This is a genomic window from Rhizobium sp. R711, assembly GCF_002211365.1.
In the GTDB taxonomy this organism is placed as follows: Bacteria; Pseudomonadota; Alphaproteobacteria; order Rhizobiales; family Rhizobiaceae; genus Rhizobium.
Genome location: NZ_LOKZ01000002.1, coordinates 57,070 through 113,506, shown reverse-complemented (window position 1 = coordinate 113,506; position 56,437 = coordinate 57,070). Strand labels below are relative to the sequence as shown.

55 protein-coding genes (2 of these 55 running past the window's edge) are annotated in these 56,437 nt (G+C 58.8%); 26 read left to right on the top strand and 29 right to left on the bottom strand.

The window, feature by feature from the left end:
* The 3 genes in view from bioD to ATY80_RS06155 are tightly spaced (each overlapping or abutting the next) and all read left to right on the top strand, a layout consistent with a single transcriptional unit that may run on beyond the window.
* Positions 1–414, top strand: partial view of a dethiobiotin synthase gene (gene bioD / locus ATY80_RS06165; protein WP_088691595.1) — the 3' portion only. It extends 225 nt beyond the left edge of the window; the window shows 414 of its 639 coding nt (coding positions 226–639); its start codon lies beyond the left edge, outside the window; it ends in the stop codon at positions 412–414.
* Complete coding sequence (locus ATY80_RS06160) at positions 411–1,679, top strand: adenosylmethionine--8-amino-7-oxononanoate transaminase (RefSeq protein ID WP_088691594.1); 1,269 nt, start codon at positions 411–413, stop codon at positions 1,677–1,679. Before bioD ends, ATY80_RS06160 begins: the two co-directional genes overlap by 4 nt.
* Positions 1,676–2,665 (top strand): beta-ketoacyl-ACP synthase III, encoded by a 990-nt coding sequence (locus ATY80_RS06155; RefSeq protein ID WP_088691593.1) that lies wholly within the window; start codon positions 1,676–1,678, stop codon positions 2,663–2,665. Before ATY80_RS06160 ends, ATY80_RS06155 begins: the two co-directional genes overlap by 4 nt.
* Before the next feature lie 36 nt (positions 2,666–2,701).
* Here ATY80_RS06155 and ATY80_RS06150 read toward each other — a convergent pair whose 3' ends face one another.
* A complete protein-coding gene (locus tag ATY80_RS06150; RefSeq protein WP_088691702.1) occupies positions 2,702–3,133 on the bottom strand; it encodes an Lrp/AsnC family transcriptional regulator in 432 nt (143 codons plus the stop codon).
* 129 nt (positions 3,134–3,262) lie between these two features.
* Here ATY80_RS06150 and ATY80_RS06145 point away from each other — a divergent pair, with 129 nt between their 5' ends.
* Positions 3,263–4,366, top strand: coding sequence for a saccharopine dehydrogenase family protein (locus ATY80_RS06145; RefSeq protein ID WP_088691592.1), 1,104 nt, complete (start codon positions 3,263–3,265; stop codon positions 4,364–4,366).
* A 261-nt stretch (positions 4,367–4,627) separates the two neighbouring features.
* Here ATY80_RS06145 and ATY80_RS06140 read toward each other — a convergent pair whose 3' ends face one another.
* Complete coding sequence (locus tag ATY80_RS06140; protein WP_088691591.1) at positions 4,628–5,149, bottom strand: prepilin peptidase; 522 nt, start codon at positions 5,147–5,149, stop codon at positions 4,628–4,630.
* A gap of 245 nt (positions 5,150–5,394) precedes the next feature.
* Here ATY80_RS06140 and ATY80_RS06135 point away from each other — a divergent pair, with 245 nt between their 5' ends.
* The 14 genes from ATY80_RS06135 (at position 5,395) to ATY80_RS06070 (ending at position 18,316) form a co-directional block, all read left to right on the top strand.
* A complete protein-coding gene (locus ATY80_RS06135) occupies positions 5,395–5,616 on the top strand; it encodes a hypothetical protein (protein WP_088691590.1) in 222 nt (73 codons plus the stop codon).
* Between the two features lie 96 nt (positions 5,617–5,712).
* Entirely contained in the window at positions 5,713–6,630 is a 918-nt protein-coding gene (cpaB, locus tag ATY80_RS06130) for a Flp pilus assembly protein CpaB (RefSeq protein ID WP_088691589.1), read from the top strand.
* 50 nt (positions 6,631–6,680) lie between these two features.
* Complete coding sequence (locus ATY80_RS06125) at positions 6,681–8,171, top strand: type II and III secretion system protein family protein (RefSeq protein ID WP_088691701.1); 1,491 nt, start codon at positions 6,681–6,683, stop codon at positions 8,169–8,171.
* Positions 8,155–8,445 (top strand): hypothetical protein, encoded by a 291-nt coding sequence (locus tag ATY80_RS06120; protein ID WP_088691588.1) that lies wholly within the window; start codon positions 8,155–8,157, stop codon positions 8,443–8,445. Before ATY80_RS06125 ends, ATY80_RS06120 begins: the two co-directional genes overlap by 17 nt.
* A 93-nt stretch (positions 8,446–8,538) precedes the next feature.
* On the top strand, positions 8,539–10,143 hold the full coding sequence (locus ATY80_RS06115; RefSeq protein WP_088691587.1) for a pilus assembly protein TadG-related protein: 1,605 nt from the start codon (positions 8,539–8,541) through the stop codon (positions 10,141–10,143).
* Positions 10,140–10,619, top strand: coding sequence for a TadE/TadG family type IV pilus assembly protein (locus tag ATY80_RS06110; RefSeq protein ID WP_088691586.1), 480 nt, complete (start codon positions 10,140–10,142; stop codon positions 10,617–10,619). Before ATY80_RS06115 ends, ATY80_RS06110 begins: the two co-directional genes overlap by 4 nt.
* Entirely contained in the window at positions 10,613–11,233 is a 621-nt protein-coding gene (locus tag ATY80_RS06105; protein ID WP_088691585.1) for a TadE/TadG family type IV pilus assembly protein, read from the top strand. Before ATY80_RS06110 ends, ATY80_RS06105 begins: the two co-directional genes overlap by 7 nt.
* Before the next feature lie 27 nt (positions 11,234–11,260).
* A complete protein-coding gene (locus tag ATY80_RS06100) occupies positions 11,261–12,403 on the top strand; it encodes a response regulator/pilus assembly protein (RefSeq protein ID WP_088691584.1) in 1,143 nt (380 codons plus the stop codon).
* Positions 12,400–12,972, top strand: a complete 573-nt coding sequence (locus ATY80_RS06095; protein ID WP_088691583.1) for a L,D-transpeptidase — start codon at positions 12,400–12,402, stop codon at positions 12,970–12,972. The genes ATY80_RS06100 and ATY80_RS06095 overlap by 4 nt, the downstream gene beginning before the upstream one ends.
* A gap of 17 nt (positions 12,973–12,989) precedes the next feature.
* Positions 12,990–14,441, top strand: coding sequence for a CpaF family protein (locus ATY80_RS06090; RefSeq protein WP_088691582.1), 1,452 nt, complete (start codon positions 12,990–12,992; stop codon positions 14,439–14,441).
* Entirely contained in the window at positions 14,438–15,391 is a 954-nt protein-coding gene (locus ATY80_RS06085) for a type II secretion system F family protein (protein ID WP_088691581.1), read from the top strand. The genes ATY80_RS06090 and ATY80_RS06085 overlap by 4 nt, the downstream gene beginning before the upstream one ends.
* 7 nt (positions 15,392–15,398) lie before the next feature.
* On the top strand, positions 15,399–16,346 hold the full coding sequence (locus ATY80_RS06080; protein ID WP_088691580.1) for a type II secretion system F family protein: 948 nt from the start codon (positions 15,399–15,401) through the stop codon (positions 16,344–16,346).
* A gap of 16 nt (positions 16,347–16,362) precedes the next feature.
* Positions 16,363–17,667, top strand: coding sequence for an AAA family ATPase (locus tag ATY80_RS06075; protein WP_088691579.1), 1,305 nt, complete (start codon positions 16,363–16,365; stop codon positions 17,665–17,667).
* Positions 17,668–17,749: 82 nt separating this feature from the next.
* Entirely contained in the window at positions 17,750–18,316 is a 567-nt protein-coding gene (locus tag ATY80_RS06070; RefSeq protein WP_088691578.1) for a hypothetical protein, read from the top strand.
* A gap of 126 nt (positions 18,317–18,442) precedes the next feature.
* Here ATY80_RS06070 and ATY80_RS06065 read toward each other — a convergent pair whose 3' ends face one another.
* On the bottom strand, positions 18,443–18,967 hold the full coding sequence (locus tag ATY80_RS06065; protein WP_088691577.1) for a tetratricopeptide repeat protein: 525 nt from the start codon (positions 18,965–18,967) through the stop codon (positions 18,443–18,445).
* A 287-nt stretch (positions 18,968–19,254) separates the two neighbouring features.
* On the opposite strand from ATY80_RS06065, the gene ATY80_RS06060 reads away from it, so the two are divergent.
* Positions 19,255–19,770: a hypothetical protein gene (locus tag ATY80_RS06060; protein ID WP_088691576.1), complete on the top strand. Its 516-nt coding sequence runs from the start codon at positions 19,255–19,257 to the stop codon at positions 19,768–19,770.
* 215 nt (positions 19,771–19,985) lie between these two features.
* On the opposite strand, the gene ATY80_RS06055 is transcribed toward ATY80_RS06060, so the two are convergent.
* Genes ATY80_RS06055 through ATY80_RS06045 form a run of 3 tightly spaced genes read right to left on the bottom strand, consistent with a single transcriptional unit; the run spans position 19,986 to position 24,213 of the window.
* Positions 19,986–21,218 (bottom strand): pyridoxal phosphate-dependent aminotransferase, encoded by a 1,233-nt coding sequence (locus ATY80_RS06055; RefSeq protein WP_088691575.1) that lies wholly within the window; start codon positions 21,216–21,218, stop codon positions 19,986–19,988.
* Between the two features lie 8 nt (positions 21,219–21,226).
* Positions 21,227–22,759 (bottom strand): aldehyde dehydrogenase family protein, encoded by a 1,533-nt coding sequence (locus ATY80_RS06050; protein WP_088691700.1) that lies wholly within the window; start codon positions 22,757–22,759, stop codon positions 21,227–21,229.
* Between the two features lie 53 nt (positions 22,760–22,812).
* Complete coding sequence (locus ATY80_RS06045; protein WP_088691574.1) at positions 22,813–24,213, bottom strand: VOC family protein; 1,401 nt, start codon at positions 24,211–24,213, stop codon at positions 22,813–22,815.
* Positions 24,214–24,321: 108 nt separating this feature from the next.
* On the opposite strand from ATY80_RS06045, the gene ATY80_RS06040 reads away from it, so the two are divergent.
* Positions 24,322–25,236 carry a LysR family transcriptional regulator gene (locus ATY80_RS06040; RefSeq protein ID WP_088691573.1) on the top strand — a complete coding sequence of 305 codons (915 nt, stop codon included), beginning with the start codon at positions 24,322–24,324 and terminating at the stop codon, positions 25,234–25,236.
* The gene (gene recX, locus ATY80_RS06035; RefSeq protein WP_088691572.1) at positions 25,233–25,787 is read left to right on the top strand and encodes a recombination regulator RecX; all 555 of its coding nucleotides are present in this window, start codon (positions 25,233–25,235) and stop codon (positions 25,785–25,787) included. The genes ATY80_RS06040 and recX overlap by 4 nt, the downstream gene beginning before the upstream one ends.
* Before the next feature lie 605 nt (positions 25,788–26,392).
* On the opposite strand, the gene ATY80_RS06025 is transcribed toward recX, so the two are convergent.
* From ATY80_RS06025 to ATY80_RS06000, 6 genes are all read right to left on the bottom strand, one after another.
* A complete protein-coding gene (locus ATY80_RS06025; RefSeq protein ID WP_088691571.1) occupies positions 26,393–26,860 on the bottom strand; it encodes an Rrf2 family transcriptional regulator in 468 nt (155 codons plus the stop codon).
* A gap of 101 nt (positions 26,861–26,961) precedes the next feature.
* Positions 26,962–28,173 carry an NO-inducible flavohemoprotein gene (hmpA, locus tag ATY80_RS06020; RefSeq protein ID WP_088691699.1) on the bottom strand — a complete coding sequence of 404 codons (1,212 nt, stop codon included), beginning with the start codon at positions 28,171–28,173 and terminating at the stop codon, positions 26,962–26,964.
* A 317-nt stretch (positions 28,174–28,490) separates the two neighbouring features.
* Positions 28,491–29,780: a plasmid replication protein RepC gene (gene repC / locus ATY80_RS06015; RefSeq protein ID WP_088691570.1), complete on the bottom strand. Its 1,290-nt coding sequence runs from the start codon at positions 29,778–29,780 to the stop codon at positions 28,491–28,493.
* A gap of 151 nt (positions 29,781–29,931) precedes the next feature.
* Entirely contained in the window at positions 29,932–30,930 is a 999-nt protein-coding gene (repB, locus tag ATY80_RS06010; protein WP_088691569.1) for a plasmid partitioning protein RepB, read from the bottom strand.
* Complete coding sequence (gene repA, locus ATY80_RS06005; RefSeq protein ID WP_088691568.1) at positions 30,927–32,105, bottom strand: plasmid partitioning protein RepA; 1,179 nt, start codon at positions 32,103–32,105, stop codon at positions 30,927–30,929. The genes repB and repA overlap by 4 nt, the downstream gene beginning before the upstream one ends.
* 320 nt (positions 32,106–32,425) lie before the next feature.
* On the bottom strand, positions 32,426–33,163 hold the full coding sequence (locus ATY80_RS06000) for a hypothetical protein (RefSeq protein WP_088691567.1): 738 nt from the start codon (positions 33,161–33,163) through the stop codon (positions 32,426–32,428).
* Between the two features lie 333 nt (positions 33,164–33,496).
* Here ATY80_RS06000 and ATY80_RS05995 point away from each other — a divergent pair, with 333 nt between their 5' ends.
* Both ATY80_RS05995 and ATY80_RS05990 read left to right on the top strand, forming a co-directional pair.
* Positions 33,497–34,897, top strand: a complete 1,401-nt coding sequence (locus tag ATY80_RS05995; RefSeq protein ID WP_088691566.1) for a sensor histidine kinase — start codon at positions 33,497–33,499, stop codon at positions 34,895–34,897.
* Complete coding sequence (locus ATY80_RS05990; protein ID WP_088691565.1) at positions 34,894–35,547, top strand: response regulator transcription factor; 654 nt, start codon at positions 34,894–34,896, stop codon at positions 35,545–35,547. Before ATY80_RS05995 ends, ATY80_RS05990 begins: the two co-directional genes overlap by 4 nt.
* Here ATY80_RS05990 and ATY80_RS28855 read toward each other — a convergent pair.
* The 5 genes from ATY80_RS28855 to ATY80_RS05960 all read right to left on the bottom strand — a co-directional run bounded on the left by ATY80_RS28855 (position 35,541) and on the right by ATY80_RS05960 (position 40,514).
* A complete protein-coding gene (locus ATY80_RS28855; protein ID WP_189637093.1) occupies positions 35,541–36,026 on the bottom strand; it encodes a hypothetical protein in 486 nt (161 codons plus the stop codon). The genes ATY80_RS05990 and ATY80_RS28855 overlap by 7 nt on opposite strands.
* Positions 36,027–36,321: 295 nt before the next feature.
* Positions 36,322–36,789, bottom strand: a complete 468-nt coding sequence (locus tag ATY80_RS05980) for an Lrp/AsnC family transcriptional regulator (RefSeq protein ID WP_088691564.1) — start codon at positions 36,787–36,789, stop codon at positions 36,322–36,324.
* A 687-nt stretch (positions 36,790–37,476) separates the two neighbouring features.
* Positions 37,477–37,833, bottom strand: a complete 357-nt coding sequence (locus tag ATY80_RS05970; RefSeq protein ID WP_088691562.1) for a DUF779 domain-containing protein — start codon at positions 37,831–37,833, stop codon at positions 37,477–37,479.
* A 67-nt stretch (positions 37,834–37,900) separates the two neighbouring features.
* Entirely contained in the window at positions 37,901–39,409 is a 1,509-nt protein-coding gene (gene adh / locus ATY80_RS05965; protein ID WP_088691561.1) for an aldehyde dehydrogenase, read from the bottom strand.
* Positions 39,410–39,554: 145 nt separating this feature from the next.
* Positions 39,555–40,514 (bottom strand): helix-turn-helix domain-containing protein, encoded by a 960-nt coding sequence (locus ATY80_RS05960; RefSeq protein ID WP_088691560.1) that lies wholly within the window; start codon positions 40,512–40,514, stop codon positions 39,555–39,557.
* A 281-nt stretch (positions 40,515–40,795) separates the two neighbouring features.
* Between ATY80_RS05960 and ATY80_RS05955 the strand changes: the two genes are divergently transcribed.
* The gene (locus ATY80_RS05955) at positions 40,796–41,869 is read left to right on the top strand and encodes a winged helix-turn-helix transcriptional regulator (protein WP_088691559.1); all 1,074 of its coding nucleotides are present in this window, start codon (positions 40,796–40,798) and stop codon (positions 41,867–41,869) included.
* A 22-nt stretch (positions 41,870–41,891) separates the two neighbouring features.
* Here the strand turns inward: ATY80_RS05955 and ATY80_RS05950 are convergent, their stop codons facing one another.
* From ATY80_RS05950 to ATY80_RS05930, 5 genes are all read right to left on the bottom strand, one after another.
* A complete protein-coding gene (locus ATY80_RS05950; RefSeq protein ID WP_088691558.1) occupies positions 41,892–43,121 on the bottom strand; it encodes an ROK family transcriptional regulator in 1,230 nt (409 codons plus the stop codon).
* Positions 43,122–43,219: 98 nt separating this feature from the next.
* Positions 43,220–46,243, bottom strand: coding sequence for a glycoside hydrolase family 38 C-terminal domain-containing protein (locus ATY80_RS05945; RefSeq protein WP_088691557.1), 3,024 nt, complete (start codon positions 46,241–46,243; stop codon positions 43,220–43,222).
* A gap of 27 nt (positions 46,244–46,270) precedes the next feature.
* Positions 46,271–47,113: a carbohydrate ABC transporter permease gene (locus ATY80_RS05940; RefSeq protein ID WP_088691556.1), complete on the bottom strand. Its 843-nt coding sequence runs from the start codon at positions 47,111–47,113 to the stop codon at positions 46,271–46,273.
* Positions 47,110–48,042 (bottom strand): sugar ABC transporter permease, encoded by a 933-nt coding sequence (locus ATY80_RS05935; RefSeq protein ID WP_189637092.1) that lies wholly within the window; start codon positions 48,040–48,042, stop codon positions 47,110–47,112. The genes ATY80_RS05940 and ATY80_RS05935 overlap by 4 nt, the downstream gene beginning before the upstream one ends.
* Before the next feature lie 78 nt (positions 48,043–48,120).
* A complete protein-coding gene (locus ATY80_RS05930; RefSeq protein WP_088691697.1) occupies positions 48,121–49,380 on the bottom strand; it encodes an extracellular solute-binding protein in 1,260 nt (419 codons plus the stop codon).
* Positions 49,381–49,762: 382 nt separating this feature from the next.
* Here ATY80_RS05930 and ATY80_RS05925 point away from each other — a divergent pair, with 382 nt between their 5' ends.
* Positions 49,763–50,200 (top strand): GNAT family N-acetyltransferase, encoded by a 438-nt coding sequence (locus tag ATY80_RS05925; RefSeq protein ID WP_245306773.1) that lies wholly within the window; start codon positions 49,763–49,765, stop codon positions 50,198–50,200.
* Positions 50,201–50,245: 45 nt separating this feature from the next.
* Here ATY80_RS05925 and ATY80_RS05920 read toward each other — a convergent pair whose 3' ends face one another.
* From ATY80_RS05920 to ATY80_RS05895, 6 genes are all read right to left on the bottom strand, one after another.
* The gene (locus ATY80_RS05920; RefSeq protein ID WP_088691554.1) at positions 50,246–50,497 is read right to left on the bottom strand and encodes a hypothetical protein; all 252 of its coding nucleotides are present in this window, start codon (positions 50,495–50,497) and stop codon (positions 50,246–50,248) included.
* Positions 50,498–50,604: 107 nt separating this feature from the next.
* Entirely contained in the window at positions 50,605–51,303 is a 699-nt protein-coding gene (locus ATY80_RS05915; protein ID WP_088691553.1) for a TfuA-like protein, read from the bottom strand.
* Positions 51,300–52,451, bottom strand: coding sequence for a YcaO-like family protein (locus tag ATY80_RS05910; protein WP_088691696.1), 1,152 nt, complete (start codon positions 52,449–52,451; stop codon positions 51,300–51,302). Before ATY80_RS05910 ends, ATY80_RS05915 begins: the two co-directional genes overlap by 4 nt.
* A 25-nt stretch (positions 52,452–52,476) precedes the next feature.
* Positions 52,477–52,704: a hypothetical protein gene (locus ATY80_RS05905; RefSeq protein WP_088691552.1), complete on the bottom strand. Its 228-nt coding sequence runs from the start codon at positions 52,702–52,704 to the stop codon at positions 52,477–52,479.
* Between the two features lie 20 nt (positions 52,705–52,724).
* A complete protein-coding gene (locus ATY80_RS05900) occupies positions 52,725–54,542 on the bottom strand; it encodes a peptide antibiotic resistance protein (RefSeq protein ID WP_088691551.1) in 1,818 nt (605 codons plus the stop codon).
* 3 nt (positions 54,543–54,545) lie between these two features.
* On the bottom strand, positions 54,546–54,989 hold the full coding sequence (locus ATY80_RS05895) for a helix-turn-helix transcriptional regulator (RefSeq protein ID WP_088691550.1): 444 nt from the start codon (positions 54,987–54,989) through the stop codon (positions 54,546–54,548).
* A 481-nt stretch (positions 54,990–55,470) separates the two neighbouring features.
* Between ATY80_RS05895 and ATY80_RS05890 the strand changes: the two genes are divergently transcribed.
* Positions 55,471–55,668 (top strand): hypothetical protein, encoded by a 198-nt coding sequence (locus ATY80_RS05890; protein WP_088691549.1) that lies wholly within the window; start codon positions 55,471–55,473, stop codon positions 55,666–55,668.
* A gap of 38 nt (positions 55,669–55,706) precedes the next feature.
* Here the strand turns inward: ATY80_RS05890 and ATY80_RS05885 are convergent, their stop codons facing one another.
* On the bottom strand, positions 55,707–56,437 hold the 3' portion of the coding sequence (locus ATY80_RS05885; protein WP_088691695.1) for a DUF4239 domain-containing protein. It continues 31 nt past the right edge of the window; 731 of the gene's 762 nt are visible here — the last part of the coding sequence; its start codon lies beyond the right edge, outside the window; it ends in the stop codon at positions 55,707–55,709.

The following is a 56,437-nucleotide window of genomic DNA, read 5'->3' as shown; positions in this document are numbered from 1 at the left end:
GCAGCACTCGACAATGTGAAGATAGCTCCAGACGCACTGGCGCTGCCGGCGCCGCCGGGATCGCTTGTCATCGAGGGCGCCGGCGGAGTGCTGGTTCCCCTGACATCCGAGGTCCTTTTTGCCGACGTTTTCGCCCGCTGGCAGGTGCCGGTCATCCTGTGTGCCAGAACCACGCTCGGCACCATCAATCATACGCTGATGTCGGTGGAAGCACTGCAGCGACGTTCGGTCCCAATCTTCGGCATTGCCTTTGTCGGTGAAGAGAATCCCGAAACGCAGAAGATCATCGTCCAGCTGAGCGGAACGCGCTCGTTGGGGCGCCTGGAGCCGACCGTCCCACTCGACCACGAAACACTGATGGCGGCCTTTCATCGCGGCTTCGACGTTGCGATATTTCGGAGTGACCGGTCATGACGCTCTCGCCGGTATGGCATCCATTTACGCAGCATGCCCTTGAGCCGGCGATGAAGAAGGTCGTGGCCACCGAAGGCGCCCATCTCATCGACGAAGACGGCAACCGCGTTCTCGATGCGATCTCCTCATGGTGGGTGGTCACCCACGGCCATCGGCATCCGGTGATCATGGAAGCTATCCGTAGGGCAACAGAGTGCTACGACCAAATCATCTTTGCCGAGTACACTCACGCGCCGGCCGAAGATCTTGCCCGTGGGTTAATCGCTGTAAGCCCGGCTGGGCTTGAACACGTCTTTTATTCGGACAGTGGCTCGACGGCCGTCGAAGTCGCACTGAAAATGGCGCTCGGTTTCTTCCACAACAGGGGGCGACAGCGCGACCGGGTCGTCGTCATGGAGCATGGTTACCATGGCGATACGATCGGCACCATGTCGGTCGGCGAAAGGGGCATCTTCAACGCCGCCTACGAACCCTTGCTGTTTGGCGTCGACCGGATTGCCTTTCCAGAGCCCGGCAGAGCGCAGAACACGCTTGATGCATTCGAGCTTGCCTGCCGCTCTGGCCGCGTTGCGGCACTGTTGATCGAGCCGCTGGTGCTTGGCGCCGGGGGCATGAAGATGTTCGAGCCCTCGCTGCTTGGCGAACTTGGCAAGATCGCACGCTCCCACGACGTGCTGCTCATCGCCGATGAGGTGATGACCGGCTGGGGCAGGACGGGGACCATGTTTGCATGCGAACAGGCGGGCATTTGCCCGGACATCCTGTGCACGTCGAAGGGGTTGACGGGCGGCGCTTTGCCGCTTGCCGCAACACTTTGCACAAGCGAGATTTTTGATGCGCATCTTTCGACCGACCGCCGGAAGACCTTCTTCCACTCGAGTTCCTATACCGCCAACCCGATCGCCTGCGCGGCTGCCGTTGCGAACCTGACGATCTGGTCACAGGAGCCGGTTCAAGCACGCATCGATCTCCTCGTTACCCTGCAAGCGAAAGGCCTCGCTCGCTTTGCCGAAGATCGGCGTTTCAGGTATGTGCGCCAGTCGGGAACCATTGCCGCACTGGATCTGGCTGTTGGCTCAGACGGATACTTAGCCGACATAGGACCACGGTTGCGCGCCTTCTTCCGCGAGCGTCAGCTTCTTGTTCGCCCGCTTGGAAATGTCATCTATCTGATGCCGCCCTATTGCGTATCGGAAGCCGAGATCGACCGCCTGTATGATGCGATCGATGAAGCGGCAAGCATCCTGATCGGAACTCGAGCATGACGAACGTTTGTTCCGCGCGCATGGCTGGCTTCGGGCACAGTGTGCCTGGCCGTTGCGTCGAAAACCCCGAAATTGAACAATCGCTCGGGCTGGAAGCTGGCTGGATCGAACGTCGCACGGGCATTCGCACGCGCTTCTGGGCCGAAGAGGGCGATACCCTGAGCGGACTTGCCGCAGAAGCAGGATCCATGGCGCTCGACAATGCCAGGATCAGCCGTTCTGAGATCGGCTTGACGCTACTGGCAACCTCCACACCGGATCACCTGCTGCCGCCAACTGCGCCGCTTGTCGCTCACAAGCTCGGACTTGAACACTCCGGCGCGATCGATCTTGCCGGTGCCTGTTCCGGCTTTCTCTACGCACTGACGCTCGCAGACGCCTTCGTGCGTGCACAGGGCAGGGCGGTTCTTATCATCGCCGCCAATATCCTCAGTCGGCGCATCAATCCCGCAGAACGCGCCAGTTGCGTGCTGTTTGCCGATGCGGCGGGCGCAGTCGTGCTCTCCCCCTCAATCGATCCGGCCACCGGCGTCCTCGGCACCGACCTGTGTTCCGAAGGCAGCGGCTATGACCTGATCTCGATTGCCGCTGGCGGCAGCAACAAGCCTTTCACGCCGGAGCGCGCAGCCTGCGAGTATCTGATGACCATGCGGGACGGACGCGAGGTGTTTTCGCGGGCGGTCGAGATGATGAGCGCCGCCTCTGAAAGGGCGCTCGACAGGGCGGCTGTTCGGGGCCCGGCAATTACGAGGTTCGTGCCGCACCAGGCCAATGTGCGGATTTTCCAGGCGGTCGCAACCAACCTTGGCATCGAAGCCGAACGGACCGTCTGCTCGCTTGACCGATATGGGAACTCTTCGGCCGCAACGATCCCGCTCTCCTTGTCGCTGGACGCTGCTGAACGACCTCTTCGGGAAGGTGAAACCCTGCTTCTTTCTGCGGCTGGTGCCGGACTTACCGGCGCAGCGGTCGTCTATCGTGCCTAGATTTTCCGCAAAGACGGCGCGACGGAGTTAAAGACCCTAGCGGTTGATGCGCGTCGACAGGATGATCGACGACAGCGTCTTTTCCACGCCATCGATATCGCCGATCTTGTCGATGACCATGTCGAGCTCGCTGATCGATGCCGCCGCAACGATTGCGATCATGTCAAAGCTGCCGCTCACCGAATGAACGGAGCGGACATGAGCGATCGACTGCAGCTCCTGGGTGACGCGCCCGAGCGCCTTTGCCGCAAGGGTGATAAGCACGTGCGCCTTTATCTGGCCACTCTCGAAGTCGTCCGACAAGCGCACGCCATAGCCCGCGATCACGCCATCCCGTTCCAGGCGCTCGATTTTCGCCTGCACCGTGGTGCGCGACAAGCCAAGCCTGCGCGCCAGCATCGCAGTTGGCATTCGGGCGTTCTCGCTGAGAATCGACAGAAGTTGCCGATCCTTGTCATTCATCGTCATATTGAACATCCACGACGGCGATGTGCCAAAAATATCTAGTCGATCTTATCATTCTTGCGCTGTGAATCAACCGAACCGACGGGAATAAAGAAGACATACAGATGTCTCGATCCAACAGAGGGAACGTATATGAAAAACATTGTTGTCATCGGCGCCGGCAAGATCGGCTCGACGATTGCCCGTCTTCTCATCCATTCCGGCGACTATCACGTGACGCTGGCCGACCGCAGCAAACAGCAGCTGGATCACATGGAGGCGAATTCCGCCCTCAGCCTTGCGGAAGTCGACATTGCCGACCATGCCTGCCTGGTCAAACTTCTCTCCGGCAAGTTTGCTGTCCTCAGTGCCGCCCCGTTCCATTTGACGATCGCGATCGCCGAGGCTGCGGCCGAGGCCGGTGTCCACTACCTCGACCTGACCGAAGACGTCGAATCCACCCGCCGGGTCAAGGCGATCGCCGCCAGCGCATCAACCGCCTTCATCCCCCAGTGTGGCCTGGCTCCGGGCTTCATCTCGATTGTCGCAAACGATCTCGCCAGCCGCTTCGACACGCTCGATAGCGTGCGCATGCGTGTTGGTGCCCTGCCACAGTATCCCTCGAACGCCTTGAACTACAATCTGACCTGGAGCACCGACGGCGTTATCAACGAATACATCGAACCCTGCGAGGCTATTGTCGACGGGCAGTTGATCGAAGTTCCGGCTCTGGAAGAGAGGGAGGAATTTTCCCTTGATGGTGTAACCTACGAGGCCTTCAACACATCCGGTGGTCTTGGAACCCTTTGCGAAACCTTGAAGGGCAGGGTGCGGACCTTGAACTACCGCACGATCCGCTATCCCGGCCACGCGGCCATCATGAAAGCACTGCTCAGCGATCTCGGCCTGCGCCACCGCCGCGAAGTGCTCAAGGATATTCTGGAGCACGCACTCCCCTCGACAATGCAGGACGTCGTGATCGTCTTTGTGACGGTTTCCGGCTGGAAGAATGGTCGACTGGTGCAGGAGACCTACGCCAACAAGGTTTACAGTGGCGTGGTTGCAGGCCGCATGATGAGCGCCATCCAGATCACCACCGCATCAAGCATCTGCGCCGTGCTTGACATGCTGGCCAAGGAAGAGCTGCCGACGAAGGGTTTCGTACGACAGGAAGACATTGGTCTCGACGCCTTTCTGGACAGTCGCTTCGGCCACTACTACGCGCAGAAGGCTTACGGCGAAAAGATCGCCGGCTAATCTCGACTGGACTTGCCAATGGAAACGCCCGGGCGGTTGACCCGGGCGTTTTTTTGAGCGGCGCTGTCTTCCCTCGAAGCTTGATCGCAGCCAGATCGAAACTCCGACCCACGTCCGGTCAAGTCTTCGGCAAAGCCGCCATAACCAGATTAAGGGCATGCATTCAAGAAGCATCAAAGGCTGCCTTTTGCGATGTCTGGTCGGCTTGGTCTCCCAGGGAAACATCTGCCGGTGCCGGAACGCCCTGCACGTGAGGACGCGTCAGCTCCTACTGACCGGCAAGGCGAGAGCCAGCAGTGCGGCAAAAACCATGACGACGCCATAGGGCACCTTACGGCTAGCCCGGATTTCTTCGATGCGCATGAAGAAGGCGAGATGCGCAAGAGGTAGTGGTACCGGCAGTCGCAAGAGCAGCAGCGCCGCGACACCGAGCACGAACAGGAAGATCGCAAACGGCAGCATGCCGTGCCAACCGACGAAAAGACCGATCGGCAGGAAGAGCTTGGCGTCGCCAGCACCAAAAAGACGGAAGGCCCAGAGCACGACACCGAGCATGAACAGAAGCAGCCCGGCCCCGACATCGCCACCGATACCGGTGGAAGAAAACAGCGCAGCCCCAATATCCGCGGCGCCGAGCGTCAAGGCCGCCGCGCGAAGCGCATACAGGGTCACGAGCGCAAGCACGGCCGCGTTGGGGATTTTCCACGTGCGGAAATCGGTCCAAGCAGCATAAAGAAGCAGCAATACCGCAATCCACGTAGTAAAACTGACCATTTGTGCCATGCAGGCTAAGCCTTTTTGAGAATATAAACCCCCGGATGTCGGATCTTAAGCGGGTTCCAGGGTCGTTGGGGAGCAGAATATCGGTCAAAACGCATCTTAACCATAAACTATACATGTCTGGCCGCATGTATTTCACTAGTTGACTATATAATAATTAACAGATTATTAATATTTCCCAGTCGAAGGGGTAGTCTCAACGACAAGGCAGCCGGGGGCCGGCGCCATTAAACTGGAGGTAATTCTCGATGAAAGCACTTGTAAATAGCGTACGCGCTTTCGCGCGGGAAGAAGATGGCGTGGCACTGACCGAATATCTTATCCTGCTGGGACTCTTGGTTGGAGGCGTGATCGCTGCTGTAACGCTAGCCGGCACAAATCTTAGCGACGCTTGGGAGTCTTGGGCCGGTTTCTTTACTGCTAGCCTCACTTGCAAAGACTCCACTGCAAGCGGTGTTGCTTGCGGCTAACTTCTGCATGAATCGGGTGATGGGGGAAATGTTAACCTCCATCACCTAAATTAGAAATACGGAAATATTTCGTTTCCAGTGTACCGAGTAGCGGCGATGCGTTCTTCAACGATTTTCAGTCTCGTCATTGCTTTCGTGCTCGCAGCAGCTGCCGTTTTCGGCATGCGCGAGTATCTTTCCGATCAAAAGGCTCGGCTGCTGGCAATGAGCGGTACGAGGGCTGAGGAAAGGACACTGGTTGTCGCCGCCAAGGCAATGCGCTTCGGCGACCGGGTTCGGTCCGAGAATCTCAAGGCCATTCCATGGCCCTCAAACGAAACACCCGCGGGCTCGTTCGTCAGCATAGCCGCGGTCGTTGGCAACGATGCCCAGCCGCGCTATGCCATGGCAGCGATCGACCCCGGCGAACCGGTGCTTTCCTCGAAAATTACCGGCACCGGCGAGCGCGCCACGCTATCGGCAGCGCTCGACCAGGGCATGAAGGCTGTTTCCATCCGCGTTAATGACGTGCTTGGTGTTGCCGGCTTCGTACGTCCTTCCGATCGCGTCGACGTGCTTCTGACGCGGGTCGTGCGCGGGCCGGCCGGCAACGACCAGACGTTCGTCGATGTGCTCTTGCAAGGCGTCAAGGTGCTGGCGGTGGACCAGACGGCTGACGAGCGCAAGGATGAGCCGTCCGTCGTGAAAACCGTAACCTTCGAGGTCACGACGGATGAGGCCCAGCGCCTTACCCTCGGCGCCAGCATTGGTACACTGTCGCTTGCGCTTCGCAATGTCGCCTCTTCCTCCATGGAACAGACCCGGCCGATCACCGTCGCCGACCTCGGCGGCGGTCCGATGGCGACGGAGCTTGGCAAGGACCTGAATAACTCAAAGACGCCCGAGCCAGAGAAACAAGTGAAAATTGTAGAACCCACGGTCGAGAAAGCGTTGCCGATCGAGCCGAAGTGGATAACAGTGGGCGTCTGGAACACGACGAAGCGTGAGGAGCACAGAGTCGGTCTGGTAGAGTGACATATATGCGTCCGCAGGCGCGGCGGCCGAACGAGGGGGCTAAAGCAGGCATGTCGAAAGATGACAAGAGAAGAATCGCAAGGCCCAAGAGCCTTGCGGCACTGGCAGCAGTGTTTTCAGCCTGCATATTTTGGGGGCCAGGATTTGCAGGCTGCGCCAACGCACAGGAAAAGTTCGTCACGCTTGGCAAGTCGGTTCAGCATGTGACCTTGCCTCCGAACGAGACGCTAACGCTCAACACTGGCCAGCCCTTCGGCGATCTCGTCATCGGCAGCGCCGATTTGATCGACGTCGTACCGCTTTCCGACCGTTCGTTGTTCATCCGAGGCAAGAAGACCGGCGCCACCAACATCTCGGTCTATGGCGACGACAAGTCGCTCCTCGGCGTCATCGACATCCGCATCGCCAGCGATTTTACCGAAGTCGCTGCCGCCATTCGCTCTGCCGCGCCCTCGGCCCGGGTCAGGGTAGTCAACTCCAACGACCGCATCCGCCTGACCGGCTTCGTCCGGGACGGCGTCGAATTGCAGCGGGTGATGGAAGTTGCTCAGTCCTATTCCGATCAACCGGTGCTCAACCAGTTGCGCGTCAGCGACAGCCAGCAGGTGATGCTGGAGGTACGTGTTATCGAGGCCTCGCGCCAGACGGGACGCGACCTCGGGATCGGTTGGTCCGGGCACGGCAACAACGGCATCGGCAAGGCGACGACCAGCCAGGGCATCGGAGTGAACGATGACGGCAGCCTGGCCCGCACGCTCCTAGATCCGAAGGGCGCTGCCACGGGAATGCTGCCCTTCGGCCAGCTGATCGCCAAGGTGCTGGAAATCTCGGGCGGTCGCATCGACGTGGTCATCAACGCACTCGAGCAGAAGGGGCTGGTGCGCCGCCTGGCTCAGCCGAACCTCATCGCCATGAGCGGCTCGACCGCCAGCTTTCATGCCGGCGGTGAAGTGCCGATCCTGAAGACGACGACCAACGGCGCGACCGTCGCCACCGAGACGGACTATCGCCCTTTCGGCGTGCGGCTGACCTTCAAGCCGGTGGTGCTTGACGACGGCGTCATCAATCTGGAGATCGAGCCGGAGGTTTCCGAGCTCGATCCGTCGATCAACGTCAATGGCAATCCGGGCTTCATCTCGCGTGCTGCCAGCACCACTGTCGCGCTTCGCGACGGGCAGAGCTTTGCCATGGCGGGCCTGTTGCAGTCGATCAATGCCAAGGACATCCAGCAATTGCCTGGTCTAGGGAAGCTGCCGGTTCTCGGAGCACTGTTCCGCTCGACAAGTTTCCAGAAGAAGGAATCCGACCTCGTAATCGTCGTCACGCCGCATATCGTGCGGCCGGCCAGACCGGGCGAGGACCTCTACAGTCCGCTCGACCAGACCCGTTCTTCGAATGACGTCGAGCTTTTCGCGCTCGGTGTCTTGGAAGTCGACAAGGACATGCTGCGACGGTTTCGCTATGGCGAAGGTGTGACCGGGCCCTACGGCCATCGTCTCGATCTGAATCAGGGAGGCCAAGCTGTTGTTACAAAACGCTAAGCGCGCCCTTCTCGTCATTGTCGCCGGCCTCGCTTCCGGCTGCGCCGACTACATGAACCATCGCGACTCGATCACCTTCGGGCTCGGGAACGCCGTGGAAGCAAACAAGGCCATCCACATCGAGGATCCGTTCCCGCCGGAAGCACAGCGAACCAGAATCGCAAGCGACGGCAAGGTCATCCGCAGGGTGGTCACGGAGTACCAGAACGGCGGGGCGGTGATTGTTCAGCCATCTCCGGCCATGTCGGCTAATGGTACGACCAACGGCCAATAACGATCGAAAGGCATGAACGGCGGCAACGCCGGAAGAAGAGCTTGCACAAGACACGGGTCGTCACGGCGATAGCGCCGCGATGGGGGTATGCCAATGCTGAGCAGGGTTGTTAGACGGTTCTGGAACGATCATCGCGGCTACGTCATCGCCCTGACGCTCATCGCCATGCCGCTGCTTCTCGGCTTTTCGCTGCTGGTCATCGATGTCGGCCGCAGCGGCAACCTGCATACCGATCTTCAAAATGGCGTCGATGCGATGGCGCTGGCCGGAGCCCGCGAACTCGACGGTCGCGATGACGCAATTGCGAGGGCGAAAACAGCGATCGAGAACATCGCAAACAGCGCCGCTTTTTCCGGCGGCGGGACCGGTATGTCGCTCGGCTCGCACATTACCTTGGCCTATGATGCCGGAAACGATGCCGGAAGCACGGTCAAGGTATTCTTCCTGAAGAGCATCCCTGCCAACGATGACACCCCAATCCCGTCTTCGATGGAAACGACCAATTCAAACGAAGCCTCCTACGCCTGGGTCATCGCCAAGCCGCAGGCAATGCAGACGATCTTCCCGATCCCGGTCGGCTTCAACCGTAATACGATCAACATCGCTGCCGACGCCGTGGCCGTCTACCACGCCAGCGCCTGCGACGTGACGCCGATCTTTATCTGCAATCCGTTCGAGCCAGTAGGGAACACGAGTGAGACCGCAAGCGAAGACGCAGCTCAGGCCTTGCACACCAATTTTTCGGCCGGCAATCTTTACGGGCGGCAAATTGAGCTTCACAGCACCTCCGCCTCCAATCCCGGCCCTGGCAATTTCGGGTTTCTGCGGACCCCCTTGGGCAATGGAGCGTCCGTACTGGCGGAGGCTCTTGCGACCGGCAATCCTGGTACCTGCTATACACAAGACAGTCTCGATACCGAGACCGGCGCAAAGGCGGGCCCCATCGAAGACGGCGTGAATACGCGCTTTGGTTTTTATTCCTCGTCCTTCAGTAAGTCTCGCGGTGACTCTCGCTATCGACCGGCCCAAAATGTTCGCTCCGCTCAGAACATCACTGGCAAGGGCAAGAATGGCTGCGATACCTACGATCCAGTCAAGGTCGGAGATGTTGTCGGCGACGTTACCAAGGCATTACCGCTCGGCTACGGCGCAACCATGAACTCACTTGCCGGCGGCAAGATCAGCAGCAGCAACAACTGGCAGTACACGACATATTGGAATGTCGCGCAAGGAACGGCTGCACCCTCCGTGAGCACGATCCTCAGTAGCTACTCCAGTTATCCAGCGCAGGCGAGTGGAGCACCAAGCCGACCCTCTGCTTACGATGTTTATCGTTACGAGCTCGCAAGTCCGTCGCTCATCAGCCATGCCTCGGCCAATGGCGAGACCGGAACGCCGGCTACCGGCGGTCAGTGCTATAGCGGTCCGGACCTTTCGAACTATACGGCGGCCGAATATGGTGATCGTCGCGAGATTTTCTCGGCCATTGTAAATTGTGGCTATGAGGCGTCGCTCGGCCATTTGAACGGTCATAAGGCCACTCGAGCCGTGGCCTTTGCGCGAATGTTCCTGACAAAGCCGGCGATCAAGGATGCCGGCGAGCGATATCTTTCACTGGAAATGATCGACATCACCGGCAAGGGTGGTCGCGGTACGCTTGACGAATTCCTTCGGGAAGAAGCGGAGCTGGTTCGATGATGGCGCTTAAAAGCCTTATTCGTCACCGGCTAGGTTTCGGCTTCTGGTCGAAAGAAGAGGGGGCCGTCCTTGCCGAAGCGCTGGTGGCGATCCCTTTCGTGACGCTGTTTGCAGCCGGTATTCTCGAGTTCGGCAACATCTTCTGGGAGCGCATGCAGATCGACGCAGGCTTGCGCGATGCGGGGCGTTACCTTTCCCGATGCCGACCGGCGTCGGGAACCTATGTGCCGACATGCAGCCAGGCGACGGCAAAGACGATCGCTTTTTACGGTACGCAAACGCCTGCAGCAAATGCCAAACCCCGCGTGCCAGGTTGGAAGGATCCCGCCGACATCATCATCGCAGCGCCCGACGCCGACGGGAACATCACAATTTCTACTGCTCATCTCTACGAGACCTCACCGCTGTTCGGCTGGCTAGGACTTGATGCCATAACCATCAATTCCTTTCATGAAGAGAGGTACATCGGATGGTGAGCTTTCAGGCAGTCAAGGCTTTCTGGCAGGATACCCGTGGTGTTACCCTCGCTGAAGGACTGCTGACCTTTCCCATCGTCATACTCGTATTCGCCGCCTTCGTCGAATTCGGCTATGCGATGTCGCAGTGGAATCAGACCGTCAAGGCGCTCCAATATGGCGCCCGTCTGGCGGCCGTCTCCGATCCGGTGACCGCGAATTTCAATGCCGTATTCCCGATCGAGGCTGCCGATCCGCTCAACAACGGCAAAGCGGCGCCGAACGACGCAACGATATCCTCAACCTGCGGGCCGGCTCTTGCCAACTGCACGGCGGCGTTGAACCGGCTCGTCTTGGGAAGTGACGGCGTTTGCGCGGCGGGTGATCCACACCCCGGCATTTGCGACATCAACTGGCGCATCCAGCCGCAGAATTTGATGGTTACCTATCAGCGATCGGGGCTCGGTTATTGGGGCCGACCGGATGGGCCTGTGCTGACGATGCGGCTCGAGGTGCGCAACATCACCTTCGACCTGCCGGTTCTTGGCGCTCTGCTAGGACTTAACGACATTACCATTCCAGCCCATCCAGTGACGATCACAACCGAAGATCTAAAGACCTGCTCAACCTGCTAAGTCCTTAAGTATATGTAGGAAAGCGACATGACAGCTCACATGAACATTGCAGCATCCACCAAGATCCTGGTCCTTTCCGACGACGCGGCTGCAGCGAGCTTCATGCTCGACACATTCGGTTCGCTTTCGCGTTACGATGTGCACCATCTGGCGCTGAAGGCGCTCGTCGAAAAGGGCCGGTTCGATCCGACGCAGTTCGATCTGGTCGTCCTCGACGTCGACAACGGGGAATTGCTGCACCGACCGGAACTCTTCGCGTTTCGCACCAGCTATCGGGACATTCCGCTCGTAGTCGTTTCCGAAGACCTGCCGGACGAGATGCTGCGGCTACTATTCCGCCTGAACGGCAATGACTGGCTGAAGAAGCCGCTCGAGCGCCGCGCACTGATCGACATGATTTCGACCCATGCGCCTGGCACCGGGGCCAGCGACAGCCGGGTGCACGCCGTAGTTTCGGCCGTCGGTGGTGCAGGCGCCAGCGTGATCGCTTCATCGCTTGCGCATGTGCTGGCCCAGCCGACCAAGAATTCCACGCCGCGGGTTGATCTGTTCGACATGGACTTTTGCTCCGGGGCGCTTGGCTATTATCTCAACCTTGTCAACGACTACGACCTGAAACCGGTGATCGCGAATCCATCCCGGGTCGATCTGGAATTCATCGATCTGGTTCGCAAGCGTCATTCGGGCGGCTTTTCACTGCTGTCCTTCAAGCAGCCCTCCGTCCTTCTGGCGCCTAAGGGCGGCGAACTCGTGCTGCGCATGCTCGACGTGGCCGCCTTCGAGAGCGATCACACGGTCATCGATATTCCCTATTACGACACGCCGTGGAAATACGATGTGCTCAGTTCTGTCAACAGCATCTCTATCGTCACCGAAATGACGGTCCCCGCGCTTTCTCAAGCCAAGGATTTATTTACCACCTTGGTGCGGCTGCGAGGCAATTCGGATCAGATATTCGTCGTCATCAACAAATACCGCACGAAGCTTTTCGGCCTCGGCGTCCGCCGACAGCAGACGGAGAAGATATTCAAGGAGATCCCCACGCATATCATCGCAGATGACTGGGATACATTGAGCGAGGCGGTCAACCGCGGTGTGCTGCCGGTTGAAGTGAATTCCCGGGCGCGTTTCTGTGGCGCGGTCGGTAAACTCGGAGCACTGGTGCGATGAAGGCTGTCGGCAGTGGGCGCATGCGGACCTGCGCCGTCCACGTTGGGCTTGCAATTCTCACAGTGGCGACCGCTGTTGGCGATGCTGCGGCAGGCGGGCTCGTGCCACGAAGCCTTGGTCCCACGACGGCCACCGTGGTGACCATTGAAAACCGCTACGCCGCCGGGACAATCATCATCGTAAGTGGGAACCGGACGCTGGACCTCGTCATCTCGGGGAACCATGCGATCCGTTACAAAATCGGCGTCGGACGAGACGGCTTTCGCTGGAGCGGTACCGTAAAGATCGGACGCAAGGCAGAGTGGCCTGACTGGCGGCCGCCTGCAGAGATGAAGGCGCGCGCTCCCGGACTTCCGGACATCGTACCTTCCGGACCACTCAATCCGTTGGGCGCTCGCGGGATCTATCTCTACAAGGGCAACGCCGACACGCTCTACCGCATTCACGGAACGAACGAGCAGTCGACGGTCGGCGGTTTCGCGTCGTCGGGCTGCTTTCGTATGAGCAATGCCGATGTCATCGATCTCTATGAGAGGGTGAAGGTCGGTTCCACGGTGATTGTAAAATAGTTCGGGGGTGGAAAGGCATGGCGAACGGAATCATGGGGCGTTTCTACAAGCAGCGGGAGCCTGAAAGCCGGGAGCAACTGGATACGGCCGACCCGTCGTTGGTCGGCGCAGCTCAATCCGTCCCCGCCCAACCGGCCACTGGCAGTGCCGTGGCGGGTGATGAAGAGGACCCGCTCGGGCGGGACATGGTGTCCGAGCGGGTCAATCTGCACCGATACCTGCTTGATCGCATCAATCTCGGTATCCTCGACACGCTCGACAACGAAGAGATCGCCACCGAGATCAGACCGTTGGTCAAGGACTATATCCGGAGCAACAACTTTCCGCTTAATGCCAAGGAAATCAATGATCTGATCCGCGATATCACCGACGAGATGCTTGGGCTTGGGCCAATCGAGCCGTTACTGAGCGACGACACAATCGCGGATATTCTCATCAACGGCTACAACAGCGTCTATGTGGAGCGGCGCGGCAGGCTCGAAAGTACCGCCGTGCGTTTCAAGGACGAGGACCATCTGCTGCGAGTGATCAACAAGATCGTCTCGGCGGTCGGCCGACGGGTAGACGAGTCGACCCCAATGGTAGACGCGCGCCTGAAGGATGGCTCGCGTGTCAACGTCGCCATCAGGCCGATCTCGGTCGATGGGCCGCTTGTTTCCATCCGCAAATTCACCCGTAAGCCGCTAACAATGGAGCGTCTCGTGGAATATGGCGCGATGGCCAATGCGATGCGCATCCTTCTTAGCGCCGCGGTCAAGGGCAAAGTGTCCATGGTCATTTCAGGCGGCACCGGGTCTGGCAAGACTACCTTGCTCAACGCCCTCTCGTCGCAGATTTCTCCGAAAGAGCGTCTGATCACTATCGAGGACGCGGCCGAGCTCCAACTGCAGCAGCCGCATGTTGGGCGCCTGGAGACCCGACCGCCGACGCTCGACGGGCGCAATGAGATTCGTCAACGCGAACTTTTGAAAAATGCCCTGCGCATGCGTCCGGACCGCATCATCGTCGGCGAAGTGCGCGGCGACGAGGCCTTTGACATGCTGCAGGCAATGAACACCGGTCACGAGGGCTCGATGACGACCATTCACGCCAACACGCCCCGCGACGCCGTCGGCCGACTCGAACAGATGGTCGGCATGGCAGGGATGCCGATGTCGCAGTTGAGCATTCGATCGCAGATCTCGTCGGCCATCACGATGATCGTGCAAGTCCAGCGCCTCAGCGACGGAAGCCGAAAGGTCGTCTCCATTTCCGAGATAACCGGCATGGAGGGTGAAGTCGTGCAGATGCAGGAAATTATGAAATTCAAGAAGATCGGCACCGATGAAGACGGTCGTATCCACGGGGAATTCCGCGCTACCGGCATCCGGCCGCGGTTCGTCGAGGAGTTCGCGGAGCTCGGCATCGAGATCCCTTCGGCGATTTTTGACCCAGGTAAGCCATTGCAAACGGGACCTGTTCAACCATGACCCTGATCCTCCTTTACGCAGCTGTCTTCATCGCGGCTCTTGTTGCTGTCGAAGCCATAATGCGCGGCTACTTCAGGACATCCGAACGTCAACGCGCTGTGAACCATCGGCTGAGCCTGCTCGATGTCAGCGACGATCATCGCAAAACCTACCGCGACATGCTGAAGGAGCGCGGTATCGACGGCAGCTGGCGGCAAATTCCGATGATGCAGCGGCTGCGACAGTTCTACGCCCAGTCCGGCATCAAGTTCGATGTCAGGCGATTTACGCTCCTCGCAATTTTCGGCGCGGTTTCGACGTGGTTGGTCATTCGGTTTCTGGTACCGAGCATCTTGCTTAGCGTACCTGTCTTTCTGCTGACCTGCCTTCTCATCCCTGCGCTCGTCGTCTGGCGCGCCCGGGCCGGCCGCATGAAAAAATTCGAATTGAAACTTCCGGAAGCGCTCGACGTTGCCAACCGCAGCTTGGCCGCGGGCCATCCGCTGCCGGCGGCGATTGCTCTGGTGGCGCGCGAGATGCCCGATCCGATCGGCACCGAGTTCGGTCTCCTCTCGGATGAACTCACCTATGGCGTGACGCTGGACGATGCGCTTATCAATTTGGCGGACCGGGTAGGCGTCGAGGATCTGAACCTGCTTGCGATCTCGCTGAGTGTACAGGCCGGAACCGGCGGAAATCTCGTCGAGATCCTTCAGAATCTTTCGAAGACGCTTAGAGACCGGACGATGCTGAAGGCAAAGGTCAAGGCGATTTCCTCGGAAGGCCGCATCACTGCGATCTTCATGTCGATCTATCCGTTTCTGCTCTACGCGATGATCAAGACGCTGTCGCCGACCTACTTCGACCCCGTCTGGGACAGCGGCTACGGAACCTTCGTGGTGAGCGCGCTGCTGGCCATCATGGCGGTCGGGAATGTCATTCTCTACAAGATGGTCAACTTCGAGTACTGAGGCAGTCATGTCGAGTGAGTATGGGATTTACGTCGTCGTTTTCTTTGCTGTGCTGATATTTTCTGCGGCAGCATCGGAATTGTTTTTTCGCCGGCGCGAGGTCGGGGTGCGGCTGTCGAAGAGCTCAGCGACAGCGCGCGGCGAGGAGTTCCATCTTGGCGATACGACGATTGCCGATCTCGGCGAAGCGGAAAACCGCCTGATCCGTCGCTATTTCGAGATTACCAGACGTGACACCAATGCGAACTCTACCCAGAACCGCTTGATCCGGGCCGGATATTTCAATGCCAGCGCAGTGATCGTCTTTCAAGTTATTCGCGCATTCATCTGTATCGGCGTGCTCGTCGCGGTGGTCTCGGCCCTAAACAGATTCATGCCGGACATTTCGCGGATGGCTACGCTGATCCTCGCCATGTTTGCTGCCGGCACGAGCTTTATTCTGGTCAACATCTATATCGACCGACGTGGCGGCGCCAAGGAGAGGGAGTACCGTCGTCTTTTTCCCGATTTCATGGACATGCTGATCGTCTGCCTCGATGCGGGGATGAGCATCGAGGCAGCGGCCAACCGCGTTGCCCGGGAATTCGTCGACAAGCGGCAGGACTTTGGCCTGCATCTCTCGATCATGATGTTGGAAGTGCGGGGCGGCAGGCGATTGCGCGAGGCGCTTGCTAATCTTGCCGCCCGCCTCAGGATTGACGAGGCGCGGGCGCTTTCGGTTCTGTTCCGCCAATCGGAGGAACTCGGGACCAGCGTGACGCAGACGCTGCGGGTCTACAGCAAGGAAATGCGTGATCTGCGCGTCGTTCGCGCGGAGGAAAAGGCAAATGCGCTGCCGATCAAGATGCTGCTGCCGCTCGGCGCCTTCCTATTTCCGGTAAGCCTTGTCATTGTTCTCGTTCCCATTGTCATCCGCGTCGTCAGTCTTCTCGTCGGCTTGAAGCCCGGCGGTTGAGCCAAGTGAGGTCCGTATGCCGCATTCGCCCGAACAGAATCGCCAACATGTCGTCACATCGCTCGATCCGCGGATACCGATGGCACCCGCAAGTATCGAGGAAGCTGGCCTGGAATTGTCGTTTTTGCTCCGGCTAGCGGCTAAGTGCGCAGCCGAGCAGGATACGATCACGGCATCTCATTTGGCTGACCGCATGAAATTGCCAAAAGTGCTGGTACATGTCCTGATCAAGGAACTGGTGAAACTCGCATTCCTGGAGGCGCGAGGCCTGGCTGGCGAGGACGTGAGATCCGACGTTCGTTATGCGCTTTCGACAAAGGGATTTGAATATGCCCATTTGGCGTCACGGCAATCCCAGTATGTCGGACCGGCCCCGGTATCACTCGATTCTTTCTGCCGACAAGTGCTATTGCAGTCCATTCATGACGAGCGCGTGACGCAGGAGAGACTGATGGAGAGCCTCGAAGGGCTTGTACTTTCAAGCTCGCTGATCGAAAAGCTTGGTCCAGCCATGAATTCCGGCCGTTCCATCCTCCTTTACGGACCGCCTGGAAATGGAAAAACAAGCATTGCCGAGCGGACGTCGCAACTGTTTCGCCAGGCGATCTGGGTGCCTTATGCCATCGAGGTCGCAGGTCACGTCATTAGTTTTTATGACGAAGCTGTGCATCAACCCGTCGCCGTTGCTGGCTCAACTGCCTATCCAAAGGCAGATCAACGATGGGTCGAATGCCGTCGTCCTGTCATCAAGACTGGCGGGGAATTGACGCTTGATCTGCTCGATCTCACCTTCAACGAAGGACCGAATGTCTATGAGGCGCCGGTACACCTGAAGGCGACAGGTGGCGTTTTCATCATCGACGACTTCGGGCGCCAACAGGTCGCTCCGCAAGCGCTGATCAATCGATGGATCGTGCCGCTTGAGCGCGGATACGACTTCCTGACGCTGCACACCGGTAAGAAGTTCAAGGTTCCCTTTGACGAGTTGGTTGTGTTCTCGACAAATATCGCGCCGAAGGATCTTTCCGATGAGGCGGGTCTGCGGCGCCTCAAGTACAAGATTTTTGTGAACACTCCCACACGCGACGAATACCTCAAGATTTTCCGGTCCTATGCCAGCGACACTGAAATCGATGTCGATGATGTCGATTTGGATCTTTTCTACGATCGCAAGTACGTGGGCGGCACGCTGCCATCTTGCTATCACCCGAAATATCTTCTCGATTTCGTCGGGTCCTATTGCGAATTTAATAGAATGCCCAGGATCGCGTCGCTTGCTACGCTTGAACGGGCGTGGGAAGGGGTTTTTACGTTGGAATGATGGTCAACATGGCTGATCGCGGCGCGCGCTCTTAAGAAATTTATGAAACACTGATGCAATGACTTCAGGCGGAGTAGAGTGAGTGGCTAGTATCCCAGATCTTGACACCGAAGTGGACCACACAAAGGCGCATCCTATGCGATTGGCCGGAGAGCAGACTCGCTCAAGAAATGCGCCGTTCATCGCACTCGTTCTGCTGCTTTTGCCCATCAATGCAGGCATCCTGATCTATACTGCTAAAAACTCAGCGGATGTTCGCGAAAGCCGAGAGGCCATTGATGCGCTCAAGAGGTCGATTGATGGCCTCAAAGTCCAGGTAGACAGGCAGGTAGGGAAGGCCAGGGCCGACGAAGCCGCCATCATCCGCGAGAACATGGAAAGCCTGCAAAAGACGATTTCCGCTTTGGATGAACGAATGCGTTCTAGCCAAATGAATATGCGGGTCGGCGCAGGTTTGGTTCTAAGCGCGCCCGGCAAGGAACCAACGCAATATTTCGCGCCATCGCCTCCCGCGCAGCCAGTAGGAAATGTGCCTCCGGACGGCAGTCTGGCATCCATCGATACCACAGGCGGCGCGGTCGACAACCTGCCGCGCTATGAACGAACCGTCTCGCCGGAAGGCAAGCTTATACTAAGGAAGGTCCCATGAACCGCGATGTCGAGGAACCTTCCAAGGCAATCAAAGCGCGACTCAAGTCATGAAGAAGAAGAAGAGAAGAAACATGTCGAAATTGCCCGCCGCGGAATCTTGACCCGAACCGAGCGGGCAGGAAAACTACCCGCGCTGTGCGAAATTCACGCTGTTCTTCATTAATTCAAGATTTCGCGCCGTCACCTCGTTTGCGGGATCGAGCTCGTAGGCTTTTAGGAAATACCCTCTGGCTGCTCGCAGGTCACCACGCAAGAGGTGGGAGTATCCGATGTTGTTGTAGTAGACTGGCGTGTTGCCGATCATTCTCGAAAGTTGCTGGTAAGCACGGTCGGACGTATCAAAGCGGGCCACCATGTCGGCGGAGGCCGCAAGGCCCAGCCAAGCGGCCGGATCTTCAGGAAAGACATCAACAGCACGCTTGTAAATGGCGTAGGATTTTCCGTAGTTCTTTTCCTGAAACTGCCGCTTGCCGACAGTGATGAGTTCGTCGTTCTTATAGAAGGCGACCGCTGATTCATCTTTTAGGGTGTTTGCACTATCGCCAAAGGCGGCGAGATCATCAAAGCTGGATGACTGGCACGCGACCAGCATCCCTACGCTCGCAAACAATAAAGCACAGCGTCCAATCCGAGCCCTAATCTGCAACATCTGCAATTGATCCCCCGATTTTGTCACATCCTAAACACACGTTCGGATGGATTCACGAGAAATCTTCCCGAAAAAAAGCTAACAACTCAAGAATTTAGAACGCAAGTCGCAAAATAGTGACATATGCAGGTTACGCTGACACACACGAAATGCCAGATGATCAAATATGCGCCGCCGAAAGAGGCGGGTTCGTGGATTATGTGATTCGTAGAGTGAAAGTTAATCATCGTCAGCTATATGGTTTCTATCGATGGTTGCTGCGCTCCGAAAAGGCCAGGGATGAAACTATGCGGACAGCTATACTCACGCTGATGCGGCTGGGGCCATCACTGGCTTACACAATCGCGGCGGTCTTCCTCATCAGCATGCTGCTATTGGACAACTATCCCGCAAACCCATCTGCCTGGTGGACTTATATGATCCTACTTCCAATCATGCGAGAGCCCATCTATCTGTTATTTGCGGTACCCGGCGTTGAAATCTGGAGTGCTATGGTACTTTTGATGCTCGCATCGCTTTTTGGAATTCGGCTTGCATTGCGAGCGCAACAATACCCGCGAACAGTATTCATCCATGCGCACGTCGCGCTGATCGCAACGGGTCTCACCATGGGTCGCGCTGCAGTGGCACAAGCCGGCCTTTCCGGCTTGTCGTTGCCGCAATTGCTGCGGGGCGACTGGTCTTTGCTGCCGCTATCCTATTCACCACCCGGGACTATTATTTTTGCCTTTGTGTTGTCGGCCTGCATTTGCTCCCACATGACGATTATCAAACATGCACGTCGGCCCGCCGAACAACGATGAGCGCTCGTTGATTGGGCTAGCCATTGAGGATGGTCGTCGTCGACGAACTCGACGACATTTGGCACGAGCAATCGCAGGCGTACAGCGGGCTGACCGGTCGGCCGGTTTTCACCCAATGCTGACAAAATCCAGCTTGCGATGTCGGCCATGACTTCTCCAGTGCGTTGCGAAAATTCGCCGGAACTGGCAAGCCAACTGGCCTCACGGAGTTTGAATTACGTGAGACACCGGCAAGCGGTCGCGATCCGCTCCAAGGCTTCCCTGAGGTCCGATTCCGATGACGCGTAGGAGATCCTGAAGTACGGCGAAAGGCCGAAGGCCGAACCTGGTACGACGGCGACATTCGCTTCTTCAAGAAGGTAGGCGCAAAACTCGCTGTCAGTCGTGATCTTGCGACCGCCCGGCGTTCTTCGGCCGAGAATTCCGCCACATCCGGAAAACGTATAAAAGGCGCCCTCAGGAGTGCGACAATCAAGGCCGTCGATGCGGTTCAGACCCGAAACGACAAGATCGCGCCGGCGTCTGAAGCTCTCAGTCCGCTCAGTCAGAAAATCCTGCGGCCCGTTAAGCGCCGCAACGGCCGCGGCCTGACTGATCGACGACGGGCAGGACGTCGCCTGGCTCTGTACCACGGCCATCGCCTTGATGAGCGCCTTGGGACCGCCAGCATAGCCGATGCGCCACCCGGTCATGGCATAGGCCTTCGAGACGCCATTGATCGTAAGCGTTCGTTCACGCAGGCGCGGTTCCAGCTGCAACGGTGTGACGAAAGGGAAATCGTCATAGACGATGTGCTCGTACATGTCGTCCACCATCAGCCAGACATGCGGGTGCCTGAGGAGCACGTCCAACAGCGGTCGATAATCGTCGGCGCTGTAAGCTGCACCGGAAGGATTGGACGGCGAATTCAGCAACAGCCAGCGTGTTTGCGGCGTGATCGCCGCTTCGAGCTTCTCGGCGGTCAGCCGAAATCCGCTCCTTGCATCGCAGGCAACGAGAACGGGCTTGCCTTCGCAGATCTGAACAATGTCGGAGTAGGAGGTCCAGTAGGGCGTGGGAATGATGACCTCATCGCCCGGTCCGACGCTTGCCATCATCGCGTTGAAAAGAATCTGTTTGGCGCCAGTCGCGACCGTTATTTCGCTGACGTCGAACGCGAGACCATTTTCGCGCTCAAACTTGGTGCGGATCGCTTGCTTCAGCGCCGGGGTACCGTCGAGCGCCGTATACTTGGTGTCGCCGCGCTGCATGGCGTCCCAAGCGGCCTGCTTGACGTGCTCCGGCGTTTCGAAATCGGGTTCGCCGGCTCCGAGGATGATGACTGGTCGGCCTTCCCGCTTCATGGCCGCTGCGCGCGCGCCGATCTTAAGAATTTCGGAGACGCCGATGGCGGATATTCTTGCGGCGGGCACAAAGCCCGCCTCCTCGATTTTAACATCGATCGTCATGGTCGCGCCTACTCGATCTCGAAGGAGACGCCCTGGGCAAGCGGTAGCGCCTTGGAGTAGTTGATCGTGTTGGTGGCGCGGCGCATGTAGGCCTTCCAGGCGTCGGAACCGGATTCGCGCCCGCCGCCCGTTTCCTTCTCGCCCCCGAATGCACCGCCGATTTCGGCGCCTGACGTTCCGATGTTGACGTTGGCAATACCGCAATCGGAACCGTCAGCAGCCAGGAAGCGTTCGGCTTCCCGCAGGTCCAGCGTAAAGATTGACGACGACAGACCGGCACCAACGGCGTTATGGTCTTCGATCACCTTGTCGAAGTCGGTATATTTCATCACGTAGAGGATCGGCGCGAAGGTTTCTTCGAGCACTGGCCCGACCTGGGAGGGCATTTCCACCAGCGCCGGCCTGACGTAGTAGGCGTTGTCGTTTGGCATCGCGACACGATCGCCGCCGTTTACGGCGCCGCCATGGGCCTTCGCCTCGCCAAGCGCCTTTTGCATCCCCTCGAAGGCAAGCTTGTCGATCAGTGGACCGACGAGCGCCGTGCTTTCGAGCGGATTGCCGACGGAGACATTGGCATAAGCCTTTTTCAGCCGTGGCACGAGCTGGTCGTAGACGCTGTCATGCACGAAGAGGCGGCGAAGCGTCGTGCAGCGCTGGCCCGCCGTACCCATGGCGCCGAAGGCGATGGCACGCAACGCCATGTCGAGATCGGCCGATGGGCAGACGATACCTGCATTGTTGCCGCCGAGCTCCAGGATCGATCGGGCAAAGCGGCGAGCAAGACGCGGTCCAACCTCGCGACCCATCCGCGTCGAACCCGTCGCGGAAACAACCGGCACCTTCGGATGGTCGACAAGGACCTCACCCATGGTGCGATCGCCGATCAGCACTTCGCTCAAGCCCACTGGTGCATCGCCGAAACGGGCAATCGCACGCTGCAGAATGGCTTGCGAGGCAAGGGCGGTGAGCGGCGTCTTTTCGGAAGGCTTCCACACGACCGCGTTGCCGCAGACCAGAGCAAGGGCCGCGTTCCAGGCCCAGACCGCGACTGGGAAATTGAAGGCGGAAATGACGCCAACGACGCCGAGCGGGTGCCAGGTTTCCATCATTCGATGGCCGGGCCGTTCGGTTGCAATGGTCAGGCCGTAAAGCTGACGGGAAAGACCGACCGCGAAATCGCAGATGTCGATCATTTCCTGCACTTCACCGAGACCTTCGGACGGAATTTTGCCGGCCTCAATCGACACCAATCGACCAAGTTCGATCTTGACCGTACGCAGCTCCTCGCCGAGCAGGCGGACAAGTTCACCGCGCTTGGGTGCGGGGACAAGGCGCCAGGCCTTGAAGGCGTCGGCAGCCTTTTCTATCTTCGCGGTCGCCGCTTCCCGGCTGTCTGTTTTCAGGGCCGCCAGTTGCGCGCCCGTGACCGGGCTATAGGAGGCCATGTCGCCGCCGGTATAGAGCGCCTTGTCGACGCCGATCTTATCGAGAAGCGCAACGGCCTCCTGCTCTACATTGACTGCTCTTGCTGCGATGGTCATGTGAGGACCCTTTATCTTGGTGTTTGATATGTGCCAGTTGCCGTGGAATAGCTTCACTCGGCTGCTTCAACGGCGGTCAGGCGAGCCCGGCAGTCAGCGATCGATTGCGCCTCGATATCGGCATAGTGATCAAATTCATTGAGAACAGAGGTCCCGAGATCACGCTCGAAGCGCTGCTGATTGGGGTTGGCGGTGAACTCCTGCGCCGTCTCGTCGCCGAGGTTGGACTGGAAGATGCCGGCCGCGCTGACGGGCAGGAAGTCTTCGTAGACGATCGGATCGAAGCCGACGAGGCCGTCCGCCACCAGTTGATCGACGCTGCATTCGGCCGACGCGACCGCGCTGTTGCCCTTGTCCGTCAGCCAATAACGGAAATAGCCAAGCCGCTGTGCACGGATTTCGGCCCAGTCGTCCGGGAAGGGCACAAAGGCATCGGCAAGCGCCGTCTCGTAGGCGGCAGCATTCGTGCCGTCGGCGGCGGGACGCACGGCCATACGTGAATCCGTCAGGAGCTTGTCGTAGAGCGCGCGGCCTTTTGGCGTCAGCGCGATGCCACGGCTTTCGATTTCTCCGAAACGGGCAGTGTGGGTCCCCTTTTGCCAATTTCCGTTCGCATCCTTGAAGGAAACAGCTTCCTCAAGAGCCTTGAACGATGTCTGCCGCAGCAGAATTGCGCAGCGACGACTTGGCGGGCCTTCGACGACCGCCTTCGGCGCGATGCCGTGCTCCGGCATCAAACGCTGCACCTGATCGATATCGAGCGTGCGCGGCGTCAGATGATTGATATGTGGCCCCTTGAAGGAGACGACGTCGGCAATCAGCCGGTGCGCGTCATGCAGGCGCCTGTACATGCCAAGATCCACATTCGCCTGATCATGCCAGCGAAAGGTTTCCAGCACTTCCGCAACAAAGTGCTTGGCATCATCGTCATCGAGACCGCCCTGATGCTCGGCTTTCTCCGTCAGTTCGATGGCGGCGGCCGTGAAGATCTGACGTTGTTGCACGATCGCCTCGGCTTGCATCCGCAGCGCTTCGTCGGCAATCAGGTCGAGGCGCAGCAGGGAGGTGAAGACGCGGAACGGGTTGCGCTTCAGCGCCGCGTCGCCGACCGGCCGGAAAGCGGTGGAGTGGACCGGTACCCCCGCTTCGCTGAGATCATAATAACCGACAGGATACATTCCCATGACCGCAAAGACGCGTCTCATCATCGAAAGTTCGGCAGCGGTTCCGAGACGAATGGCGCCGTGACGCTCCTGCGAGACACGCTCCAATGTGTCCGTTTCTTGCAGTCTGCGCTTGAGGGTCGGATCGGCGGCCAGCGCATGCGCGTTGACTGTGGCAACAATATCCATCAGCGTGCCGTAGGCGGGTACCTCGGTCCGATACATGGCCGACATGGCCGCAGAAAACGCGGAGCGGATCGTGCAGGAGGAGGCGTAAGTTCTGTTCGACATATGTTTTCTCACGGACGTCAATTCGACGAGTTCATTCTGGATTGCGATCATATCGCACGTAGAGTAGATGAATAACGACAAATGAAGCTGAGATAATGCGGTTTTAGCATGACATTGCCTCGAAAGCTGATACCCGACCTGACCACGCTGCAATCATTCGAGTCTGCCGCCCGCCACGGCAACTTCACGCGCGCAGCCCTTGAGCTCAACCTTACGCAAAGCGCCGTCAGCCGACAGATCAAGGAGCTGGAGACACAGCTCGGCATCCTTCTCTTCGAACGAGTTCGGCAGCGGGCAATCCTGTCGGACGCCGGCAAGCGGCTGCTGCCTGAAGCACGACGCCTGCTGCACCAGACCGAAGAGATGATGATCCGCGCAGCATCCGGCTCGGATGCACCAGAGACACTTTCGATCGCCACCCTGCCGACGTTTGGCAGTCGTTGGCTGACACCAAGGCTGCCAGCTTTCCTGGCAGCCTATCCGGGCTCGCTCGTAGACGTTACATCTCGCTCAGAGCCATTCGATTTCGAACAAGAGAACGTCGACCTTGCCATTCACTACGGTCAACCGATTTGGGCACGGGCAACCTGCACTTTTCTTTGCGACGAAAAGATCGTTCCCGTCGCCAGTCCGGACCTATTGCAATCGGATCCCGTCGCCAGCCCCATCGAACTGCTTCAAAGGCCTCTCCTGCATCTGGCGACCCGCCCGCGTCTCTGGCGCCAGTGGTTTGAACACTGCAACATAGACGCCGCCCCCTCATATCGCGGCAACCGATTCGACCAGTTCTCGATGATCATCGAGGCGACGGCGATGGCGATGGGGTTTGCCCTGCTTCCACTCTACCTGATCGAACAAGAGCTGAATGCCGGAAAGCTCAAGATCGTCTTCGACCAGCCGATGTCGACGGAAAACAGCTATTACGTCGTGACCCCCGACGGCAAGCGTGAACACACGCTTGGCCTGGCCTTTACGGCATGGCTGCTCTCGCAGGTCAGCGCCGGGAGCCCGACTGATCCGTGAGTGACAATCAGGCACCAACAGATATTCCGACGGCACGCATGCTGAGCTGGGCCAGAAACTCGACGATCTATCGCCTCGAGCGGCAGATGCTGACGGAAAGACAACTGTGCGACGCCATTGTGAGGAAGGCGAAACAGAAATTCGAAGGCATCACTGAAGGACAGCTCAAAGCAGTTGCTGATCGCGCGGTGGCCTTCGCCTATGAGCATGGGGGTCTGAACGACAGGGCTTATGCCAAGGTCAGTACCCGTTCGGGTGTTCGCAATGGCAGATCGAAGCGTCGTATCGCTCATAAGCTGTCACAGAAAGGCGTCGATCGTGAGGTCATTGCAACCGCACTTGATGAAGCGGATGATCTATTGGCGGCGATCGTTTTCGCGCGCAAACGCGCCTTCGGCCCGTTTCGCCGTGGCGACGTCGACCGGGAACGGGTTACAAAGGAAATGGCCGCGTTCGCGCGTAGCGGCTTCAGTTTCGATATCGGAAAGGCTGTGCTCGCAATGAGCCGCGAAGAGGCAGAAGGTGTGGCGATCGCGCGATCTGCGTCGTAGCTGGCGCCGAGAAGCGCCGTCTGCAGGCTGCTATCGCAGCAGTTCCAGTCCTTTGCGTTCGAAGTATCCAGAATCTTGATGGCGGCGCTGCTGGGCTTCCTTGTTCCCTGTTCCGGTGCGGCAACGGTGATCTTCTGACGTCGATGAACTGCAAATACGGCCTGGCTGACCCTGATCGCGTCCGGGATTTTCTTGATCTCTTCGGGCGTATCGTGACGAAGAGGAGGGAGGCAAAGAGCGTCTAGCTTCCTCATCGCAACAACAAGCCGACTTCGTGCAGTCGCGCAGCAGACTTACGAACGTTCTAAAGAACCCTGCTCACGCCACTCATTCTCCAGTATCCTGGCAACAGTTGCGCCGGTCGCATGGCGAGGAAGTTGCCGCAGGCAGGAGCGACCGCCACAAGCCACCATTGAAGGAACGGCATCGCGGCGGTGAAAACGGCCCTGGCCAATCCGGGTTGGCAATGGTGCGGACGACAATGGCGCATTGGATCGATGCGCAGCTCGCCATTGATGTGAAGCACGCGCAAGCTGATCGCCGGATAGGAGGAGCAACAGTAAGCCGAACGCGTTTGGCAGGTGACGATCGGCCTGCAACCTGTCCTATGATGGCAGGCCCGCGTGGATATCCGGCTCAGACAGAGCAAGCAAACGACGCAACGGCATTGCCGGTCGGGTCAGGTCCGCGAGCGTATAGCCGTCAAGCACGTCGAGAAATGCAGCCGCGGCAGCACCCAGGGCCCGCTTCAGCACGCAGGCGGGCTGCACGACGCAAACAATCTCGCCATTATTTTCCATGCAAGGCACGATCGAAAAGTCAGGCTCGCAGGATCGAACGATCTCGCCGACCCCAATCTCATCGGCGCTTCGGGCAAGCCGCATGCCGCCTTGGCGACCGCGCACCGTTTCGATCAAGCCTTTTTGTGCGAGTTCATGGGTGATCTTCATCAGATGCGTCTTCGAAATATCGTAGGCTTTGGCAATTTCGGCGATCGTCGACAGGCGCTCGCCTTTGAGCGCGAGGTACATCATGAGCCGCAACGCGTAGTCGGAATAGACGGTCAGACGCATTTGCAGATCCCTCACGAAAATCTATGTACCGACATAGAGATATTCAAACGATGCATCAATTGGCAAAGCGGCCATCTTGACCGCTTTGCCGCTTCGAATAGCTAGGCAGCTTCGAGTTCGTCGGCGGGGCCGAAGAACTCATAATGGATCCTGTCCTGCGGCACCCCAACTCTTGCCAGACCTCTGACAAGCGTGGCCAGGAACGGTCTTGGGCCGCAAAGATAGAAATCGGCTTCTGCGATGGGCGTGTTTTTGGCGAGCCAGTCAACCGTGATGAAGCCATCGTGGTCGAAGTGGACGCCCTTTTCATCCTGCTCTTGTGGGCTGCCGTAGAAAATTGACGTTCTGAAAGAGGCGCGATCTTTGGCGATATCGCGCACGTGCGATCCCATCGCATGAACCCGCCCGTTCTCGGCACCGTGGATATAGTGAACCGGAAACTCACGTTTGCTGTTTGCGATCGTCTCCAGCATGCTGACCATCGGCGTTAGACCGACACCTCCGCTGAGCAACACGACGGGCCTATCCTGGCCGGCCGGCAGGTGGAAGTCTCCCGTCGGCGGCGCGACCTCGATCACGGCACCCACTTCAATCTGATCGTGGAGGAACTGCGATACCAGCCCATGCGTCTCGCGCTTGACCGAGATGCGATATGTCTCACCGTCGGGAGCCGACGAGATGCTGTAATTTCGGTGCTGCGGCTGCAGTCCGGGAATGTCAAACCGGAACGTCAGATACTGCCCGGGCCGATGGCGAACCACTGCCCGACCATCGACCGGTCTAAGCACGAACGACGTGATGATGTCGCTTTCTTGTCGCTTCGATATGACCGCAAACCGCCGCCAACCATTCCAGCCACCCTCGCTTGATTGAAGATCGTCGTAGATCTCTTTCTCGCGCCCAATCAGGATATCGGCGAGAAACCAGAAGGCCTCACCCCAGGCACTGACAATTTCATCCGTCGCTGCGACACCGAGGACGTCCTTGATCGCGCCCAAAAGCGCACTTGCAACGTGCGGATAGTGATCTGCCCGGATGTGCAGTCCGACATGCTTTTGTGCAATCCGCTCTACGGCTGAGGAGAGTGCGGTCAGATTGTCAATGTTTTCGGCGTAAGCGAGGATTGCCTGGGCGAGCGCCTTCGTTTGACGTCCGCCTTCACCCTGGTTCGACTGGTTGAACAACCCGCGCACCTCGGCATTTTCAAACAGCCGCTTGTACATCGCGCTCGTAATGTCGGTGCCGTGCTTTGCGAGTGCGGGCACGGTCGCGCGAACGATCGCCTTCGTGGTATCGGTCAGTCCATGCGTCATCATGATCTCCAAACGTTTTCGTCGACGCGGCTGACCTAGCCCGCATAAGATAATCAATATATGTATAAGCCCTGTGCCGTTCGGTCGCAGAACCGACCCGGTGACTGCTCTGACGACAGACGGAGCATCCTTGCCTTCATCACCGCTACCACCTGAGCCAGCTTAGAAGATCAGCAGCTGCCCGATCGGGCTTTGCGCCTGGTGGCCGGTTGTCCTACTCTGTTTCCGTTGTTTGATCAGATGTCCGAGCGGCAAACCACGTACCTCCCGTCACATGCTCTTACCGATCGGACGCACCGGCTGTTGTCGTTTTACCTCTATCCCGCCCGCCTTGTTACGCCGCCTCGCGCACGCACCAACGACATCAACATCGGCCCGACGGAGAATTCGCCTTTTTCCGCGCGACGCGTCAGATCTCTGAGATAGCCGCCAGCCGAGTTGATGTGGCCGCCACGCTCAAGGATGCATGCCATCACTGTTGCCGCGTTCTCCGCTCCCATGATAATCGCTGCCTCTTCGTAAGCCGCAGGGCTGACCCCCAGCATCCCGCGAACAACGACTGCCGCAGCCATCATGTCTCGCCAAGTCGCAATCGAACCGCCAGGCCCGTAGTTCACCATGTCAGGGCAGGCCTGCAGCACGAGACCGAGCGGGAACGACTTCAGGCTCGGGCTACTATCCGTCGTATTGCTTCTGGCCCCGCCCGGCGTTTGGTCGTCACGTTTGTGCTTTTGCTGAGACGCAGCGGTGTAAGGTTCATTTCGGAATGCCGAGTTTGCCCCCTGCTTTGTTTCTAAAGCTGGTTCAAGATCAGAAATAGAGTCGGGGTTTGAATTCTGTATGTGACGCCCATTTTGAGCGGGATTGCCGCTTGATTTTTCTGCTTTTATCAGTGTTTCCAATCGGTTGGTGATGTCATCGCGTAGCGTTTGCATTTCTTCGAGTGCAAGTGCAACCTGCTTCGCGGTTGGTGTGCGCGGTAGGGCCTCGACCAGTTCCCTGAAATAGCCGAATGCCGTTTCCCAATCCCCCGCCAGATCTTCCTCCATCGCCGTTTCAATCAGCTTGGAAACATCCCGACGGCAAAGTGTAAACTGCTCACGCAGCCGCTGCAGATGAAGCCGTTCAGCCGCCACCTCGGCTGCCAGATGCTCGATTTCCTCGGCGCGCACGATCAGCGGCGCCAGCGAGAAGCCGAATGCTTCTCCGATCTCGCCGCCGCTCGCCCTGCGAGCGTAGCGTTTACCGTTTGGGCTATCCTTGCGAATGATCAGTCCGGTTTCGACCAGCACAGCCAGATGCCGGCGGATGGTCTGCTCGGCCATGCCATGTGAGCGTAGCGAAAGTTGTGCGTTTGACGGAAAGACGACAAGACCGCTCTCTTCCGACAGGACATTTTGTGGATGAAAGCTCAGCAGTGCATTCAGGACCGCAAGAGCGCGATCCGTCACGCCAAGCAATGGCTTGGCCGTACATAACGACCTGTAGATTTTCCACTTGTCGACCGATTGATCAGCTTGAAGCTGGCTCGCAGCCTTCTGGCTGGCGAGCATGCCAAGCGTCATCGAACGCTGCCCGAAGGGCGTCGTCACATTTCCTGGTTCCATCACCTTCACCTTGTCGAAGGCAAAAGAATTCCACCCACCAGATCGGTGCCAACTCTTGACAGGGATTCCCGGAAATGCGATTCTCTAGCTGCTAACCTATGAGAAGGGCTTCCGCGACGGCAACGTTCGGGAGCTTTTTTCTTTTGCGGCGCTATCCTTTGCTATTGTGTTGTGCCGATTGCACGAATTCGCTGTGAAGCGCCTCCATGCGATCATTCAAAAAATCGACGAAACTTGCTGGAACGGCCTTCGTAAAGCTGATCTTCGGGCCGCTCTTGGCGTAGCTGACGGTCGCCAGAAGAAAACCGTTTGCTCGGATCTCCGTCACGGCAGCGGGCGCAGCCACCGGAGCTGCGTCGGCTTTCAGCGCGCCCAGAGCGAAAGCAAAACGATCTTTGCCGGCAGCTGCGTCATCCTTGCCAAGCGCATGCTGGACGCGCGCTGCACCGTCTTCGCGCCTGGTAAAGGCCTCGGCAAACTCGATCCATCGACGGCGGCCGATCTCTGGCGACGAGCCGATCGCAAGCAGCACATCTCGCGGGATCGCGGTTGCGATCCGGAGCATCTCCGACACGTGCGACTTTCCTGTCGAAAGCGATGCGCAGATCACGTCACGCCGATACCCCGCCTGTTCTTGCGACAAGGCGAATGCACACTTCTCGATGAATGACAGATCATTGCGATTGGCGTTCTCTTCGCCCTGAAAGACAATTGCCTCTTCGTCGCTGAGCTCCCGCACAATGGCGCGGAACTTCAGCCCAAGCGTCTTGACTGCCGCCAACCGTCGCCGACCGAACACGATCTGGTAGGGTGCTTCATCCCCTTTGTGTGGTCTGATCAGGCCGGGAACGATCTGACCGCGTTCGCGGATCGACGTCGCAATCTCCTCGATGGCAGCATCGTCATAGGCGCCGTCGAAACGATCGGGGATCGAGGACGGCGCGACGTCGTCGGGATCTACCTCGACGATATGGTCGCCGTCCTTGAGGAGCCTGTCGAGAACGGCACCTTTTTCCTGTATCTGCCTGACGCCTGCGGCGACCTTGAGAAGATGCGGAGACGTGGTCGGCTTGGCGAGAGGTTGGGCGGCCGGTTGTTCAAGCTGGCCAAGCACGTTGGCAAACATGCCACGAGAATCCTTGCGGCTCATTCGCGCCCCCATGCTGCCCAGAGCAGTTTCTCGATCTCGGCATTCGCCGCGTTGATCGATTCCATCGCACGGTCGTAGGTCTTCGGCGCTGAGAAACGCGAGCGCTGCACCTCATAAAGGCTCTGCTTCCACGTCAGGGCGTCGGCAACCGCGGTTGATTTGGCGACCATGTTCAGCAACAGGTCCTCGCCGAAAACCTGTCGCATCAACGCAGTCATGTTGGCTTGCGGGTGATCGTTGGCCTCGAACTTTGTCACCAGGAACTTTGCAAAATCCCACTGCGCCGCGGTCCCCATCTCGCTCAAGATCTGCATGTACGACGAGGCAAGCTCGAGGAATTTCCCGGTCGAATCGACGTCGAGCATGTGGGCGGGAACCGGTATGACGACACCGGTGGCAGCAGTAAGCGACGAAAGTGTCAGGAAGTTTAGCGACGGGGCTGAATCCATGAGGATGATATCGTAGTCGTCGGCAACCTGCTCAAGCGCCTGGGAGACCCGTAGCAGGAAGCTCGTACCCCCGTTCTTGCGCATCTCGAGAGCGACCGCGGTTTCAAACTCCGTCAGGTCCAGCCCCGCGCAGATCACGTCGAAGCCGGCAATGTGCGTTTTGTGAACGAGTGACTTCGTCGGCCTTGGATCCGAGAAGCGGATGGCGGCATAGAGCGTCTCGTCTTCCCGGGGATCGAAATCAGGAAGCGTGCCGTGCAAACTGGTAAGTGATGCCTGCGGATCGAGATCAACCGCCAGCACCCGGTAGCCCTTGAGCGCCAGGTAGTGCCCGAGATGGATGGTCGTCGATGTCTTGCTGGAGCCGCCCTTGAAGTTGGTGACCGCAACGACCTGGCATTCCTCCCCCTCGACGCGGCGCGGGTTCATCCATTTCTTGCGACCCTTTTCGGCCAGCATCAGGCGAAGCTCGAGGATCTGCTCCAGCGTATACATGCGCCGGCCGTTTGACGTGGTCTCGGGCGACGGACCCTTGTCCTTAAGAACGATCTGCCGGATATAAGCTTCCGAGACATCCAAGAGCGCTGCGACTTCCGACGAGGAGAATTTGCGCATTTCGCGGCGCGCATCGGGTGGATACTGGGCCATCGAGAGATTTTGCAAAGCGAGTTCCAATTTGGTGGAAAAGCTCTGCATGAACTCGAGGCTGCTTAAGTGCCGATTCACGGGTTCTTTCCTCAGTTCGTTTCAATGGCTCAAGCGCCGATGTTGTTAACGAAAGGTTTGTGCGGTTATTGTTTCGCCTTCAAGCGATAATTCGCCCTTTTTGCGTAGTTGCACAACTAACTCGATTCGAGAGATTCGGCAAACCCTTCGCCGACCCCTGGAGCTGCCCTGCCTGTGAACGGCGCGCAGAAAAAACGCTCCTCAGCGTATTGCTGAGAAGCGCAGGGCAATTGCGGAATTTAGAAGAGCCAGACAGGTGGAGGCGCGGCCGCGCCCGCAGGCTCCTCAATTGGCCATAATATGGCTCACAGGCCACAGCCTCAGGGCTGCACGACGATCACGGTCGTTGGTTGCGTTTCGTCTTCTACCGGTGCAGTGGCGTCAGGATCAGACACCGGGTCTTGCGCGGGCAATGTATCTCGGATCTGATCAATCTTGCCAACGGCTGGGCCGACACCCAGGATGTCCTTGGCCCGCGCAAGAGCTTGATCTGTCACAACGCCGTCCTTGGTGAAGCTCGAAAGTGCGTCGCGCAGCGCGTCATCGCCAAGTGCCGGGTCGGTGGGAATGGCATCCGGCCCGTTTTCTGCCTCGAACTCGGCATAGGCCATCACATAGGCCGAAACCGCCGCCATCCGCGGATCGCTGGAATTCATGTAGGCGTGGTAGTTTCTGTTCAGCGAATTCATTCCGGCGAAATCGGACTTCGAGGAATTCGCGCTTTTTGTCGCGACCCTGCTCTTTGTCGCTGCTGGCGATTTCTTCTCGTGGGTGAACAAGGACTTCAATGTCGGGCGATCGCTGCTGTCGCTATCCTTGCTCTTTCCATGGGTACCAGCAGTACCCGATTTTCCGTGGCTGGAATTGCCGCCGGCATGGCTCCCGCCGCTGCCATTGCCGCCTCCATTCCCATTCCCGTTTCCGTTGCCGCCCCCGGAATTGCCGTTGCCTCCCTTTGCAAGGGCAATCTCAGACAGGCCCATGACGGCGCCACCCAGTGGGGCGACTGCAATTGTCAATGCAATGACGCCGCGTCCTAAAATAGTGGAAATGCTCATATCAACCTCCCGGCTTGATGCCGTGTGCGTTTTCAGTCGTTCGTGGACCGGAAAGCATCACCGCGAGCGGGGCGGGCGCGAAGCGAGCCTTCCGGTCTGGCGCGGTCAGCCCGCGTTCCAAATCACAGAAACGTTAGCCTGCGTCCTTTGCCAGTTCTACGGGCATCAGACCATTGCTTTGCCAGCTAGGACCTAGGTCTGACCGTCACAGACCAAAAGTCCGAAAATCGATTGCTGTGACGCGATATTGTTTGACCCCTCAGATGAAGACGGTAATTCTGCAATTTCAATGAACTGAAGAGCCGCCCCTGGGCGGCCGATCCGAGATATCTCGTGCGGCCCCGTGAACTCATAAAGCGCTGGAATTCAAAATCCCTTGCCAAGCAGTTCCTGCTCACTGGAGGCGTCGTGTCGCTCGTGGCCATGGCATTGGTCGGCGCGTTTGTCAGCAGTCTGATCGAGGACGCAGTAACCCGTAACTCCGCCGCAGCAACAGCTCTCTATGTCGACAGCGTGATTGCACCGCTTTTGCCCGACATGCTGGCGGGCCAGGAACTGGACGACACTGTCTCTCGCGCACTCGACGAGACATTGGGGCAGGGGGCGCTTGGAAACCGCCTGATGTCGTTCAGGCTCTGGCGTGCGGACGGCACCGTTCTTTATTCCAACGACAAAGACATGCAAGGAAAGCGCTTCGAGCTCAGCAATGACCTGAAGACGGCTTTCTCTGGCAAGATGGTCGCGCAATTCAACCGCCTGGAAGACCCGGAGGATCAGACCGAGCGGGCGAGCGACAAGCCTCTGCTTGAGATTTACAATCCCGTCCTGCAGCCATGGTCTGGACAGGTCGTCGCCGTCTCCGAATTCTACGAGGTCGCCAACGATTTCCAGCGCAGTCTCAATCAGGCGCGCTTGCATAGCTGGATGGCTGTTGCGGCCTTCACGCTCGCCTTCTTCATCGTTCTATCGGCCATCGTCTTGAGAGGTAGCAGGACGATCGAAGAGCAGCGGAAAGCCCTGAAGCGCCGCATTGACGATCTTTCTGCTCTATTGTCGCAGAACCAGGCATTGCGCGCACGCGTCCAACGCGCGTCACGGCGTGCTACCGCGCTCAACGAGAGCCATCTTCGCCGCATTGGCGCTGACCTTCATGACGGACCGGCGCAACTCGTCGCGTTTGCCTCCTTGCGCCTCGACAGCGATAAGCTGGTCGATCCGGCCACACCAGCATCGCTGCGCGAGCGCGAAATTGCAGCCATCAAGGCAAGCCTCGACGAGGCCATGCATGAGATCAGGACGATCTGCAACGGGCTGGTGTTGCCCCAGATCGAGGCCGCAAGCCTGCCGGAAATACTGGAGCGCAGCGTGCGTTCGCATGAACAGAGGACCGGATCGCGCGTTGATCTGTCGATTGGAGACGCGCCCGAGCACCTCTCGCCGTCCGCCAAGATCTGCATATATCGCTTCGTGCAGGAAGGGTTGAACAACGGTTATCGCCACGGCGGTGGGATAAAACAACGTGTGGCGCAGCGCATGGAAGGTGATCGCATCAGTATAGAGGTCTCTGACGGCGGTTCCGGTTTTGATCCCGACGAGGTCGGGCCTACCAGCCTCGGCCTTGCCGGCCTGAGAGAGCGGATCGAAAGCCTTGGCGGCACCTTCCATCTCCAATCGTCCGCGCAAGGCACCACAGTCAGCATGTCGCTTAGCAGCGAGGAGATTGCCCAGACATGACATCCGCAATTCGCGTCGCAGTGATTGATGACCACCCCTTGTTCAGGGAGGGGGTAACACGAAGCCTTTCGGAGATCGACGGATTTCAGATTGTCGCTGAAGGAAGCACGAAGGACGATGCCATCAAGGTGGCCGAGGACCTGCAGCCCGATATCCTGCTGATGGACATTTCCATGCCCGGCGGCGGCTTGAACGCGATCGCCCCGATCCTCGAAACCGTACCGTCGCAAAAGATTGTCATGCTCACGGTTTCGGAGTCCAGCGACGACGTTACGGCTGCGTTAAACAGCGGCGCGAAAGGCTACGTGTTGAAGGGTGTCGGCTCCAGGGCACTTGCGGACATCATCCGTAGCGTGGCCGCCGGCGAAAGCTATGTCGCCCCGGCGCTGTCGGCACGGCTGCTTTCCAGTCGCGCCTTGCCCGAAGCCAGGCGACCTTCCGCTATCGCCGCCCTGACCCCGCGCGAACAACAGGTCCTACAGTTTGTCGCGTCCGGCTTGAGCAACAAGCATGTCGCAAGAAAGCTCGATCTTCACGAAAAGACCATCAAACATCATATGACGCAGATCATGGCCAAGCTTGGCGTCGCCAACCGAACGGAGGCGGCGATGGCGCTGCGCGACGCCATCGACGGGCGCGACGATCAATGAGTGAAGGATTCCAGGCGCGTTTCATCCGCCGAGGTCGCGCGCCGGTTGACAATTGTGCGCCCCCTTGCGTCTCTCATGATATAGCGGCCGTTCCGGATGAGTTCGCTCATGCCGTCACGGTGACGAACTTCCATCACTGAGCCAGCAGTATCGTCGGCATCAGCCGCCGAGCCTTTTGTCGCAGAACCGCTGCTGGAGTTGCCATTGCTATTGCCGTTGCCCCCGCCGGTTCCACCACCGTTGCCGTTGCCGCCACCGTTGCCCCCACCATTGCTGTTGCCGCTGTTACCGCCACTATTGCCTCCGCCTCCGCCTCCGCCATTGCCACCACCACCATTGCCGCCCTTGGCGGCTTCTGCGGTCTGGAGGCTGAGCGTGAGCGACGCACCAGACACCACGATCTTGCACGGCATTGCCACGAGCGACAGACTGATCGACACGCAGCACAGGCCTGTAGCAATCTTTCGATGTGAGAACATCGTCATTCCCCTGGATCCCCACGGTTCCTTCCGGCTTGCGGCCCGGGCGATGCTCATCGCCCAATTCAGCCATCGCTCCATACGCAGGAAGGAACCTGTGCGGCACCACAAATATCCACCATGCAAGATCCTAAATGTGCTCACGGGTCAGCCGAACCGTCAATTCGCAATCGTTGCTTTCAGACCTTTCCTCGATGACCACAGGACGTTTGTCCGGCCAGGATAGGACCAAGGTCCGAGGGATTTCCACGAGAAAGACATGGCTGATGAGGAGGCATCGTAGCGAAACACATGTTTAAACCGGGACCGACGTCGAGTACTTTACCCGCTTCAGGGCGAAATGCGACGAGGACGCCGCCACCGCATGGTGCGTAAGGATCCCTTGCATAAGCAGCCGCTCATAATCCTGGACATCGGAGACAGCGACCCGCAGCAGGTAGTCCCAATCTCCCGACATCGAATAGCATTCGAGCACCTCCTCGTGACTCTCCACGAAGCGCTCGAAATCACGTCTTGCGACCGGATCATGCGCTTTCATCCGAACCTGGCAAAACACGGTCAGGCCGCGGCCAACCGCTTCGGGACTAACAAGCCGGACGGTCGGCCCAAGCATGCCGGCTGCCTCAAGCGCCTTGATGCGTCGCCAGCACGACGCGCTCGATGCCCCGACCCTTTCGGCCAACGCGGCGTGGCTGAGATCGCCCTCGCTTTGAAGCAGTCTGAGAATCTTTCGGTCGACAGTGTCAATTTCCGGCATTTTCATCGGGGTCTCTCATTTCGCGATATCATGCGGTTCTCATGCCACCCTTATTCGGCGAAACCATACAAGTCTGTGTACGGGTTGTGCGCGCCACTCCGTTCAGAGAGTAGCGCCGTTTGTCTGTTATGAAATGGCTGAATGGATGAGCTTTGCCCAAACGCAGTGGCTAGCACATCGGGCCGCTCGCTCGGGCATGCCGCGTCAGCGCCAAAGCGGGCGTGACCTGAGAGTGATCTCAAACCGGGGCGCTGAAGAACCTGAAATAGGCCCATGCCGCAACAAACAACGCAAGAACCGCCATTGCAATCGCGAGCTTGCGAAGACCTGGCCGAGGCGGCCGCGGGGGTTTTCGACGTCGGAATTGAATGACGTTATCGTTCATCTGCAGTTTCTCCTCGTGCCACTCATAGGCTGTTTCGGGCGAGGAACAGCAGATGTCAAAGAGAAAAAGGCGCTCGACCCTTTCGGGGAGCGCCTTTTCTTTCCCCGGACAGCAAACGCGACACATCCGAAGGACATGTCTGCAGGCCATCGATACGGGTGATGAGCGCTAAATGGCATCGTTGCCTCCGAATATCAAGGCGGCACGCAAACTTTCTTACGCCTTGTCGTGCGACCTGCATTTCAAGGTTTGCTCGCTTTCGTGCCCGACCTCTTTTGCAGGCCACGAACGGTCGCCCAGCCCCATCGTCAGGTGCCTTCGAGGCCAAGCATGCGGGAGCGGGTCAGGAAGCGCTTTTCTCGGCCGTTGTCGAGCGAGAACATGCCGCCGCGACCCGGCACCACGTCGATGATCAGCTGTGTATGCTTCCAGGCCTCGAATTGACTTGCGCTGATATAGACCGGGACACCGGCGATCTCGCCGAGCTTGACGTCCTGGTCGCCGACAATGAAATCGTCGGCCGGATAGCACATTGGCGATGAACCGTCGCAGCAGCCGCCGGATTGGTGAAAGAGGATGTCCGGATGATCTTTGCGGATCTCCTCTATAAGCGCGATCGCACTGTCTGTGGCAGTCACGCGTTGCTTGTCATCGATCGGCACCATCACCATCCCTCCTGAAGCAGCCCGCCCCGTTTTGAGCGGGCCGCCGATTGCGCTGAAGCCACAGTTTTCAGAAGAAGCCGAGGGCCTTTGGGCTGTAGCTCACGAGCATGTTCTTCGTCTGCTGATAGTGGTCGAGCATCATCTTGTGGGTCTCGCGACCGATGCCCGACTGCTTATAGCCGCCAAAGGCGGCATGTGCGGGGTAGGCATGGTAGCAGTTGGTCCATACGCGACCGGCCTGGATATCTCGGCCGAACCGGTAGCAACGGTTGGCGTCGCGGCTCCAGATACCGGCGCCAAGACCGTAGAGTGTGTCGTTGGCGATTTCGAGTGCCTCCTTCTCGTCCTTGAAGGTGGTGACGGAGACTACCGGCCCGAAGATCTCCTCCTGGAAGATGCGCATCTTGTTGTGCCCCTTGAAGATCGTCGGCTTGACATAGTAGCCGTTGGCGAGTTCACCGCCGAGATCGTTGCGTGTCCCGCCTGCCAGAACCTCAGCACCTTCCTGCTTGCCGATGTCGAGATAGGCGAGGATCTTCTCCAACTGTTCGTTGGAGGCCTGGGCGCCGATCATCGTTTCCGGGTCCAGTGGATTGTCCTGCTTGATGGCCTCGACACGCTTGACAGCCCTTTCCATGAAGCGGTCGTAGATCTCCTCCTGGATGAGCGCGCGAGACGGGCAGGTGCAGACCTCGCCCTGGTTCAGCGCAAACATGGCGAAGCCTTCCAGCGCTTTATCCAAAAAGTCATCGTCTTCGGCCATCACGTCGGCAAAGAAGATGTTCGGCGACTTGCCGCCGAGTTCAAGCGTCACCGGAATGAGGTTCTGGCTGGCATACTGCATGATCAAGCGACCGGTCGTCGTCTCGCCGGTAAAGGCGATCTTGGCGATCCGTGGGCTCGACGCGAGCGGTTTGCCAGCCTCCAGGCCGAACCCGTTGACAATATTGAGCACACCAGGCGGCAAGAGATCACCGATGAGTTCAGCCCAGACCAGAAGTGATGCCGGTGTCTGCTCGGCCGGCTTGATCACCACGCAATTGCCGGCCGCCAATGCAGGGGCAAGCTTCCAGGCCGCCATCAGGATCGGGAAATTCCAGGGAATGATCTGGCCGACGACACCGAGCGGCTCATGGAAGTGATATGCCACGGTATCGTGATCAATCTCGCCGATCGAGCCTTCCTGCGCGCGAATGCAGGAGGCAAAGTAGCGGAAATGGTCGATTGCCAGAGGGATGTCTGCAGCCATCGTCTCGCGGATCGGCTTGCCGTTGTCCCATGTTTCGGCTTGCGCGAGAAGGTCCAGCTTGTCCTCCATGCGCTCAGCGATCTTCATCAAAATGTTGGATCGCTCGGCGGGAGACGTCCTGCCCCACATTCCTTTGGCGGCGTGCGCGGCATCGAGCGCGGCATTGATGTCCAGTTCACTGGAGCGGGCGACCTCGCACAGTTTACCTCCCGTCACCGGCGTGATGTTGGCGAAGTAGCGGCCCTCGATAGGCTCGCGCCACTCTCCGCCGATAAAATTGCCGTATCTGGTCTTGAACGGCGTTTCGACGATTTTTTGATGCAGCATTTCATCCTCCTCCTTGAAAGGTCCAGGTTCGAAAGCGAACCGGTAAGAGGAGACTGCGCGCGTTTTGCTGGCCAAGGAAGTTACCCTCGGGGATACCGCAGTGCACAGTGTCGCACGCTTGCGACAACCCGGTGCACCGAAGAGATCAATGCAGATTGAGCCGCTTCATCTTCCTGTGCAGTGTTGCCCTGCTCATTCCAAGCGCAATGGCAGCCTTCGACACATTTCCGCTTGAGCGGGAAAGGGCTCGTACAAGGGCTGCCCGTTCTGCATCAACCAGATCCTCGTGCGCGCCAATATTCTCTTCATGAAGGGCATCGGTGGCTGGAAGCCCGGCCGAAATTCGCCGATCATCGAGCTGCAGGGCCAGGCGTGCGGCACGGGTCGCACCAAGGACGAGATCATGCCGGTCGACTGCAAGCAGTGCCGCGGCCGGATTGCTGGCAGCCGGGACCATGACGAAGCGAGCCCCAGCAAAGGCACTTCTGAAAAGATTGATTTCAATGCGCAAAGCTGCGTCCCGGACCATCTGGCCGAGGATTGCGAGCGTCACCTCGTTCGTGTCTTCCCGGCACGTCGATATGTCGAGTGCGGCGGCCAGTTGGCCGCGATGATCCCTGATCGGCGCCGTGGTACAGCTGAGGCTGATATTCGAACTGAAGAAATGCTGATCCCTCAGGATGGTGACCGAACGCTCGTCGGCAATCGCCGTCCCGATGCCGTTGGTGCCGATGCTTGCCTCGGTCCACACGGAGCCGGTCCACAGGCCCAGCGCATGAAAATGCTTGTCCTCGCCTGAAAGACCGCGGCGTTCGAGTGCCACGCCGTTGTGATCGGTCAATATGAGGCAACAACCGCTCTTGCCCACCGTCGCAAACAGGCGATCGAGTTCGGCCGCTGCGTCGGCAATGAGGGTCCCGCAGGCTTCCCGGACGGTCTTCAACTCCAGGTCGGAAACACGAAGCGGTGCGCGCATCTGTTCCGGGGCAAGCCTGTGCATCGCAATGCACCGCCGCCAGGAGGCAACGATGGATGAGTTTGCGACCGCAGTATCCCTTTGGGTACAGGTGTAGACATGCTCTGCATGCGCAGCGAATTCACGCATTGGCTCCTCCAACCAATTCTGCAATCAATTTGGCGCAAAGGCGTCGCTTTGGCAATTCCGGGCTCGGTGACGCGTGCAGTGGTGGCGAAGATTGCAGGGCGCCAACTGTCGCAGTATTGCGACAGACAGGCCACACCCGATGCAGCCGCCTGACTGGCGTCGACGTCGAGTTCCGATCAACCCGTATCAGCGCCTTGCTGCAGCAGGAAAATTGCGCAATAGCATATCGGTTCGCGTAATCTATCGCCGCCGCGGGCCACAGCATACGGGATATCGCTTGCTTGAAAACACTTCGACGCCATTCGATATCCGGCGTAGCCCGGCAGCCGCCTGGACATGATGGTCGTCCCGGCATCAGTCCGGTCGACATTGCCGAACACAATTCACGCACCACCCTCAAGCTGCTTCGGCGCCGCGGCGCACTGACACGCCAGGAGCTTTCCAGGGAGCTTGGACTGACCGAACCGGCCATTACCGGGATCGTCCGCCGGCTCGCTCTGGCCGGGCTCGTTGCCGAAAGCAAGCGCACCACCACGGCACATTATACTGCCGCCGAATTCTCATTGCGGGGCGAAGCTCGCTATTCGCTCGGCGCCCGGATTAACAAGCGTGACGGTGAAATCGTCTTGATGGACTTCGCGGGCAGGGTCGTTCGTCAAAAGACCGTCATCACGCCCGACGAGGTCGTCGCCGCGTTCGCCGATCTTCGTAAAACGGCCGGACCCGATCAGCTTGTCGGGTGCGGTATCGCAACATCGCCTGACGCCTTCATCACCGCCGAGCAGATGGAAGCCGCTTTGGCCGGTACGGGCGAAGCGCTTTTCTTCCTCGATGACACCGAGGCGGCAATCGAGGCCGAATATGCTCTGGGTATCGGAAATCCGGAAGGCGGGATGGTCATGATCATCACCGACTGCTCGGTTCGCGCAGGTCTCCTGATCGGCGGCAGGGTCTTCCGGGGCGTCCATGGGCGCGCCGGTCAAATCGGCGACATGCGCTCGGGTATTGATGGAGCCAGCCTGAACGATGTTGCAACACTGCCATCTCTGGACGCTTGCTCAGCCGATAAGGGCCGCTGGGTTGCGACCGCTGCCCGGCATCTGCACGAGGCGGTGCTCGCCATTTCAGGCTTCATAGCACCGGGTGCGATCCTTATCGGCGGCTCGCTGCCGGGCGACGTCTTGGATGCGGTGGTCGCGCGCATGTTGCAGGAACGCAACGACAAGATCAGAGACCTGGTGATTGCGCCCTGGATCCAACAGATCAGACGCGCCACGTTTCCCTTTGCAGGTGTTGCGATCGGTGCGGCCTTGCGCCCCTTGGACGCGATGGCGCTACCGGACTCGCGAGCATAGCCGCGACGACAGATTTTGGGCGCTAGAGCAGCGCCAAGCCCGACGCCTGAGCAGGATGTCCTCCGAGCGGGTTTCGGACCCGCTGGGCAGGTTCGGCGGAGGGAAGGCCGAGCCTGTGGGCGAGCGCAATGGCCGCCGCGCCGAGTGCTGCGGCATCTTCGGATCCTGCCGCCCTGTGTAGCGATGGAGCCCGTGCCCCGAGGCGGGCAACCTCCTCGTGCACATGAAGCAGAAGCTCGTCGATCAGCCGAACCGGAAACCGACCACCGATCAGTACCCCCTCAGGGTCGACGATCATCCCTATGTTGACCACAGCTTGCGCGATCTTGATGCTCACCTTGCGCAACCAGGCACTGACGAGATCGCGGCCGGCCGCGTCAAGTTCCAGGAGGTCGGACGGCATTGTCGCCCTGATCCCGTTTCGCTGCAGATAGTCCAGGAGAATGAACAGCGAAAACATCTCGCCCAGAGGTTGGGTGGTGCCAGCATAAGGTCCCTCGTCGAAGACAACAGGCAGCCAGCCGATTTCCCCACCGAGCCCACTGGCCCCCTTGTGCCGGACGCCGTCGATCACCAGGCTGCCGCCGAGGCAGGCGTTCGCCAGGATGTAGAAGAAACTGTTAATTTCGGTGCCTAGGCCGTATTCGATCTCGCCAAGGGCTGCGGCGTTCGCATCGTTATCGATGAAGACCGGATGATCGGAGAGTGCCTCCAGGGCGCCGCGCACGTCATAACCGTTCCAGCGCCGATATTCCGGGGGGAATCCGATCACCGGCACCTCGCCGAGCCAATCGGGGATGGCCAGACCAATGCCGGCGAGCCGGCTTTCTCGAATGATCTTGCGACGGCGAAAGGACGATATCGCCTCGCTCATCAGCGCCACGAAGTCGTCAGGCAGCAGAAAGCGGCGCTCATGATGGATGCGTCCGCGCACAGTGCCGACGGCGTCGACGGCAACGATCGTCAGATGGTCGCGATCAATGTTTGCGCCGATCGAAAAAACGCCGTCCGGATCGATCTCCAGTTCAATGGCCGGCTGCCCCCTCAGCCCATGTCGACGCCGGGCCTCCATGATCAGGCCTTCATCGAGAAGGCGATCGACGATCCGCGTCACCGCCTGTTTGGTCAGCCTCGATTGCTCGGCCAGTTCCGTGCGTGAAATCGGCCCGCCACGATGGATCGCGGACAGGATCATGGCCCGGTTTGCCGCAGCCGCCTGCTCCGTGTTCGAGCCCGACACCAATACCTTCATCTCCCGTCTTGATTGCTCAAGTTAGTCTTAAACGACACCTTATGTTTGAAGCCAATGGAAAACCGGGCCCGAACGGCCCCATCCAACAATTCCTCTGATCATGCCCTTGAAAGGCGCCAACTCTTGACTTCAAAGGGCCTAAGCGCTGTCGCCTGCACATCGGACAATGGCTCTTCCAGAATGCTGACGGGGCCCTGGTTGCGCCAGTTGGACGGCAGCTTCAGCTCCAATGCTCCGCGACGGCCCGCCGGTTCGTAGACCCGCACGATCAACCCATCACCTTCCTCCGCAGGCTTGATCGCCGAAAGTGCAGCCTCGATCCCGCTGATCCCGAGGGGCTGCCAGCTGCCGGTTGCGCGCCCTTTAACCGGGGTGGCCAAGAGTGGCTGATTGAGGTCCTCGGCCTCATCCCGCACGCCGCCGTCATACCACGTGCCTTCGTGGGGCATCAGCGCATAGGTGAAACTCTGCAGACCTTCGTCGGCAAGCGGATCTGGATAAATCGGCGAACGCAGGAGAGAAAGACCAAGGACATTGTCTCTCACGCTATGCCCATATTTCGCGTCGTTTAGAATGGCAACGCCGAATCCAGGCTCGGACAGGTCTGCAAACCGGTGGGCAGGCGCTTCGAACATCGCTGCATCCCAGGATGTGTTCGAATGCGTCGGTCGCTCGACCACACCATAGGCGCATTCGTAGGTTGCGCGCCCATTGCGTACCGCCACGCTCGTCTCGGTGCGCAAGAAAGCGCGGCGATCATGCCAATCGAGCTCCGTTTCAATGTCGAGGCGCCGGGAATTGGCGCCGAGCGAGAGCACTTGTGTGATACGCGAATGCCGCCAGGTTCTGACGATCCTGATCGCTATCCGGTGCGGTCCGTTCTCGATGACGTCGAGGCTGTCGAGCGCGGTGATTTCTTCTTTGCGCGCGCCGTAGTCCTCCTCCACATCCCAGGCATCCCAGTTGCGCGGCTTGTCTACGGGATAGACGAAAAGGCGATTGCCACCGCCCTCAAGCGCTTCGCGACCGGTCGCCTTGTGAACGAGGCTTGCGATCGACCCATTTTTGGCCAGAGTGACTTTCAATACGGCGTTTTCCAAGTGCCCGGTGCTGACGGCAAGACCGGAAGCAGGCAGCAGCGCCTGGGGGCTGACGACGGCTATGCCGAGCGGGGCGATCGCTGTTTCGCAGGAGACCTTTCTTCCGTCGGGAAGCGTCAACCGCAGCGGGCGTGCAGACAGTGACGGGTTGACGACAAGGAGGTTGTCGCCGCTCCCGGCCGGCAATTGTGCTGTGATTTCCTCCATGGCCTTGTTCTGTGCCGTCTTGCCTGCGGAAATGACGGCCTCGAGTTCGTTGGCGGCGTCGACGTAGACTTCTGCGATCGATGAGCCCGGCAGAATGTCATGGAATTCATTTTTCAAGACGACCCGCCACTCGGGCTCCATCGACCTCGGCTGTTTGGCACCCATCAGATGCGCCAGCCCAGACAGGGTCTCGGCCGTAATCAGGCTACGCTCGGCCTTGCGATGCAGCCGCTTTACGACGCTCTGGCTGGTCAGGGTCGCGCGATGCAGCTCGAGATAGATCTCGCCGCGCCAGGTTGCCAGATCTTTTTCTTTCGCACGCTCATGCGCGCCCTTGAAGAAGTCATGCACCTTGCTCCAGCGTGCCTTTGGCAAGGTGGGAAATACGCGCAGCTGTTCCTCGCGCACAATCATCTCAGGCGTGACGCCGCCGCCGCCATCCCCATACCCTACTGCAAGCAGGGTCGTGTCATGCTTGTCCTTGTCCTTGAAATTTCGCCAGGTTGGTACGAAGCAATCCGGGCGCACGAAGCCATTATAGCCGTGCATGGGATTGTCGAAGGTGTGGGTAAGAACCCGGCTCCCGTCGAGACCCTCCCACCAGAAGAGATCGGAGGGAAATTTGTTGGTCTCCGACCAATTGACCTTGATCGTGAAGAAGCTGTTCATTCCGCCCTGGCGCAGCAGCTGGGGAAGGGCGCCGGAGAAGCCGAAGCAATCCGGCAGCCAGCAGACACTGTGGCGAACGCCAAACGTCTTCTCGAAGTAGCGTTGTCCGTAGAGGATTTGACGGCTGAGGCTTTCGCCGGTCGGCATGTTCGTATCGGGCTCGACCCACATGCCACCGATCGTTTCCCATTGCCCGTGCCGCGCGCGCTCGACAATCCGCTCAAGAAGTGCTGGATCGTCCTGTGCGATCTGTGCGTAATAGTGCGCAGTCGACTGGTTGAAGCGGAAATCGGGCGACTGTTCCATGAGGGAAAGTGCGGTATGAAAGGTGCGGCGCATCTTCCGCCGGGTTTCGCCATAGGGCCACAGCCACGCGAGATCGATGTGCGCGTGGCCGGTCAGCGCAATTTCCCCCTCGGGCGGATATCGTTCACGCAGTTTCTTCAACTGCTCAATGAGCGTCTCGTAAGCCTCGATCACGCTGGCGCGTTCGGCCTGATTGAGGCCTTCCGGCGAGGCTTCCAGCGGTGGCAGCTGCCAGATCTTCTGCTGCATCGGGGAGGTCGCGGTGCGCGCCACGTAGGCTGTGGTTGACGAGGGCCATTCAAGGCTGCGCATCGTCTCCTCAGCGATATCGAGGAGGTGCGGAACAACCTCGTGCTGTTTGAGGCTATCGATGGCCTCGCAGACTTGACGCAGAAGCAGCCAGAGATTGTCGACTGCCGTATCGAGCCAGATCAGCAAGGCCCGCTCCAGTTTCGGGCCGCGTACCGGCTCCCCGAACGGCAAGCGTGCGACCGTCTCCGACGCGATCGCGATTGTTCGGGAGGCGAGGGGGAATTCGCGGTGATAAGGATCAAGGCCAAGCCGCTTTTCGTTCCCGGCCTCGTCGGTGATCGCGATCAGGCTTTCACCGCCAAGATCGAGCGACAGACGGGCATCGTCCAGGGGCCAGTGATCGGGCAGTCTGGCAAACGCTGCAAAGCGAACGATGCCGTCACTGCGCGGCCAGGGTGCTCCGATCGCAATCGGCTCATCGTCGAACGTCCAGCCATCGATCTCAACGGTTTCACGCGAGCGCCAATATTCGAGCTCTGCGGTACGGACACGGAGGCGTTCAAGGCGTTGGTGGAGCGTAAGCGTCATAACAAGATCCTGCGAGTTGAAACAAAGTCATCCCTTGACGGCACCGGCCGTCATCGCACCGAGGATGAGCCGTTGAAGGGATAGGAAGGCTACAATTGCCGGAAGAACCGATACCAGGCAGGCCGCGGCCAGGAGTTGAATGGACGAATCGTTCTGTGTTCCGGCGTACTGAAAGATGCCGACACCGATCGGCATCAGGGATTCCTTGCTGATAAGCAGGAAGGGAACGAGGAACTGCGACCAGCCCGCAATCACGGTAATGATGAAGGCGGATGCGATACCCGGTGTCGATAGCGGCAGTATGATCCGCCAGAAAACAGCAAAATGGCTGCACCCATCGATGAGCGCCGCCTCGTCGAGGCTGCGGGGAATGCCGTCGACGAAGCCCTTCAGGATCCAGGTCACCATCGGCACTGCAAGTGCAATATAGACCATAGCGGCGCCGAAGTGGCTATCTGTCAGGCCGATCGCCGCCATGTAGCGATAAAGCGGCACCATGATGACGAGCGGTGAGATCATCTGGAAAGCGAGCAGGACCATCATCCATGGGCCTTTCGCGCGAAACGGCAAACGCGAAAAGGCGTAGGCCGCCGGCAGGGCCACGGCCAGGCAGCCGATGGCGCTTGATGTGGACAGGATCAGGGCATTCCAGAGGTATCCGGCAAATTTTTCGGAGGACAGGATCGCTGAGAAATTGTCGAGCGTCGGTGTCTTTGGAATGAACCGGCTGACGCCGAGAAAGACCTCCTTGCGCGTCCTGAGCGCCAATGAAAGAAGCCAGAGCAATGGCCAGGCAAAAAACAGAAACGTGACAGCCAGAAAGATGTAGCTGAAGATATCGCCGAGCCGATCTTGTCTTGATGTTCTCATGCCGGCTCGCCTCGTGGAAGGAAGCGCGCATAGGCAAGAGCAAGGCCAAGGCTGATGACGAGCATCAGGATCGACAGGACGGCACCTGCCGCAAGATCGTAGTTACGAAACACCACATTGAACGTGTAAAGCGACAGCACCTCGCTCGCCCGGCCCGGCCCGCCGCCGGAAAGCGCGATGATGGCATCGAACGTGTTCAGTGTCTGGATCGTGATCAGGATCATGTTGACGAGGATCGCAGTGCGCAGTTGCGGCAGGGTGATATAGATCATGCGCTGGCGGGCATTGGCGCCGTCCATCTCGGCCGCCTCGTAGAGCTCGGGATCGATCGCCTTAATGGCGGCGTACATGACAACCATCGAAAAGGCAGTTCCGCGCCATACATTGGAGATCACGACGGACCACATGACCATGGCGGGATCGGAAAGCCACTGCACCGGGGCGGCCCCGAGCATCCGTAGCAGGCTGTTCAAGCCACCGAAGGGCGCTTCGTTGAACAGCATTTTCCAGATGATGCCACCGGCAATGCCGGGAACAACCCATGCGACCAGCGCAGTGGTGCGCACGATGGTTGATCCAAACAGGCGACGATTTTCGCTACGCACCACGACCTGGGCAATGAAGAAACCGAGGACCTGTTGCGCAATGACGCTCGACGCCGTGAACACGAAGGTGACCCAGATGATTTGCGGAAGCTCGGGTTTTGACAGCGTACGAATGATTGTTTGCAGCGTGTATTGCTGAGCGGCGCCGACAAGCGAAGCATTGGTGAAGGCAAGGCGCAATACGTCGAGCAGCGGATAGAGATAAAAGACGCCCAGCGTGAAAATGAGGGGAAGGAGCCACGGCAGGGGCGATGGATTGTGCTGGCGAATGGCCCTGACGCCCAGCCTTTGCGGACGCTCGGCTGCAATGCTTGCGTTCATCATCGTCCACTGGTCCTCAAACGAAAAATCTCAGTCGGGGCCGGCGGCGCAAAAGAGGGACTTTGCGCCGCCATCGATCACTCAGCTCCGTTTGAAGGCGCTGAGCGAAGCGCTGAAGGCCTCGTCGACCGCAGCCTCTGTGGCCTGCGTGCCGGTCAGCACCTTGCCCATCATGATCTGGATCTGGTTCGAAATCTCGGGATAGACGGGAGCGCCGGGCCTTGCCTGGCCGTCTTTTAGGGCTGCAGCGAAGGTCTTGTTGGCATCGCTCGAAAACACCTGGTACTTGTCGTAGAGGTCAGCACGTGTGGGAAGCTGCTGCTGCAGTGCGTTGGCGGGGCCCATATAGACCTCCCGCGCCAGATCGGCGCATACCTTGACCTTGGCGGGATCCTTGCTGAAGGCGGCGACCGTCCAGCCTCCAGTGCCGGTCGAGCGCTGATCCGCTGTCGGTCCTGGAAGTGGCGAGAAGCTCCACTTGGCAAAGTCGTCCGGATCGAGTGCCGTCTTCAGCTGTGCATATTGCCAGTTGCCGCCGATGAAAAGCGCAGTGGTGCCGGCTGCGGCGGCGGCATTGAAGTCGTCGTAATTGCCGATCGTTGCCACGCGCTTCGGCGCTGCCCCGGACTCGACGAGGTCGCGATAAAAGTTGACGGCCTTGATGAATTTCTCCCGGTTTTCGCCTTCACCGAAGATTGGCTTGCCCTCGTCGTCGACCAGTTTGCCGCCCTGCGCCCAGAAATTCGCAAGCCAGTCGAAAGTCGTTCCTTCATAGCGGCTGCCGTTAAACAGAACACCTTCCATACCGTGCTCGACAGACGACAATGCCGCCTTCTTCAAGTCATCCCATGTCTTGGGAGCATCCGCAACGATGTCCTTGTTGCGATAAAGGACACGCAAATCCGTCGACCACCACCAGGCATAGATGTTGCCGTCGGCGCCAGTGATGCCGTCGCGGATAAACGGAAAGAGTTGAGCGATCTCATCCTTGCTGAAGTAGGGCGAGAAGGACTGAAGTACGCCTGCTTTCTTAAACAGTGTCAGAACGAAGGAATCGACCGCTGCACAATCTGGCGCCGAGCCTGACTTGGCCTGCTCCAGCATGCGTGCCTGCTCCTGCCCGATGTCTCCCGACATCATCTGCAGCTCGATCTGCCAGTCGGGGCGTTTGGCGATGAAATCGTTGAAGAGCTTGCTATAACCTTGCGCATAGGCCGGTTCGTTGTTGCGCGGGCCATCCGTGGTCATTCGGAAAACCATCTTGTTTGGCGCGTCGGGCCTTCCGACAATGTCACCGGTGATGGTGTCTTGAGCGATGCTTTGCTGCGGAAGTGTGAACATCGAGCTCGCAGCAAGCGCAAGCGTAATTGCCGTTTTCCTCACCCTATCCTCCCTGATCAGGATCCAGGCCGAGCCTCCCTGCCTCCACAGAGAGGATCTCGGCTGAAAATAGATTAAGTCACTTTTGTTTGGTGTCAAGCGGCGAGCGCGAGATCGCGGCTCGCAATCGCAGGCGACCTTAACCGCAGCGTGTATACGCAAAAAGAAAAATGGAAAAATACCTGTCATGTCAATTCCATCATGCACGCGCCACGCGTGTCACGGTGAAGTCACGACACGGCGCGTCAGGCCTGTGCTTTAAACGTGACGGGGTAGAGTGAACAGGAAGGCGCCACGAAGCGTATCATGCGTGGTTGTGGTGACAGTGACGTGAATGGCAATCATGTATAGACGCATGACCCGGGATGAAGCGCTCGAAAACGCAGACATCATCGTTGAAGCCTACGCCAAGTCACCTTGGCACGAAGAGTGGTCGGTCCAGAACGCGGTCTCGCGCATCGACGAGTTGACAACGACACCGATGTGCCTGGCCGTGGCAGCGTTCGAGGCGCAAAGGCCCGTTGGCTTCGCCTTTGGCCTGCCGCATACCTCCGTGATGGGGCGAGGGATACATGTCGCCGAAATAGCGATACGGCCACAGCACCAGCGCTCAGGAATCGGATCGTGCCTGTTGAACCGTTTGGAAGCGGAAGCTCGCATCATGGGCTACGTGCACGTGTGGCTCGTCTCACGCAGTACCGGCGGCGTTGCGGAATACTATAGGAGCAATGACTATCAGCATTCCGAGAAGCTGTGTGTCTATTCCAAGACGTTGAAATAGGCCGGCGCATGACGCCGGCCTATCGCCGCACTCCCCTCAACAACCTCAGTTCAGACACGTCGCCCCTCTAGACGAAAGCACGTCCGCCAGACCCTCGTGCGGACCCTCCCCAATTTCACGCAGAACTTCATTCAGCGCCATTCCAAGACAGTGCATCGCGCCTACCAGGTCGACGTCTTCGGCCACGTATTTTGCGTAGGCGATCATGCGCGCCAGTGCGACGAGTTCTTCCAGATCGTCTGACGATCGCTCACTGTTGCCCAGGTCGATCGGTCTGTTTGCCAATGCTGAACTCATTTCTGTTCTCCCTCGAACGGCGCAAAGAATATTCAGCATACGCGCAAAAGGCCCGTGAAAAACCCGTGACACATCTTATTGTTGCATTTGATGCGGTGGACGATAAATTACAGCTTTTCCGGCATAATAAATGTCTTGTTGAGTTGCCATGTCATGCCAGCAGGATGAGGGTCGTTTGCCGCCCGAACCGCTTCGACCAGGGCGAGAGCGTCTGCCCGCTTCTGATCGACCTCGCTCGCGCGAAGCAGTGACAGCAATCGCTGTCTTTCGGTCTCGGGAGCATCGACGCTTGCAACGATTGCTGGCCATGTCCGTGCCTTGAAGAAAAGATTGGCCGCGGCCGCCTCGAGGCCCCTGCAAAGCTCCCGCGTCAAGGCCTGACGACGCTCAAGCTCATCAAGGGTCGCCCTGACATTGACCAGAGGGATCGTCAGCGCCTTATATCCAAGCTCGGCCGGGCCATGCAGCAATGCAACATCGGAATCGTCGATTGTCACGCCAGACGCGTAGTCGCAGTAGATCCGACCGACACCGACCATCCCGAAAACCCGACACTCGGCCGCCCGCAGCGCGCCCATGCTTGCGGCGCCGAAGACGTTTACGTTTTGCGACAGCGCATAAAGGATTTCCTTGTGCCACACCGGTGCGATGTATTCGAAACCACCATCGATGATGCCGATGACGCGTGCGCCCGCATTGACAGCAGCTATAACATCGCCTCGAACGGCCGGCGGGCATAGGGTGACCTCGTCGCCGACAAATCGAGCTGCATCCGGCAGGCTTGGCCCGACAAAGACGACCTTCACGAGAATAGCGCCCTTGCAATGGCACGGGCGCCGAAACGGCGGGCGCGCGCCCCTTCTGGGTTTTCGAGATCCGGAACGAATATTTTGACAACGTGAAAGGGAAGGCGCGGATCGCTGAGCGGCAGCGCGATGACCGAGCCAATCTGTCGCTCCCGCAATGTATGAAGGATCCGCTCGATCTGGGATCTGACGCCATGCCGCTCTAGGGGCACGATATTCGTGGGCGCGAGCGGCAGGGCGTCGAGGGCGCGCAAGGTTTCCGCCGGCACGGGCCTATGAAAGGCTTCCGGCGACACGTCGTCGCGGGCGCCGCTGATGTACGTGACCCTGGATTGAACAGCCTCGGTTATTGCCCGAATAGCCGCTCGCACAGGTGAGAGATGTGCGCCGCTGCCTCCCGTCACTTCGACAAAGCGGGTGTTTTGCCTGTCTCGCCTTGCGGGCCCAAGGATCGCTGTAAAGCAGGGGACAGCTATGTCGCTTGTCATATCGAAGATGCGCATCACGAGCCCGGCCGCCTTGATCTTTCGAACAAGTTCGCCCACAAGCGGGTCGTTAAAGCCAAGTGGATCGATACAGCGTCCAAGACGATCCTCTTCACTGCCAATCTGCCAAAGGCAGTAGGCGTCGCGTTCGATACGCTCAAGCATCCCGTGCAAAACGGCCTCCTCCTGCGTATTGCCGGAGGCGAGACCATCAGAAGACATCCAAAAGCGGTTGCGTCGCGTCATGTCCAAAAGCGCTGCCTCGAAGGGGACATAAATCTCCTGGTCGGTCAGGAGGTCCTTGCCGCGCGCCCAGTCGATCGGCTCGTCTGCCCCGATATCCTCCTGCAGGTGGCCAATCAGGCAGGAAAGGGTATTGAAAGGGGAGCCCGCCGCCTGCAGATCCGTTGCAGACGCGCGCAACGTCGCAACGACCGGGCGGTTGGCCACCACGCGCTCCAGTGCTTCCATGACGGCCGAAGCCTTTGCGTCGTCGTCGGTCAGCCCCTTGCCCTGGGCGATCGCACTCGATTGCCCATTCGGCACGTAAGCACACCACACCGGGATCCCGATGTTGTCCAGGCCCGTATGCCGGGCCACCCGCGTGATGCCGAAATCCGCCAGCAAGGATGCGGTTCGGGCAAGGGTTTCCGAGGGCGGGATTGTTCGATCGGAATAGAGGGACGGCTCAATGATGGTCAGGGTGCGGCTCGAAGTGACCGGAGAACGCTGCCTTCGCCGTAGAGACTGCGATCGCGAAGTCCACCTTCTTGACGACGGTGGCGCCGGCCTTGCGCAGGTCCGCGATCCTTGCCAGTTCACCGGCGGGCGCGAGTTGCTTGACGGTCCCCGCTTTGAGGTCTGCGACCCAAAGGTTTGCGTCCCCTTCGACGCCAAATACGACTGCTCCTGACATGACGTTTCCTTTCGTGGGTGTCAAAATCCAGCTTTCAAAAGCCCTTCTTTATAGAGATCCTTCTGCCATTGCTCCTTCATGGGAACGACGGAGAGCCATTTTTCCAGGTCGAAGACAGGGTTCAGTGTTTCCGCACGCTGGCGATAGAACTGTGCGCGCCTGCGGTCGCCGATCATGGCGCAGCTCGCAGCGGCAATCCGGTAAGCGGGCGCTTTGTCCTTCATGGCCTCCACATAGGCCATGGCGTCGTCGTACTGCTGAAGGAAATAGCTCGCGCCGGCGGCACACCAAAGATAGCTGTCCGGCGATATGGGGTTGAGAGACATCGCCTTCTGGATCTTTGCCAATGCTTCCTTGGGACGTGAGGCATGAACCAGTGTGTCGGCATGGCTGTAGATGACGTCGGCAAAATGCGGGCTCAACTCTTCCGCATGGCTGAGTGCAGACACGCTCTCGTCGACGTCGCCGAGGTAGAGCTTTGTTACGCCAAGTTCCCGATGACCGCCGGCGAAACCCTCATCCCGCTCTATCGCCTTCAAGGCATTCTGCTCGGCAAGGCCCAACAATTCCCCGTTGCCCTGGGCCGTCACCAGCCACTCGCTGGTATAGGTGCGTGCAAGGCCGGTGAACGCCGGCGAAAAGTCATGATTATATCTTAGAGCCTCCTTGAAGGCCGCTCTTGCCCTGCGAATGTGCGGCAGCGTCAGTTTGCCCATCAGGCTCGCACCGACAAGATAGGCGTGATAGGCCTGCGGGTTGGCCTCCAGACTAAGCCGGGCTTGCTCACGCCTGGCAAGCTGATCCACGACAGATGACGATAGGTTCAAGGCAATGAGCCGCCGCTGGGTCGGCAGCGTTGCCGCAGTCATTGGAAAACGCGTCGCCCAGATGATTTCGTCGGTCGGGAAATAGACAAGTTGGGCATAGAGGCCTTCGTCGGAAAGTCTGGTGTCGAGGAGATAGGAAATCGAGTGGCGAGCGATGGCGGCCGCCTTGTCAGAATCCCGTCGGATCTGCTCTGCGGTGTGTGGGGCGACGATGGAAACGTTGCGTAAGGCACACAACTCTATCGTGACGTCCTCGATCAGCGCTGCGGCAAGCGACAGCCCCGCGACACCACCTTGCGAGGTGGGCGGAAGCAACACCAGTCGCGGCAGGGCCGAACCGGGCCCTGGCTCCTGCTCCAGGATTTGAGCAGGCGTCCCATTGTTCGCAGTTTCGCCTTTGACAGGCAGAACGCCCGGACCGGCGACGCCCGGCAGCCCGCGTAGGATCGCGCGAATCGGCTCATCAGTCGGATCCTGCTCCAGGAGGTGCAGGGCCGCTCCGGACACGGTCCGGTGGTCATCTGCGCACCGGGCAGATCGCGCGGTCTCGATAAGTATCTGCCGCAATTTGACCCGATGGGTTCGCTGCTCCCGTGCAATCCAGTTGTCGATCGCCTTGCTTGCCGATCTGACATTGCCGGCAAAATCGCGCTGAAGCAGATCGCTGCACGCTTTCAGCCCCTTCATCGCCCGCCCCGGCTGATCCAGGATCTGCACATCGACGGTGAGGCGGTGGGCGCGCAGTGCCACTGATGCTGCGGTGATTTGCAGCGGCGCGGTGTCGCTGTCATCGATCTGGCGGATGCGGGAAATCAGCTTTCGCAGATTGAGGCCTGCCTGATCGGGCTCGGCATCCGACCATAGAAATGCTGCCACCTCCTGGCGGGTAAGCGCGTGACCCTTGCACGTGAAGAGGTAGGCCATGGTCAACAGCGCCTTGGCGGGATAACCCACAACCCTGCCTGCCTCGTCCTTCAGACGCAGTTCGCCAAATGTCTGGAGATGCAGCACCTGCTATCCTCGTGTTTCGGCCGCATGATCCCAACGCTCGTAGTCGTCGGCCCCGGAGTGGGTGGAGCCAAGGCTGCGTGCAAGTGCAAGCAGCTTTCGCCTGATGTTCGGATCTTCGATCGCAATGAAAGCCCGTGTCAGCGCCAGTCCCTCTTTCGACGCGATGAAATGCGCGACCTCATCGGTATCGGCACTCAAGCGCAGGCCGGCTGCTTGGGAGGTTTCCTCATCGAAAAAGAAACCAATGGGCACACCAAGGACTTCTGCAATGCGTTGCAGGCGAGACGCGCCTATGCGGTTCACGCCTTTTTCGTACTTCTGGAGTTGTTGAAAGGTAATGCCCAGCGATTCCGAAAGGCTAACCTGGCTCATGCCAAGTAGTTTGCGCCGCAATCTCACCCGCTCGCCCACGTAAGCATCGATAGCATTTGGAGTCTTGGCCTTCATGGCTTCCCCCGTTTCCTCGTGTCAGACTGGCAATATGACGACTTTCGAATAAAATACAACCGAGAGTAATTTTTTTCAACAAATGAATCACATAGATCACTCCCTTTTTCTATCCTGTTGCGAATTTCCCAAACCTGTGAAATGCCAGCCAAGTCCGATATGTCAAAATAGCAATATTGACCTGACCCCATTACCGACCTGTGGCGGTATATATTTTGCCAGATCCATTTATGGTGGTGTCACGTCTATTTCACAAGCCATTCCCGATTTCCATGACTATGGTTTAGGCACGGTTAAGTTGAAGCCTCAGCGACCCCGGCTCCTGTGGAGACAATGGGCCGCAACGCCTTTCTGCTGAGTGATCGACGGGTGGGATGTCATTCGACAGCGTCTCGGTGTCACGAACAGGTGCGCTGCTTAACCAACATCAGCATTCAACGCACATCAACAACGTGTGCCGTATCGACCGGAGACAAGGGCCATGGAACTACGTCCGATCATGATCAATCACGCCGACAGACTTTCGGCCTGCCGGGAAAAAATTGAGGAAGCCGTATATCTGATCATCCAGGGGGAAAAACTCGTCGGTTTCTCGTCGAGCGAAATAGCCATGGCGATCGCCGATATTGCGGACGACTACATTCTCGCGACATCGAGGAAGCGCGCGGCGACGCACTGATCGGCGCGCGGGCCCTGGGTTGCTCAAGGGGGCTGCCCTTACGGGCGCCCCATACGCGATAGGGCGACACGCAAAGGTTCATCCGACACGTAGATCAGGCCGCCGTAGGGGTGAGCCATATCGATGACGATGAAGATCGCACCTCCAACCGATATCGCACACACGATAACGATCGATATGACCGTGCCGTTTTGAGGCGACAGAAGGCCGAACGTCAGGAAGATCACGATCAGCCAGAATGTCAGCACCACCAGGAAGGCTGTTGGCAGCCCCTCGTTTCCGGTCTCGAGAACCAGCCAGTGGGCCTCCGCTATGTCGCCGCTGACTTCCAGCGCGCGCATCTTGAGCAGGCGGTGGACACTGTCCTCGGGAATTAGCGCCCGCACGATCGTCTGGACCGGTTCGATGCCGAGGTCATTGGTCGCTGTCGTTGCGATGACTTGGCCGGCAATACCTCCCCAGCTCTGCTCAATGCGAGCCTCGACGAGTTCGGCAAGTTTCTTGCGCGCCTCTGCCGTTTCGGGACCATACTGCGCCAGGACGCGGTCAAGCAGAACGAGCCGAGCAGCCGATGTCTTCAGTTCCGTTTCTGCATCATCGAAGGTCGTCTTGGCCGATGCAACCAAAAAGCCGAGCGCAAGTGCTGACAAGGTACCGACAACGGCGGTTGCGAGCTTGATGGCTTCCTTGGAGTCTGCGGACAGGTGATGGTCAGGCAGACGCCGGCTGATGCGCGCGCCAAGTAAAGCTGCGCATGCCAACAGCAGTG

What these genes read in the sequence shown, in the direction of transcription:
- ATY80_RS06160 (WP_088691594.1), top strand. Translation starts at nt 411, where the DNA reads ATGACGCTCTCGCCGGTATGGCATCCATTTACGCAGCATGCCCTTGAG.
- ATY80_RS06155 (WP_088691593.1), top strand. Translation starts at nt 1,676, where the DNA reads ATGACGAACGTTTGTTCCGCGCGCATGGCTGGCTTCGGGCACAGTGTG.
- ATY80_RS06150 (WP_088691702.1), bottom strand. Translation starts at nt 3,133, where the DNA reads ATGACGATGAATGACAAGGATCGGCAACTTCTGTCGATTCTCAGCGAG.
- ATY80_RS06145 (WP_088691592.1), top strand. Translation starts at nt 3,263, where the DNA reads ATGAAAAACATTGTTGTCATCGGCGCCGGCAAGATCGGCTCGACGATT.
- ATY80_RS06140 (WP_088691591.1), bottom strand. Translation starts at nt 5,149, where the DNA reads ATGGCACAAATGGTCAGTTTTACTACGTGGATTGCGGTATTGCTGCTT.
- ATY80_RS06135 (WP_088691590.1), top strand. Translation starts at nt 5,395, where the DNA reads ATGAAAGCACTTGTAAATAGCGTACGCGCTTTCGCGCGGGAAGAAGAT.
- cpaB (WP_088691589.1), top strand. Translation starts at nt 5,713, where the DNA reads ATGCGTTCTTCAACGATTTTCAGTCTCGTCATTGCTTTCGTGCTCGCA.
- ATY80_RS06125 (WP_088691701.1), top strand. Translation starts at nt 6,681, where the DNA reads ATGTCGAAAGATGACAAGAGAAGAATCGCAAGGCCCAAGAGCCTTGCG.
- ATY80_RS06115 (WP_088691587.1), top strand. Translation starts at nt 8,539, where the DNA reads ATGCTGAGCAGGGTTGTTAGACGGTTCTGGAACGATCATCGCGGCTAC.
- ATY80_RS06110 (WP_088691586.1), top strand. Translation starts at nt 10,140, where the DNA reads ATGATGGCGCTTAAAAGCCTTATTCGTCACCGGCTAGGTTTCGGCTTC.
- ATY80_RS06105 (WP_088691585.1), top strand. Translation starts at nt 10,613, where the DNA reads ATGGTGAGCTTTCAGGCAGTCAAGGCTTTCTGGCAGGATACCCGTGGT.
- ATY80_RS06100 (WP_088691584.1), top strand. Translation starts at nt 11,261, where the DNA reads ATGACAGCTCACATGAACATTGCAGCATCCACCAAGATCCTGGTCCTT.
- ATY80_RS06095 (WP_088691583.1), top strand. Translation starts at nt 12,400, where the DNA reads ATGAAGGCTGTCGGCAGTGGGCGCATGCGGACCTGCGCCGTCCACGTT.
- ATY80_RS06090 (WP_088691582.1), top strand. Translation starts at nt 12,990, where the DNA reads ATGGCGAACGGAATCATGGGGCGTTTCTACAAGCAGCGGGAGCCTGAA.
- ATY80_RS06085 (WP_088691581.1), top strand. Translation starts at nt 14,438, where the DNA reads ATGACCCTGATCCTCCTTTACGCAGCTGTCTTCATCGCGGCTCTTGTT.
- ATY80_RS06080 (WP_088691580.1), top strand. Translation starts at nt 15,399, where the DNA reads ATGTCGAGTGAGTATGGGATTTACGTCGTCGTTTTCTTTGCTGTGCTG.
- ATY80_RS06075 (WP_088691579.1), top strand. Translation starts at nt 16,363, where the DNA reads ATGCCGCATTCGCCCGAACAGAATCGCCAACATGTCGTCACATCGCTC.
- ATY80_RS06065 (WP_088691577.1), bottom strand. Translation starts at nt 18,967, where the DNA reads ATGTTGCAGATTAGGGCTCGGATTGGACGCTGTGCTTTATTGTTTGCG.
- ATY80_RS06060 (WP_088691576.1), top strand. Translation starts at nt 19,255, where the DNA reads ATGCGGACAGCTATACTCACGCTGATGCGGCTGGGGCCATCACTGGCT.
- ATY80_RS06055 (WP_088691575.1), bottom strand. Translation starts at nt 21,218, where the DNA reads ATGACGATCGATGTTAAAATCGAGGAGGCGGGCTTTGTGCCCGCCGCA.
- ATY80_RS06050 (WP_088691700.1), bottom strand. Translation starts at nt 22,759, where the DNA reads ATGACCATCGCAGCAAGAGCAGTCAATGTAGAGCAGGAGGCCGTTGCG.
- ATY80_RS06045 (WP_088691574.1), bottom strand. Translation starts at nt 24,213, where the DNA reads ATGTCGAACAGAACTTACGCCTCCTCCTGCACGATCCGCTCCGCGTTT.
- ATY80_RS06040 (WP_088691573.1), top strand. Translation starts at nt 24,322, where the DNA reads ATGACATTGCCTCGAAAGCTGATACCCGACCTGACCACGCTGCAATCA.
- ATY80_RS06025 (WP_088691571.1), bottom strand. Translation starts at nt 26,860, where the DNA reads ATGCGTCTGACCGTCTATTCCGACTACGCGTTGCGGCTCATGATGTAC.
- hmpA (WP_088691699.1), bottom strand. Translation starts at nt 28,173, where the DNA reads ATGACGCATGGACTGACCGATACCACGAAGGCGATCGTTCGCGCGACC.
- repC (WP_088691570.1), bottom strand. Translation starts at nt 29,780, where the DNA reads ATGGAACCAGGAAATGTGACGACGCCCTTCGGGCAGCGTTCGATGACG.
- repB (WP_088691569.1), bottom strand. Translation starts at nt 30,930, where the DNA reads ATGAGCCGCAAGGATTCTCGTGGCATGTTTGCCAACGTGCTTGGCCAG.
- ATY80_RS06000 (WP_088691567.1), bottom strand. Translation starts at nt 33,163, where the DNA reads ATGAGCATTTCCACTATTTTAGGACGCGGCGTCATTGCATTGACAATT.
- ATY80_RS05990 (WP_088691565.1), top strand. Translation starts at nt 34,894, where the DNA reads ATGACATCCGCAATTCGCGTCGCAGTGATTGATGACCACCCCTTGTTC.
- ATY80_RS28855 (WP_189637093.1), bottom strand. Translation starts at nt 36,026, where the DNA reads ATGTTCTCACATCGAAAGATTGCTACAGGCCTGTGCTGCGTGTCGATC.
- ATY80_RS05980 (WP_088691564.1), bottom strand. Translation starts at nt 36,789, where the DNA reads ATGAAAATGCCGGAAATTGACACTGTCGACCGAAAGATTCTCAGACTG.
- ATY80_RS05970 (WP_088691562.1), bottom strand. Translation starts at nt 37,833, where the DNA reads ATGGTGCCGATCGATGACAAGCAACGCGTGACTGCCACAGACAGTGCG.
- adh (WP_088691561.1), bottom strand. Translation starts at nt 39,409, where the DNA reads ATGCTGCATCAAAAAATCGTCGAAACGCCGTTCAAGACCAGATACGGC.
- ATY80_RS05960 (WP_088691560.1), bottom strand. Translation starts at nt 40,514, where the DNA reads ATGCGTGAATTCGCTGCGCATGCAGAGCATGTCTACACCTGTACCCAA.
- ATY80_RS05950 (WP_088691558.1), bottom strand. Translation starts at nt 43,121, where the DNA reads ATGAAGGTATTGGTGTCGGGCTCGAACACGGAGCAGGCGGCTGCGGCA.
- ATY80_RS05945 (WP_088691557.1), bottom strand. Translation starts at nt 46,243, where the DNA reads ATGACGCTTACGCTCCACCAACGCCTTGAACGCCTCCGTGTCCGTACC.
- ATY80_RS05940 (WP_088691556.1), bottom strand. Translation starts at nt 47,113, where the DNA reads ATGAGAACATCAAGACAAGATCGGCTCGGCGATATCTTCAGCTACATC.
- ATY80_RS05935 (WP_189637092.1), bottom strand. Translation starts at nt 48,042, where the DNA reads ATGATGAACGCAAGCATTGCAGCCGAGCGTCCGCAAAGGCTGGGCGTC.
- ATY80_RS05930 (WP_088691697.1), bottom strand. Translation starts at nt 49,380, where the DNA reads ATGTTCACACTTCCGCAGCAAAGCATCGCTCAAGACACCATCACCGGT.
- ATY80_RS05925 (WP_245306773.1), top strand. Translation starts at nt 49,763, where the DNA reads ATGTATAGACGCATGACCCGGGATGAAGCGCTCGAAAACGCAGACATC.
- ATY80_RS05920 (WP_088691554.1), bottom strand. Translation starts at nt 50,497, where the DNA reads ATGAGTTCAGCATTGGCAAACAGACCGATCGACCTGGGCAACAGTGAG.
- ATY80_RS05905 (WP_088691552.1), bottom strand. Translation starts at nt 52,704, where the DNA reads ATGTCAGGAGCAGTCGTATTTGGCGTCGAAGGGGACGCAAACCTTTGG.
- ATY80_RS05895 (WP_088691550.1), bottom strand. Translation starts at nt 54,989, where the DNA reads ATGAAGGCCAAGACTCCAAATGCTATCGATGCTTACGTGGGCGAGCGG.
- ATY80_RS05890 (WP_088691549.1), top strand. Translation starts at nt 55,471, where the DNA reads ATGGAACTACGTCCGATCATGATCAATCACGCCGACAGACTTTCGGCC.